Source organism: Pseudomonas sp. WS 5071, from assembly GCF_012985765.1.
In the GTDB taxonomy this organism is placed as follows: Bacteria; Pseudomonadota; Gammaproteobacteria; order Pseudomonadales; family Pseudomonadaceae; genus Aquipseudomonas; species Aquipseudomonas lundensis_A.
The window spans coordinates 1-48,426 of the sequence record NZ_JAAQWY010000036.1; the positions used below are offsets into that span (position 1 = coordinate 1).

The following is a 48,426-nucleotide window of genomic DNA, read 5'->3' on the forward strand; positions in this document are numbered from 1 at the left end:
GACGAAGATCCATGGCGGACACCTCTTTCCAGGACACATCACACCTCCTAAGGGGTCAATGTGTCCTATTAAAAGTGTTCGCGATGTCTCCGAACATTGTGTTCGCTATGTCCCCGGTCCATACAATGCTGGAGCTGGAGGGATTCCAGGGACAGAACGCTCTGCTGCTGTTCTATATGGTCTTTGTTGTGCAGATGAGTGATGTCCTGCAGTACGTGTTTGGAAAGCTCTTCGGCAAACATAAAGTCGCCCCCCTGGTAAGCCCCTCAAAAACCGTTGAGGGCCTGGTGGGCGGCGGTCTGGCGGCGACCCTTATTGGCGGGGGGATGTTTTGGATGACGCCCTTCAGCTTCTGGCAATCACTGCTGATGGCATTTGTGATCGTTGTGATGGGTTTTGTGGGAGGGCTGGTGATGTCAGCAATCAAGCGCAGCCTGAGTGCCAAAGATTGGGGCACGCTCATCAAAGGGCACGGCGGAATGCTCGACAGGATGGACTCGGTTTGCTTCGCGGCACCGATCTTCTTTCACCTGACGCGCTACTTCTTCACCGCCTAAAAGCCGCCCCTGTGGTCGCCCCGCATTAGCTTTTGGCGACCACAGGGCTTGGGGTGTTAAGGCTTTTTCAGCTTCGGATTGGGAAAGAACTGCACCGCCTGCACCTTGGGGTCAGGCGCTTTATTCAACGCCGATGTATTAACCCGCGTTCCCAACTCCTTGGGTACCGACAGGCCCTGTTCATTCAATGTGTCCGAATAACCGCAGGCCACGCATTCACGGTGCGGCACGTCGTTTTCATTCCACATCATCAATTTGTCAGGCTCGCTGCACGCCGGGCATACAGCCCCGGCGATAAAGCGTTTTTTGGTTTTGATCACGGGTGCATCGCTCATGCTGCCGAGTCCTCGGTCAGGCCGCTGTGACGCAACAGCGCGTCAATCGATGGCTCACGGCCACGGAAATCCTTGAACAGCTCCATCGGCGCTTTGGAACCACCGCGGGCCAGAATCGCCTGACGGAACGCCTTGCCGGTGTGCGGGTTGAACACGCCTTCTTCTTCAAAACGCGAGAACGCGTCCGCCGACAGCACTTCCGCCCACTTGTAGCTGTAGTAACCCGCGGCATAACCGCCTGCGAAGATGTGTGCAAAGCTGTTCGGAAAGCGGTTGTACGCCGGTGGACGCATAACCGAGACCTCGTCACGGATGCCATCGAGCACTTGTGCCACGCTGCGGCCGTCACCGTGGGTGGCGTGCAATTCAAAGTCAAACAGCGAGAACTCCAGCTGGCGAACCATCATCAGCCCGGACTGGAAATTCTTGGCGGCGAGCATTTTCTGCAGCAGGTCTTGCGGCAAGGCTTCGCCGGTTTCGTAGTGGCCGGAAATCAGGGCCAGGCCCTCAGGCTCCCAGCACCAGTTTTCCATGAACTGACTGGGCAGCTCGACCGCATCCCATGCCACGCCATTGATACCGGACACGCCGGAGTGTTCGATCTCGGTCAGCATGTGGTGCAAACCGTGACCGAATTCATGGAAGAGGGTGGTCACTTCGTCGTGCGTCAGCAGGGCAGGCTTGCCCGCCACTGCCGGGGTGAAGTTGCACACCAGGTTCGCCACCGGGCTTTGCAATACACCTGCTGCCGTGCGACGACGGTCGCGGGCGCCGTCCATCCACGCACCACCACGCTTGTTGGCGCGGGCGTACAAGTCAAAGAAGAAACGCCCGACATGCTGGCCGTTTTCCTTGATTTCAAACAGCCGAACGTCCGGGTGCCAAGTGTCGAAGCCTTTGAGCTCAACGATCTCGATGCCGTACAGGGTATGCACGATGTCAAACAGGCCCTTGAGCACTTTGTCGATCGGGAAATACGCGCGCAAGGTTTCCTGGGACACGCTGTAGCGCTGCTCGCGCAGCTTCTCACCGAAGAACCCGGTGTCCCAGCTTTTCAATTGCGGGCAACCTTGCTCGGCGGCGTACGCTTGCAGTTGCTCCAGGTCACGCGCGGCAAACGGCTTGCTGCGCTTGGCCAGATCACGCAGGAAGGTCAGTACCTGGTCCGGCGTCTCGGCCATTTTGGTGGCAAGGCTCAGCTCGGCAAAACTGCCGAAGCCCAACAACTGCGCCAGCTCCTGGCGCAGGTCGAGGATTTCTTCCATCACCGGGCCGTTATCGAACGTACCGGCATTCGGGCCTTGATCCGACGCACGGGTGCAGTACGCCGCGTAGACTTCTTCGCGCAGCGCGCGGTCTTCGGCGTACGTCATGATCGGGTAATAGCTCGGGAATTCGAGCGTAATCAGCCAGCCGTCCAGCCCTTTGGCTTGAGCAGCTGCGGCCATTTGCGCCTTGGCCGACTCGGTCAGGCCCGCCAGAGCGGCTTCGTCCGTGATGTGCTTGGTCCAGGCTTGCGTGGCGTCCAGCAGTTGGTTGGAGAATGTGCTGCCCAGCTCGGACAGCTTGCTCTGCACCTCCGCATAGCGCTTTTGCTTGTCGAGCGGCAGGTCGATACCCGACAGACGGAAGTCGCGCAGCGAATGCTCCAGAATGGTCAGTTGCGCCTGATCGAACGTTGCCACTTGCGGGCTATGCGCGAGGGCTTCGAACGCTTGGAACAGTGCGCGGTTCTGACCCATTTCAGTCGAATACGCACTCAAGGCTGGCAAGCATGCCTCGTAAGCAGCACGCAGCTCAGCGCTGTTGCACACGGCATTTAAATGGCTGACCGGGCTCCAGGCTGCGCCCAGTCGGTCGTTCAGCTCATCCATGGCCAGCACCAGACCTTCCCAAGTTGGGTTACGGCCCTGTTCTTGAAGAATTTTTTCGATGCCGGCGCGGTTGTCAGCGAGGATCTGCTCGATGGCCGGCTGCACGTGCTCAGGACGGATCGCCGAGAACGGCGGCAGGTCGTAGGGCTGCAATAGAGGGTTGTTCTCGCTCACGTTAAGCACCTTGGCTGGAAGAAACATTGGGCCATCTTAATTACAATCGCCGCAGACCGCAGCCCTGTGACGCCCTATTACTGCTAAAGAAGGAAGCTATTTGTGTCCATCCGTCCGTTCCAGCAGCACACCCCCGCATTGGGCGAACGCGCCTTCGTTGACCGTTCAGCCGTTGTGATCGGCGATGTAGAGATCGGCGCCGACAGCTCCGTCTGGCCATTGACCGTGATTCGCGGCGACATGCACCGCATCCGTATTGGCGCGCGCACCAGCGTGCAGGACGGTTGCGTGCTGCACATCACACACGCCGGGCCGTTCAACCCCGAGGGTTACCCGTTGCTGATCGGGGACGACGTAACCATCGCGCACAAAGTCATGCTGCATGGCTGTACCGTGGGCAGCCGCGTGTTAATCGGCATGGGCAGCATCGTGATGGACGGAGCCGTCATTGAAGACGATGTAATCGTTGGCGCAGGCAGCCTGGTGCCGCCCGGCAAGCGCCTGGCCAGCGGGTTCCTGTACGTTGGCAGCCCGGTCAGGCCAGTGCGCGCGCTGAACGACAAGGAACAGGCCTTCTTCACATACAGCGCTGGCAACTACGTCAAACTCAAGGACCAACACTTGGCCGAAGGCTACCACCAGCCCGTTTGAGCCTCTCCACGATCACGGCTTAGGAGCCCTGCATGCATTACCAAAACGTATTGTTTGACCTCGACGGCACGTTGACCGACCCGCGTGAGGGTATTACGCGCTCGATTCAGTACGGCCTGAGCAAAATGGGCATCGACGAACCTGACGTGCGCACGCTGGAACACTTCATTGGCCCGCCCTTGCTGCAAGCGTTCATGGCCACGTATGGCTTTGACGAGGCCAAGGCCTGGGAAGCCATGGGTTATTACCGCGAACGGTTTGCCGTGACCGGGCTGTATGAAAACCACGTATTCGAAGGGGTGACGCCGCTGCTGGAAGAGCTGGTCAGTCAAGGTCGACAGCTGTTTATCGCCACCTCCAAGCCACAGGTGTACGCCCGCGAAATCGCCCGGCACTTTGACTTCGCCCGGCACTTCAAGGTGATTTACGGCAGCGAGCTGGACGGCACACGCACCAATAAAGTCGAGCTGATCCGCCACTTGATGAGCGAGCAAGGGCTCGACCCGGCGCAGACCTTGATGATCGGCGACCGCAAGCATGACCTGATCGGCGCCCGCGACAACGGCCTGGATGCCGCCGCGGTGGGGTATGGGTTCGGCAGTTTCGAAGAGCTGAGCGCGTTCGCGCCCACCTACCACTTTCAAACCCTGGCGCAACTGCATCAGGCGTTCAGATAAGCCCCGCAACGGGGTCGTCGCTGCCGCAGATGCCCGGGTACCAAACACCCGCTCAATGCGTCAGCGACTGCTTCGTTCGATCGCCTGCTGCAAATCCTTGCGCCAGCCCAGCAAAAAACCCAGCTCCACCACGACAAACAGCGGCCCCACGATCAGCCCGGTCACGTCATCGATGAACGCCGGTTTTCGACCTTCGTAGTAATGCCCCACAAACTGAATGACCCACCCCAGCACAAACAACCCGACGCCCCAGCCCAGCCACAGCCCCGTGCTCAGGGCCGCCAGCGCATACCCGAGCCACACGGCCAACCCCAGCAATAGCGTCATCAACAGCCCGAGCCGTAACTCAAGTCGCAAATAAAACACCGCGCTGGCCACCATCAACACCAACGCGGGCGAAATTGCGGCCCACTGCGGGCGTGACAACAACGTCGCCACGGCAATCACGATCAGCGGAATGCCGACGAAGTGGGTCAGGATATTTCGCGCATCGCGGTGATACGCCGCGTACTGGCTCAGGTGCTCGACGAGGGTTTTCATGGCGCAGCCTTTGGGATTAACGATGACCCCCAGTGTAGGCACCCCGTGACACCCGCGCAGACGGCCAAAAGTACTTAATTACGGCCAGTGACGGGGTGAATTACGGCTCAGTGTCGCGAGTGAGGGTCCTTGTTAAGTTCTTTTAGTTATTAATAAATAGCTTCTTATTCCTTAGCGAATCTAAAAGCCATCCCTATACTGACCCGGTAACACACCCAAGCTGGAGGCGCACACCCATGGGCAACGAGTCGATTCGCTATTTGATAGTGCCGGGCTGGCAAGGTTCGGCCGACGATCATTGGCAAACCCACTGGCAGAACAGCCTGCCCAACGGTGCCCGTGTGGAACAGGCTGATTGGCTGACGCCACGTCGCGAAGACTGGATCGCCGCACTGGCCGAAGCGATTGCCGCTGATAACACACCGGTGATTCTGATTGCTCACAGCCTGGGGTGCATCACCGTGGCGCATTGGGCCGAACGGGCACCTGCCAGTCTGTTAAGCCAAGTACGGGGCGCGCTGCTGGTGGCGCCGGCCGATGTCGAACGCCCTGCCTGTGCGCCCGCCCTGCGTAACTTTGCACCGATTCCGGCACAGCGTTTGCCGTTCCCGAGCCAGATCGTCAGTTCTGATAACGACCCGGCCGTGAGCGCCTCCAGGGCAATGGAATTTGCCCGCCAATGGGGCGCGGAGATCGGAATCATCAGCGGCGCCGGACACATCAACGTCAAGTCCGGGCATCAGCGCTGGGAGCAAGGTTTCGCTTTTTTGTATCGCCTGCAAACCCGCATAGAGCACGACGCCCTGCGCCGCGCATGATTTTTCTGTAACGCCCGCGCCCACCCTCCGGCGGCGGGCGGGAGCCTGCCATGAGCCTGCATGAAACTTTCGGTCAGCCACTGCTGACGTTTCCTGACGCTGAAAAAAGCCCACTGAGCATTCGCGCCAAGGCGCTGGTGTTTGTCGACCCGCGCTCACGCCAATTGCGCAGCGACCTCGAACTGTTGGCGCCTCGTTCACTGCCAGTACTGATCCGTGGCGAGACCGGCACCGGCAAGGAACTGCTGGCCCGCCACATTCATCGCGCCAGCGACCGTACGGGGTTATTTGTGTCGGTAAACTGCGGCGCGATCAGCCCCACCTATGCCGACGCTGAGCTGTTTGGCTACGCAGCCGGAGCCCACAGCAGTTCTGCCAGCAGCCGGGCGGGGTGGTTCGGGTCGGCCAACGGCGGCACGTTGTACCTGGACGAGATCGGGGATTTGCCGCTGGCGATTCAAATCAAATTACTGGCCGCGCTGGAAAACCACGAAGTTACCCGCGTGGGTGCCCATCAGCCCAACCCGGTGGATGTGCGGCTGGTGGCGGCCACCAGCATTGACCTGGCGCAGGCGGTCGCGGCGGGCAAGTTCCATGAACGGCTGTATCACTATTTGAGCGAAGGGCGACTGGACTTGCCGGCCTTGCGCGAACGCCCGGGGGATATTTTGTCGCTGGCTGAATACTTTTTGGGGGTCTACAGCCAGCGTCTGAGCCTGCCCGTGCCTTTTATCAGCGACAGCGCGCAACAGGTACTCGAACGCCACAGTTGGCCCGGCAACACCCGCGAGCTGGAGAACGTGATCCATTTTGCGTTGCTGGTGAGCACGGGCGATGAGATCCAGCCCGAGCATTTGAACCTGCCGGATGCGCTGAGTCAGATCGAATTGTTCATCAGAGGCGCGACCGAGCAAGAGCTGGCAGCGCTCAAAGCCCTGTTGTAGGGCCTGAGAACGTCTTTAAATAACTAATAGATATAAGCAAGCGATTAAAAATTATTATTAGGGAATAAAGAATCTCGGTATTGTCAGCTCCGTCATCCAAATCAAGCCGTCATTCGAACGGCCACGTACGTAGGGGCATTGCATGAAAAAGGTTCTGTTGTTTACCGCATTGGCGGCTGCTTTGACGGCAGGCCTGGCGCAGGCTGGCGAGAAACTGGTGGTCGCTGCGACCCCCGTTCCCCACGCCGAAATCCTTGAGCTGATCAAACCGGCCCTCGCCAAAGAAGGCGTGGACCTGGACATCAAAGTCTTCACCGACTACGTGCAACCCAACGTGCAGGTCGATCAGAAACGTCTGGACGCCAACTATTTCCAGACCCTGCCGTACTTGGAGAGCTTCAACAAAGGTAAAGGCACTCACCTTGAAACCGTGATCGGCGTTCACGTTGAACCGTTTGGGGGTTACTCGAAGAAAGTTAAATCGCTGGCCGAACTCAAAGACGGTGCAACCATCGCGATCCCCAACGAAGGCAGCAACAGCGGCCGTGCGTTGATCCTGTTGCAGAAGGCCGGTTTGATCGAACTCAAAGACCCTGCAAATGCCGTCTCGACCCCCAAGGACATCGCCAAAAACCCGCACAATTTCAAGTTCAAAGAGCTTGAATCCGCCATGCTGCCCCGCGTGCTGGATCAGGTCGATCTGGACATGATCAACACCAACTACGCACTGGAAGCAGGCTTGAACCCGGCTAAAGATGCCTTGGTGATTGAAGGGGCTGATTCGCCTTACGTGAATTACCTGGTTGCCCGCCCGGACAACAAGAACAGCGAAGCTATCCAGAAACTGGCCAAAGCCCTGACCAGCCCTGAGGTCAAAGCGTTCATTGAGAAGAAATACAACGGTGCCGTGCTGCCAGCGTTTTAACCCGCGCAGCGTCACCCCAAACGCCGACGGCTTGCACAGCGTCGGCGTTTTTTATTGCGCGTTACATCACCTAGCAGAGTTGCTAGGTAGGCAGCGTACCGTTTGACGGTGATGCTTGCTGCAACTCAGGCAAAGAAGCGCTCGGTCATGCCCCGCACACACTACGGCTACGACCCGCTGGATCGCTTGACCACCCACCAACTTGACTCAGCGCCACCTGCGCAGCGCTTTTATAACCGTGAACGCTTGAGTACACAGCTGCAGGGCGATCAACGCCAGTCGGTCTTTCAGTTCCAGAACCAACTCCTGGCAACCCGCAGAGCTGCCGACGCACAGCTTCTGGTGACTGACCAGCAACGCAGCGTGTTACTCGAACTCAGTGCTGGCGAAAAGGGTGCTTTGGCGTATAGCCCTTATGGGCATCAGACGGCTCAACCTGGGCAGCAAAGCCTGTTGGCTTTTAACGGAGAACTTCCTGACCCTTCAACCGGACACTATCTGCTAGGCAATGGCCATCGGGCCTACAACACCGTGCTCATGCGCTTCAACAGTCCGGACCGGTTAAGCCCGTTTAGTGCAGGAGGGATCAACGCCTATGCCTATTGCAAAGGGGACCCGGTGAATCGGGTAGACCCCAGCGGGCGGTTAGCCCTGGACAATATTCTTTCTATCGCACTCTCAATACTCGGCGTGGCTAGCGGCATCAATGGGGCCATACCCGGTGTCGGGTTTTGGAGCGCACTCAAAAACCTGAAAAAAAATACAATCTCGGTCGCTGCCGTGGCGAGAGTCGTCGGAACAACAGTGGGAATAACAGCCAGTGTCGTCGGCGTGGGCCGGCAGGTGGCAGCATCCAAGGACGAGGGGGATGACGGTAACGCACTGCTTTGGTCAATGCTGGGCCTCTCGGCACTGGGTTTAGCAGGAGGCGTGGGTGCTAACGTGTTCGGCTGGAGAGCGATGCGCAAACAGGCCAGACAGGCGAGAGCCAATAGTGCGTTTGTTGAAACCTACGACTTTTTTAGAAGCCTCCCACAGGGCTCAAGAACCCAATCGCCCGTGGCTAACCGCGCTACGCCTGTCTCGTCAGCAAGCGTCTCAAGATCGTCTTCATCGGCAGGGGCTCCTGAGCCTTCAGCACCGCCTCTAGAGGTTTCTCAGGAATCTTTTAACAATCAGGCAAGACAAATTTATGTGCTGAAAGAGCTGACCAAAATCCAGGCGAAAGCCGGAGATATAAGACGAAGCTCCTTTTAATCTGCGCACAGCCCCAAGCCGTCCCGCCCCCCTTCGAACGACCCACCCCATCGTCTGCTCCCTTTGAGGGATAACGCGTTAATTGACCAACGCCTGTGGCTTTCATATGGGCGACTTCTTACAAAGAAACAGACATGATTACCTGTCACCGCACATAGAGTCCGACAGACACTGAACCCTGTTCTACGCTGTCAGTCGTATCGTCAGCTAAATCAGCATCACGCAAAGGAGCCTGCATGGCTGGTCCTCGAAGTATGGGTATGTTGGGCGTCAGCCTGGTGGTATTGCTGACCGCGTGCGGTAAAGAAGCCCCCAAAGCGCCTCTGTCGCCACGGGTGTATGTACAGCAGGTGAGCACGCGCGAATTTGCGCCCCCGATTCAACTCAGCGGAGACATTCAGGCGCGGGTCGAAACCCAGCTTTCTTTCCGCGTGGGCGGCAAAATTATCGAGCGTAGCGTAGACGTCGGCGATCATATTCAGGCCCATCAAGTGCTGGCGCGCCTGGACCCCAAAGATTTGAAAATCCAGGTCGCCACGGCGCAGGCCAGCGTGAATGCCCAGCAGGCGCAAGTGGTGCAAACCCGCGCCGCGTTTATCCGTCAGCAAAAACTGCTGCCAAAGGGCTATACCAGCCAAAGCGAATACGATGCCGCCAACGCCGCACAACTCAGCGCACAAAGTGCACTGACCGCTGCTCAGGCGCAGTTGGCCAATGCCCGCGAACAGTTGAGTTACAGCAACCTCGAAGCCGAAGCACCGGGTGTCATTACGGCGCGACAGGCCGAAGTAGGGCAGGTGGTGCAAGCCACCATGCCGATTTTCACATTGGCCCGCGACGGCGCCCGTGATGCAGTGTTCAACGTTTACGAGTCCCTGTTCATCGAACCGCCCAAGGACCCGACCGTGCAGGTCACGTTGCTCAGCAATCCGCAGATCAAGGTCAAAGGCCAGATTCGGGAAATCACCCCCACCGTGGCGGCGCAAAGCGGCACCCTGCAAATCAAGGTACAGCTCGATGAACTGCCCAAGGGCATGGATTTAGGCTCGATCGTCAGCGTCAACCTGACCCCGCCGCCCAGCCGCAGCATCGAACTGCCCTGGTCGGCACTGACCAAAGACGTCAGCGAACCCGCTGTGTGGCTCGTGGACGACAACAACAGCGTGCGCCTGCAACGGGTGAAAGTCGGGCGTTATCTGACCGGCAGCGTCATCATCAACGAAGGCCTCAAGGACGGAGAGAACGTCGTGGTCGCAGGCGGCCAATTGTTGCACCCCGGCATGCAGGTCGAGATTGCCCCCGTCCCGGCCGGAGGTATTGAGCTATGAAGCCCTTCTGGATCGTGCCATTGGCCGCCGCCCTGCTGGTCGGTTGCTCCGAAGCAAAAGCCCCGGAACCGGTTCGCCCTGCGCTGTACGTGGTGGCTGAGCCTCAGCTGACAGAACACTTCGGCCGCTTCGCCGGCAATATCGAAGCGCGTTACGAAAGCACCTTGGGCTTTCGCGTGCCGGGGCGCATTGTGCGGCGTTATTACGACGTCGGCGCCGTGGTGAAACAGGGCGATATTCTGGCCAACCTCGACCCGACCGATCAGCAAAACCAACTGCGCGCCGCGCAAGGCGATCTGGCCAAAGCGCAGGCGCAGCTCATCAACGCACAAGCCAATGCCCGTCGTCAGCAAGAGCTGTTCAACCGCGGCGTCGGCGCCCAGGCGCAACTTGATACTGCCCAGGCTGACCTGAAAACCACGGCGGCTTCGATGCAACAGGCCGTGGCGGCGGTCAACCAGGCGCAAGACCAGCTCAGTTATTGCAACCTGCGCGCCGACCATGACGCCGTCATCACCGACTGGAAAGCCGAAGCTGGCCAAGTGGTCAGTATCGGTGAAGAGGTCGTCACGCTGGCCCGCCCCGAAATCAAGGAAGCCGTGATTGACCTGCCGGGGCCATTGGCCGAGGCGTTGCCCAAAGGCATCGAATTCCAAGTGGCGGGGCAGCTTGATCCCAACGTGAAAACCACCGCCCATGTGCGGGAAATCGCCCCGCAGGCCGACAGCGCCACCCGCACCCGGCGTACCCGCCTGACGCTGGACCAGACGCCGCCCGCGTTTCGCCTGGGCAGCTCGGTCAGCGTGACCGTCAGCAGTCCGATTGCCGAGCATTTCGAGCTGCCCGTCACCGCCCTGCAAGAAACCGACGGCAAAACCCGCGTGTGGATCATCGACACGCCCTCGCACACTGTCAGCCCGCATGAGGTCACCGTGCTGCGCCGTAACGCGCACACGGCGCTGCTGAGCGGCGGCCTCAAGAGCGGCGACAAAGTGGTCATTGCCGGGGTGAACAGCCTCACGCCCGGACAGAACGTCAGACTGGATAAGGAAAGCTCGCAATGAATGGGAAGTTCAACCTGTCCGAGTGGGCCCTGAAGCATCAGTCGTTTGTCTGGTATTTGATGTTCGTCGCGGTCCTTGCCGGGATCTTTTCGTACATGAACCTGGGGCGCGCCGAAGACCCCAGCTTCGCCATCAAGACCATGGTGATTCAGACTCGCTGGCCGGGCGCCACGGTCGATGAAACCATGCTGCAGGTCACGGACCGGATCGAGAAAAAACTCGAAGAACTCGACTCGCTGGACTACGTGCAAAGCTACACCCGCCCCGGTGAATCCACGGTGTTCGTGTTCCTCAAGGACACCACCGAGGCCAAGGCGATTCCGCAGATCTGGTACCAGGTGCGCAAGAAAATCGACGACATTCGCGGCGACTTCCCCCAAGGCATTCAAGGCCCGGGGTTCGACGACGAGTTCGGTGATGTGTACGGCACCATTTACGCCTTTACCGGCGACGGCTTCACCATGCGCCAACTGCGCGATTACGTGGAGCATGTGCGCACCGGGATTCGCGACGTGCCCAATCGCGGCAAGGTGATGACCATTGGCGAGCAGGATGAGACGTTTTACCTGAATTTCTCGACCCGCAAACTCGCTGCGCTGGGGCTGGATCAGCAGCAGGTGCTGCAAAGCCTGCAAGCACAAAACGCCGTGACCCCCGCCGGGGTGATCGAAGCGGGGCCGGAGCGCATGTCGGTGCGCACCTCCGGGCAATTCCACACCACTGAAGACCTCGAAGCCGTCAACCTGCGGGTCAATGACCGGTTCTATCGCCTGGCAGACATTGCCGAAATCACCCGGGGTTATGTTGACCCTGCTTCACCGATGTTCCACTACAACGGTAAACCGGCCATCGGCCTGGCCATCGCCATGAACGATGGCGGCAACATTCAGGCGTTCGGGCAGGAACTGCAACAACGCATCGACGACCTGACCGCCGAACTGCCGCTGGGGGTGGACGTGCACATGGTGTCGGACCAGGCCCAAGTGGTTGAAGTGGCCGTGGGCGGCTTCACCAGTGCGCTGTTCGAAGCGGTGATTATCGTGCTGGGGGTGAGTTTTATCAGCCTCGGCCTGCGCGCCGGACTGGTGGTGGCCATCTCGATCCCGCTGGTGCTGGCGCTGGTGTTTGTGTTCATGGAGTTCACCGGCATCGCCATGCAGCGGGTGTCGCTGGGTGCGCTGATCATCGCCCTTGGCCTGCTGGTGGATGACGCCATGATTACCGTGGAGGTCATGATTACGCGGCTCGAAATGGGAGAAAGCAAGGAGCAAGCGGCCACGTTTGCCTACCACTCCACGGCTTTCCCGATGCTCACCGGCACGTTGGTGACGGTCGCCGGTTTCGTGCCTATCGGGCTCAACAACAGCTCGGCCGGGGAGTACACCTTCACCCTGTTCGCGGTGATAGCCGTCGCGATGCTGGTCTCGTGGGTGGTGGCCGTGTTGTTCGCGCCGGTGCTGGGCGTGCATATCCTCAGCGCCAAGGTCAAACCCAAGCCCGAGAAGCCAGGGCGTCTGGCCCATGCGTTTGATACGGGCCTGCTGTGGTGCATGCGCCATCGGTGGCTCACCATTGGCGCGACTGTGCTGATGTTCGTGCTGTCGGTGTTCGGCCTGGGCCTGGTACAAAACCAGTTCTTCCCGTCGTCAGACCGACCTGAAATTCTGGTGGACCTGAACCTGCCGCAAAACGCCTCCATCGCTGAAACCCTCAAGGTCACTCAGCGCTTTGAGGACACCCTCAAGGGCGACCCGGACATCGTGCGCTGGAGCAGTTACATCGGCGAGGGTGCGATCCGTTTCTACCTGCCGCTGGACCAGCAACTGCAAAACCCGTTTTTTGCCCAACTGGTGATCGTCAGCACCGGGCTTGAGAGCCGCGATGCGCTGATGGCTCGCCTGGAGAAACGCTTGCGCGACGACTTTGTGGGCGTCGGCACGTTCGTGCACACCCTTGAGCTGGGGCCGCCGGTGGGTCAGCCGCTGCAATACCGCGTCAGTGGCCCGAACATCGATCAGGTGCGCAAACACGCGATTGATCTGGCCACGGTGCTCGATGCCAACCCGAACGTCGGTGAAATCAACTTCAACTGGAACGAACCGGGCAAAGTCCTGCGCATCGACATTGCTCAGGACAAAGCCCGCCAGTACGGCCTCTCGTCCGAAGACGTGGCCCGCGTGATGAACAGCATCGTCAGCGGCGCGGCGGTCAGTCAGGTCAAAGACGACATTTACCTGATCAACATTGTCGGCCGGGCGGTGGGCACCGAGCGGGACTCCCCGGAAACCCTGCTCAACCTGCAAATCACCACCCCGAGCGGCACCTCCATTCCATTGCTGGCCTTTGCCTCCGTGCGGTATGAACTGGAGCAACCGCTGATCTGGAGCCGCGACCGCATCCCGACCCTGACCCTCAAAGCGTCGGTGCGCGGCAGCATGCAACCGACCGATCTGGTGGCGGACCTCAAGCCGGCTATCGACAAATTTGCGGCAGAGCTGCCCCGTGGCTACACGCTGCAAACCGGTGGCACAGTGGAGCAAAGCGCCAAGGCGCAAGGCCCGATCGCGCACGTGGTGCCGTTGATGCTGTTTTTGATGGCGACCTTTTTGATGATCCAGTTGCAGAGCGTGCAGAAGATGTTTCTGGTGGCCAGTGTCGCGCCACTGGGGCTGATCGGCGTGGTGCTGGCGCTGGTGCCGACCGGAACGCCTATGGGCTTTGTGGCGATCCTGGGGATTCTGGCGCTGGTGGGCATCATTATTCGTAACTCGGTGATTCTGGTGACGCAGATCGACCAGTTCGAGCGCGACGGCTACGACCCGTGGCACGCCGTGGTGCAAGCGACTGAACACCGTCGTCGGCCGATCTTGCTGACTGCTGCGGCCGCCAGCCTGGGCATGATCCCGATTGCCCGCGAAGTGTTCTGGGGGCCGATGGCCTACGCCATGATTGGCGGCATCATCTCTGCCACCTTGCTGACCTTGCTGTTCCTGCCCGCGCTGTACGTGGCCTGGTACAAAATCAAGGAGTCGAAGGAACCCAGCCCGGTCGCCAAATAATCGAGGCAGGGGGCGTATGCGGGAGGGCTAAAGAGAGGCCCGCCTGCAAAAGCCCCTCATCCCAACCCTCTCCCGCCGGGAGAGGGTGCGTGAGCGCGGGCTTTCAGTCCGACCGCAACACCACGACCCCCAGCACATCGCAGCCTTCCTGCAACAACAGCGCAGTCGCCTCACACACCGCGTTCAATTCCTGCTGGGCACTGCTGGCGGCGCTTAAGTGGGACAAACTGCGTAACAAATTCTTGGCCGCCTGAAAGCGCTGCTCGGCACAACAGAGCAGGGCAGAGACAGAGGCGCGGGTATCAATCAGAAGAACGTCGGAGCCGACAGGGTTGTCGGTTTGCGGAAGGTAATGCGGCATTTTTCAAACTCCTGAAGAGAAGGAGCCACTTCAATCAGCTTGCACGCAGAAAGAGGGTGGCAGCTGTGCGCGGGTGTGCAAGACCGGTTACCTACCCACCCGGCAGACCCTGAGGTCTCCCGCGCACAACCGCCATAACGCAGGTGCAGGCGCGGAGCCTAGCAAGCGAAATGGAAAGTTGGAATCGGTAGGGACAGGCTTGCACACCTGATCGCTGAAAATTCAGCGACGGCGCGGACTATAGGCAGCCCGTAACGGCCATCACAATGGGGGCAAACACGAGCAAGCCTGATCCCACAACAGTCAGGGAAAGGTCCGTAGAACCGGCCGAGGTCAAGCGCGGCCCCAACCACAAGCCCGCCCATTGCGGGCGGGCTTGTCTCGATCAACGCACCAGGTGCAAGAACTGCATGTGGCGCTCGTACTGGTCGAGGATGTCGTTGATGATTTGCTCTTTGGTGTAGCCGGTCAGGTCGTAGTCCTGGCTGCCTTCACTCAAGTGCACTTCGGCCCGGTAGTAACGGCGGTTACGCAGCTCTTTGGGGCCCATGCCGCCACGGGCGAACGATGGGGTGAAGTAGCCGCGCATCTGCACCTGGTACACGAACGGGTGTTCGTCACCGTGGCCGATTTCCAGGCTCACGTTGTCGTTGGCCGGGTCAGGCTGGGTGACGACGTTAAGCCCTTTCTCAAGGAACACGGCGCTTACTTCTTCAATCGCTGGCCGCACCGTGGTGTCCATAAAGCGGTACACCTCGTCGCGTGACGGGAAGTGCACGGCCTGGCTCAAGCGCTGACGCCAGCCGCCACGCCCGCGGCGCGAAGCCGAGACCGGTGCCAGCGAGTGCATTTGCGCGATCTTCTTCTGCGACTCCAGATAGAACGCCTTGTGCAGGCCCCACATCATCAGCAACAGAATCAACGAGAACGGCAACGAGGTCAGCACCACTGCCGATTTCAGCGCATCGATGCTGCCGGAGAACAACAGCGCACTGGTGACCAGCGCGGTCATCGCCCCCCAGAACACGCGCAGCCATTTCGGGCCGTCTTCGTCAGGGTTGCCGCCACGGGCCGAGAGGGTGGACAGCACCACCGTGCCGGAGTCGGCCGAGGTCACGAAGAACACAAAACTGATGAACACCGTCACGGCGATCACGGTTTTGCTCCACGGGTAGGTTTCCAGCAGCAGGTACAGGGTGCGCGACGGGTCGTCGAGGGCCGACTGGCCAAGGGCAACCATGCCATGGTTGAGCACTTGGTCGATGGCGCTGTTGCCGAAGATCGACATCCAGGCCAGGGTAAAGCCCAGCGGGATCAGCAGCACGCCAAACACGAACTCACGGATGGTCCGGCCACGGGAGATACGCGCAATGAACAGGCCCACAAACGGCGACCATGCGATCCACCAGGCCCAATAAAAGACGGTCCAGCCACCCAGCCAGTCGCTTGGCTTGTCGTAGGCGTACACGTCGAAACTCTTGGTCGGCAGCGAGCCGAGGTAGTCACCGATGTTTTGCACCAGGGTGTTGAGCAAATGCTGGGTCGGCCCGGCAAATAGCACAAACAACAGCAGCGCGCAGGCCAGCAGCATGTTGATATCGGACATCACCCGCACGCCTTTATCGACGCCGGCAATTGCCACCAAAATGGCAGCGCCCATCATCAGCGTGATCAGGCCCACCTGCACCCATTGGGTGTGCGGCATGCCGAACAGGTAGTCGAGGCCAGAATTGAGGTGCAACACCCCAAAGCCCATATCAGCGCCCAAACCGAACACCGTGGCGATGATGCCGAAACCATCCACGGCATACCCGATCGGGCCATTGATGCGCTTGCCGATCAGCGGGTAAAGCGCCGAGCGCAGCGCCAGCGGCAGGTTGTGGCGGTACGCAAAGTACGCCAGTGCCATACCGACAAAGGCAAACACACCCCAGCCGTGCAGGCCCCAGTGCAAGAACAGCAACTGCATACCCTGACGCGCCGCCTCGGCGTTACCGGCAGGGCCTTGCGGCGGGTTGAGCATGTGCGTCAGGGGTTCGGACACGCAGAAGAAAAATAGCGTGATGCTGATCCCGGCGGCAAAGAGCATGCCCGCCCAGGACAGGTAACTGAACTCAGGTTCGTCGTGGTCGGCACCGAGCTTGATCTTGCCGTAGCCGGACAAGGCGGTGACGACCACGAAGATCAGATACAGGGTCATCGCTAGCATGTAGTACCAGCCGACCGTATTGGCCGCCCAGTTTTGTGCTGCCAGCAGCCATTCACCGGCCGCTGCGGGCATGGCAATCACCACCACCCCAAAGATCAGAATAAAGATCGCCGCGAAGTAAAAAACCGGCGGGTTCATGCGAATGGAAGACGTCTCAGACGTCAGGGGTACACTCATTGGATGTGCACCTTATAGAGGTAAAACGAGAGCAAAAAGAGCGGATTCGGCAAAGGTAAGCCTCCTGTTGTGAGCGGGCAGCGGACCACCGTTTTAAGTTGAACACGTATTCAAGTTAAACATGGATGGCCTTTTAGAACTAATCGCTGCCCACGGCTTCACGTCTAATACGTTAGCGCATGGCAAGGTATGACACATGGCCATGATCAACGTTCAGCCGTTGTCACAAGGGGCTTTCAGCGCGAAGAGGGCACTGATGAAAAAGAGGGATTTTCAGCGATGAAAAAAATTCAGAAAAAATTCTTCCCCCCGCGCATTTGATCAAAAAACAGACAAATCCAGCGGCCGAATCGCCCCCATCCAGATCGCATGTTCGGTGTGGTCCAGCAGGTCGTCTCCCGTCTCGGGGTGCAGAAACACCACCAGCCCATAGCGATGCAGCGCCAGCCACGGCAAGACCACGCCGATCAACTCCGGGCCGAATGCCAACTGGCAGCTCCAGTCGGGGTGCGGGCCGACCGGTTTTTCGTGGACGCGGCCCATGTGCAGCTTGAAAAGGCGCGTGGCTTCTTCGGCAAGTGCACGCGCCTGGTCGAGGGTCGTGGCGTCAAAATAGAGGTGGGCGTGATAGCCCTTGATGCGTTGCATGAGTGCCTCTTGAAGACGATGCCAAGGGTGGGGGCGCTTTACAGCGCCAGCAACCTGCGCAATTGAGCCAGTGCGGGGGCGGTGTCGGGGCGCACGCCGCGCCATACAAAGAAGGCTTCTGCCGCCTGTTCGGCCAGCATCCCTAACCCGTCCATGACTTGGCCTGCACCCTGTTGGACGGCCCACGCGCAAAACGGCGTCGGCTCTTTGCCATACATCATGTCGTAGCACAGGGTGTTGCCCGGCTCGATCAGGCTGCTGGCAATGGGCGGGACTTCACCGGCCAGGCTGGCCGATGTCGCGTTGATGATCAGATCCACCGGTTCGCGCAACCAGTCAAACCCACTGGCCGCCACGGGGCCAAGGTCGCTGAACAGTTCGGCCAGCCCTTCGGCTTTCTCGACCGTGCGGTTGGCGATGGTCACTGAGGCCGGGCCTTGCGCCAGAATCGGCTCCAGTGCGCCACGCACCGCGCCACCGGCGCCGAGGATGAGGATGCGTTTGCCCTTGAGGCCGAAACCCGCATTGACCGTCAAATCACGCACCAGCCCGGCGCCGTCGGTGTTATCGCCCAGCAAACTGCCATCAGCCAGTTTGCTCAGGGTGTTCACCGCGCCGGCTCGTTGCGCACGGGCACTCAGTTGGCTGGCCAGTTGGTAAGCCTGCTCCTTGAAGGGCACGGTCACATTCGCCCCGCGACCTTCTTTGAAGAACGCGGTGGCGCAGCCCTGAAAATCATCCAGCGGCGCCAGCAGGGTGTCGTACTGCATGGCCTGCCCGGTTTGCTCGGCAAACAAGCGGTGCAACACCGGCGATTTGCTATGGGCAATCGGGTTACCAAAAACGACGTAACGGTCCATCAGGCAAATTCCTCAGGCAATGTCAGGCGTTGGCCAGCCAGTCTCGGTCTTGCAGGAAGTAGTCGGTCAGGCGCGCTTCCGGGCTGCCGGGCTCGGCTTTCCAGTCGTAGCCCCAGCGCACCTGCGGCGGCAATGACATCAGGATCGACTCGGTACGGCCACCGGACTGCAAGCCGAACAAGGTGCCACGATCGTAGACCAGATTGAACTCGACGTAGCGGCCACGGCGAAACTCTTGAAACTCGCGCTGCTGCGCTGTGTATTCATCCGCCTTGCGGCGCTGAACGATCGGCAGGTAGGCGTCGATGTACGCGTCGCCGATGGCACGAATGAAGGCGAAACAGGTGTCGAAATCCCATTCGTTCAGGTCATCAAAAAACAGACCGCCAATGCCACGCGGCTCGTTGCGGTGCTTGATGTGGAAGTAGGTGTCGCACCAGGCTTTGTAACGCGGGTACACCTCGGCGCCAAACGGCGCGCAGGCCTGCTCGGCAATGCGGTGCCAGTGCACGCAGTCTTCTTCGACGGCGTAGTAGGGCGTGAGGTCGAAACCACCACCAAACCACCACACCGGCTCTTCCCCTTCTTTTTCAGCGATGAAAAAGCGCACGTTGGCGTGGGAAGTCGGCACATGCGGGTTGTGCGGGTGGATCACCAGCGACACACCCAGCGCCTCAAAACCGCGGCCCGCCAGTTCAGGGCGATGCGCGCTGGCGGACGGCGGCAAACCGCTGCCGAAGACGTGGGAAAAGTTGACGCCACCTTTTTCGATCACGTGGCCGTTTTCGATCACGCGTGTACGACCGCCGCCACCTGCCGGACGCTGCCAGGCGTCTTCAACGAAGCGCGTGCCGCCGTCTTCGGTTTCCAGAGCGTTGCAAATACGGTCTTGAAGGTCGAGCAGATAGGCTTTCACAGCCTCGGTGCGGGTAGTCATGACATCACCTTGAATAGGTCAAAGCTACGCGGCACTTCGTCAGAGCGGGGCCGGCGGCAAAGGGCCGCTAGCATAACACCGCGTCCCGCTTCCTCGCAGTTGACGAAGATCACGCTTAAGCGTTGGATGTAGCCTTCGTGAACCCAGCGAGGACAGTGCAGATGGCTAAACGTATTCAGTTTCGGGCCCACGGCGGCCCTGAAGTGCTTGAGTTTGTTGACTACTCCCCCGCCGAGCCGGGCCCGCAGCAGGTGCGGGTGCGCAATGAGGCCATCGGTCTTAATTTCATCGACACCTATTACCGCGGCGGTTTGTACCCGCTGCCCGAGCTCCCATCCGGGCTGGGCAACGAAGGGGCAGGGGTGGTGGATGCCATCGGCAGCGACGTACGCAACGTTAACGTTGGCGACCGCGTGGCCTACGGCACCGGCCCGCTGGGGGCTTACAGCGAGTTGCACGTATTACCCGCCGCAAATGTGGTGAAGCTGCCCGACGACATTTCGTGCGAAGAGGCCGCCGCCGTAATGCTGAAAGGCCTGACGGTGCAGTACTTGTTGCGTCAGACCTATGAACTCAAGGGTGGCGAAACCATTCTGTTCCACGCGGCAGCCGGTGGCGTGGGTTCGATTGCCTGCCAATGGGCCAAGGCGCTGGGCGTACAGCTGATCGGCACGGTCAGTTCTCCGAAAAAAGCGGCATTGGCCAAAAAGCTGGGTGCGTGGGCAACCATCGACTACAGCCACGAAGATGTGGCCCAACGCGTGCTGGAACTGACCGACGGTAAGAAATGCCCCGTGGTCTATGACGGTGTCGGTAAAGATACCTGGCTGACGTCCCTGGACTGCCTGTCACTGCGTGGCTTGATGGTCAGCTTCGGTAACGCGTCGGGTGCCGTGACGGGGGTGAATTTGGGGATTTTGTCGCAGAAGGGCTCGTTGTATGTGACCCGGCCAACACTGGCGTCCTACGCCAATACCCCTGAAAACCTGCAGAAAATGGCGGACGAGCTGTTCGACATGATCCGCAGCGACAATATTGTGGTGGACATCAGCCAGCGCTTTGCCTTGAAGGATGCCGCTCAGGCACAAACCGAACTCTCAGCGCGCCGCACAACCGGCTCGACCATTCTGGTGCCTTGAGTTCAAACAACCGATTGCCGCTGCCGAAGGCCTCGCAGCCTGCGACAGCGGCCCCGATTTGAATCAGGCCGGGCGAACCACGTTGCCGGTCGCCAGATCGCGAATCAGGCTCGGATTCTTACGCCCGCCCAGGTTGCCACCCAACACATGGTCAATTTGCCCACGGAAGTACTGCTCCACCTTCAGTCGCGTGCGCGCAGCCGGCAAACCCGCCGGGTTGGCTGACGTCGATACGACAGGCCCTACCAATGAACACAGTTCGCGCACCAGCGGGTGATCGCTCACGCGCAACGCCACGGTGTCGTGCACGCCAGTGATCCACTCGGGCAACAAGCCCTGATGCGGCACCAGCCAGGTGTTCGGCCCCGGCCAGGTGCTGGCCATGCGGTCGAGCCAGTCCTGCGGGAAGTCTTCAAACAGGAAGTCGAACTGATGAATATTGTCGGCAACCAAAATCAGGCCTTTATCCACAGGCCTCGACTTGATGGCCAGCAGCCGTTCTACCGCGTCCTCATCCCATGGGTCGCAACCCAAACCCCAGACAGCTTCGGTGGGATAGGCAATCACCGCGCCCGCGCGAATGGCGGTTGCGGCTTGCTGTACGCGCCAGGTGCTGATCATTGAATGTCTCCAGATATGTGCTGTGCGCAAGTGTACTTAGCTGGCGCGAGCAAACCAACGTCCACCCTCCAGGACGACGCGGCCTTCAAGCTCCAGTTCGGTCAGGGCGGCGAGCAGTGCAGGCAACGCCCAGCCGCTGGCACTGGCCAGTCCTTCGCTGGTGTAAGGCGAAGCCTGCAACAATTGCACAAGCGGATGACAACTTGGCGTAAACAATTCACCGGTTGGCACCGCCATTGAGCGCCAGCCGCGTAACCCTTCCAGAATGTGCTCGACGGTTTCCACCAGCGTAGCCCCGTCGCGGATCAATTGATGACAGCCCCGTGCGCCAGGATGGTGGATGGAACCGGGCATGGCGTACACCTCTCGTCCCTGCTCGGCGGCAAGACGCGCAGTAATCAGCGAGCCACTGGCCACACTGGCTTCAACGACCAATACGCCCAGGGATAGACCGCTGATAATGCGATTGCGCCGCGGGAAGTTGCTGGCGTGCGGCCCGGCGTCCAGCGGGAACTCTGAAACAACGGCACTGCCGCTCGCAATCATGGCGTCGGCCAGAGCACGATGGCGCTGTGGATAAAGTTTTTGCAACCCGGTGCCGAGCACCCCCACCGTCTGACCGCCGATGTCCAGCGCGGCTTGATGTGCGGCGCCATCAATCCCCAGCGCCAGACCACTGGTAATGACAAATCCGGCGCCTGCCAAGGCGCGCGAAAACGCGCTGGCGGTGTCCAGTCCCGGCCGCGAAGCGCGTCGGCTGCCGACCATTGCCAACTGGGGTTTTTCCAAAATCGACGGCTCACCTGCCACGAACAACAGGGGCGGCGCGTCGCTGAGTTCAGCCAGTAACGCCGGGTAATCGGGCTGGTCGTGGAGCAGCACGTGCTGGTTGCAGCCCTCAAGCCAGCGCAATGCAGCGCTTGCGCCGTCGCGCACCTCAACACTGCGCCGGGCTTGTGCGCAGACCGACGGCAAGCCCAACGCCCGCCACGCACTGGCAGGCGCACTCAGCGCCGAGCTGGCTGAGCCAAAGGCATTGAACAGGGTGTAAAAACGACGAGGTCCTACTTCGGGCAAGCGATGCAGGCGCAAACGCGCTTCCAGCTCGGCCGGGGAAATACGCGAACATTCAGACAGCGACATAGGATCATCCTTGATCTGTTTCAGCAGCGTTACGAAGTCAACAACCTGTGGATAACTCTGTTAACAAGTTGTTCGGGAAATTCACCCACCGGGGTGGCGGGGTGTGTCGATACCCTTGAAATACAGGGCGCATCCCCCACCTTAGTAGAACGATTCAGCCAGACACCGAAGAGGCAAAAGGCCACTTGGCAGAATCCCATGAGAAGTGGGCAATACACCTCAGGCCCTGCAAGCATCCGACTCACAATCAACGCAGGCGGGGCCTGAGTTTCAGGACCAGAAGGCAGCTGTAAAACCAGGCCACGGGTGTCATATCCGCTGACAAACGAGCCCTCACCGGTCGGTTTCAAAGTGCTACAAGCGCCAGACCGCAAGGCGTACGTACCCTGCAGCCCGGCAGCTAGTCGTTTCATCCGCGGGTGAATCCCTTTATTATGTGCGCTCGCGTGAAACGCCTGAGCCCGAGCGGGTTCTCTCTGAAAGAGACGTTTTGCACAGGTTGCCCGAGTCCTCAGGACCCACCTGACAACCGTTATTAATCTTTCATACAGTGCAGCAATTACGCCTATGGCCATCTTGAACATCCTCGAATTCCCAGACTCGCGACTACGCACCATCGCCAAGCCCGTGGAGGTTGTGGACGACGAAGTGCGTCAGTTGATCGACGACATGTTTGAAACCATGTACGAAGCGCCCGGCATCGGCCTGGCAGCGACCCAGGTCAACGTCCACAAGCGCATCGTGGTCATGGACCTGAGCGAAGACCGCAGCGCACCGATGGTCTTCATCAACCCGGCGTTCGAAACCCTGACTGACGAGATGGACCAGTACCAGGAAGGTTGCCTGTCAGTGCCGGGTTTCTATGAAAACGTAGATCGCCCGCAACGCGTCAAAATCAACGCGCTGGACCGTGATGGCAAACCGTTCGAAATGATTGCCGAGGGTTTGCTGGCCGTGTGCATCCAGCACGAGTGCGATCACCTCAACGGCAAGCTGTTCGTCGATTACCTGTCTAATCTCAAGCGTGACCGGATCAAGAAGAAGCTGGAAAAACTGCACCGCCAGAACGCTTGACCGGCCCTGCGGCTGCCGCCCACGCACGCGCCTGAGATCCCGCGCGAGGCGGCTGTGTTCCGAGGCAACACCGGTATGCCTGAAGCCCCCGCCGCCGGGGGCTGGCACGGCAGCGGATACCGGTAGTTCCCGGGATTATTCCCGCGCATTCCCCCATTCCAAGTGAGTAATCCATGACTGAGCCACTGCGCATCGTCTTTGCTGGCACCCCAGAATTCGCCGCTGAACACCTCAAGGCACTGCTCGACAGCCCTTACGAGATTGTTGCGGTTTACACCCAACCGGACCGTCCGGCCGGGCGCGGGCAAAAGCTGATGCCAAGCCCGGTCAAGCAACTCGCGCAGGAACACTCTATTGCTGTCATGCAGCCGCCCACTTTGCGTGCGCCTGAAGCCCAGGCTGAACTGGCTGCGCTCAAGCCGGACTTGATGGTCGTAGTGGCCTATGGCCTGATCCTGCCGCAAGCCGTGCTGGATATTCCACGTCTGGGCTGTATCAACAGTCACGCCTCGCTGCTGCCACGCTGGCGCGGTGCGGCGCCGATCCAGCGGGCCATTGAAGCGGGCGACAGCAAAAGCGGCGTGACCGTAATGCACATGGAGGCGGGTCTAGACACCGGCCCCATGCTGCTAACGGCCGTTACCCCTATCACGCGTGAAGACACCGGCGGCAGCCTGCATGATCGTCTGGCCGAGCTGGGCCCGCCTGCGGTGATCGAAGCCATTGCCGGCCTGGCCGCCGGCACGTTGGTTGGCGAGGTGCAGGATGACAGCCTCGCGACCTACGCCCACAAGCTGAACAAAGACGAAGCACGCATCGACTGGAATCGTCCGGCAAGTGAGCTTGAGCGACAGATTCGCGCGTTCAACCCATGGCCGATTTGCCACACCACGTTGAATGGCGAAACCATGAAGGTGCTTGCAGCAAATGTGCCTTACCTGAAGCATGAGCAAGCACCGGGAACCATTTTAGGCGCATCCAAAGAAGGCCTTCTGGTGAGCTGCGGGAAGGGCGCGTTGCGCCTGACACGCCTGCAATTACCCGGTGGCAAAGCGCTGAACTTCAGCGACTTTTTCAACAGCCGCCGTGAGAAATTCGCTATCGGCACCACCCTCGGTGAAACGGAAAAAGCCCAATGAACCCGCGTCTGGCCGCCGCCAAGGCACTGACTGCTGTTCTGAACGGCAAAGCCTCGCTCAACAGCTCATTGCCGTTACAACTGGATAAAGTCGAAGTCCGCGACCGCGGCCTGACCCAAGACCTCGCATTCGGCACGGCACGCTGGCAGCCACGCCTGTCCGCGCTGGCCAACAAGCTGTTGCAAAAGCCGTTCAAAGCAGCAGACGCCGACGTCGAGGCTTTGCTACTTGTCGGCCTGTATCAACTGCTCTACACCCGCATTCCCGCGCACGCCGCCATCGGTGAAACCGTGGGTTGCGCCGACAAGCTGAAAAAACCGTGGGCCAAAGGCCTGCTGAACGCCGTGTTGCGTAACGCCCAGCGCGAAAGCGAGGCATTGTTGGCCGAGCTGGAACACGATCCGGTGGTGCGCACGGCGCACCCGCGCTGGTTGCAAAAATCCCTGAAAGCATTCTGGCCTGAGCAATGGGAAGCCATTTGCGCAGCCAATAACGCGCATCCCCCTATGATTCTGCGGGTTAATCGTCGCCATCATCGACGTGATGCCTACCTGCAATTGCTGGCGGACGCCGGTGTCGAGGCGACGCCGTGTGTATTCAGTCAGGACGGCATCGTGCTGGCTGAAGCCTGTGACGTGCGGAACCTGCCAGGCTTCGCCGAAGGCTGGATCAGCGTGCAGGACGAAGCCGCGCAACTGGCTGCCGACTTGCTCGATCTGGCCCCCGGCCAGCGCGTGCTCGACGCCTGCTGCGCACCGGGTGGCAAAACCTGTCACATCCTTGAAGTTGAACCCACGCTGGCAGGGGTTGTGGCTGTGGATCTGGAAGCCAAGCGTCTGGTGCGTGTGCGCGAGAACCTTGAGCGCCTGGGCTTGAGTGCCGAATTGATCGCTGCTGACGGCCGCGACACCGCCACGTGGTGGGACGGCAAGCCCTTCCAGCGCATTTTGCTGGATGCGCCTTGCTCCGCGACGGGCGTGATCCGACGTCACCCGGACATCAAGCTGACACGCCAACCAGACGACATCGCCGCCCTCGCGGCCCTGCAAGGCGAGTTGCTGGACGCAATGTGGCCGACGCTCGACGTCGGAGGCATTCTGCTCTACGCCACGTGCTCGACGCTGCCGACCGAGAACACCGAGGTGATTGAAGCGTTCCTTGCCCGCACACCGGGTGCGCGTGAGCTGGACATCGCCGGGGATTTCGGCCTCAAGCAACCGCACGGGCGCCAGTTACTGGCCCAGGAAGGCGGGCATGATGGCTTCTACTACGCCAAATTGATCAAGATCGCAGCTGCTCGCGGCTAATCGAGAACAGGAAATGACGGCATGAAAATCATCATCCTCGGCGCAGGCCAGGTCGGCGGCACCCTGGCAGAGCATCTGGCCAGTGAAGCCAACGACATCACAGTGGTCGATACCGACGGCGAACGCCTGCGCGACCTCGGTGACCGCCTCGACATCCGCACCATTCAGGGCCGCGCCTCGTTGCCCAATGTGCTGCGTCAGGCAGGCGCCGACGATGCCGACATGCTGGTGGCGGTGACCAACAGCGACGAGACCAACATGGTCGCCTGCCAGGTGGCGTACTCGCTGTTCCACACCCCGACCAAAATTGCCCGGGTGCGCGAATCGGCCTACCTGAGCCGCGGTGAAGAGCTGTTCGACAACGACGCGATTCCGGTCGATGTGCTAATCAGCCCCGAGCAGGTCGTGACCAATTACATCAAACGCCTGATCGAACACCCCGGCGCCTTGCAAGTGATCGACTTTGCTGAAGGCAAAGCACAACTGGTGGCGGTGAAGGCGTACTACGGCGGCCCGCTGATTGGTCAGCAATTGCGCCAATTGCGCGAACATATGCCGAACGTGGATACACGCGTGGCGGCTATTTTCCGACGTGATCGTCCGATTACCCCCCGTGGCGATACCGTGATCGAGGCAGACGACGAAGTCTTTTTCATCGCAGCCCGCGCCAACATTCGCGCTGTGATGAGCGAAATGCGCCGCCTGGACGAGAGCTACAAGCGCATCGTGATTGCCGGTGGTGGACAGATCGGTGAGCGGCTGGCCGAGGCCATTGAAAGCCGTTATCAGGTCAAGATCATCGAAATGAGCGCTGCACGCTGCCGCTATCTGTCGGACACGCTCGACAGCACGGTGGTGCTGCAAGGCAGCGCCTCGGACCGCGACCTGATGCTCGAGGAAAACATCGCCGACGCCGACCTGTTCCTGGCACTGACCAACGATGACGAAGCCAACATCATGTCGTCGCTGCTGGCCAAGCGTCTGGGGGCCAAGAAGGTCATGACCATCATCAACAACCCCGCGTATGTGGACCTGATTCAGGGCGGCGAAATCGACATCGCAATCAGCCCTCAATTGGCCACCATCGGCACCTTGCTGGCCCACGTGCGCCGCGGCGATATCGTCAGCGTGCACTCTCTGCGGCGCGGTGCGGCCGAGGCCATCGAAGCCATCGCCCACGGTGACTCGAAGTCGAGCAAGGTCATCGGACGGCGCATCGGTGAGATCCACTTGCCACCGGGCACCACCATTGGCGCGATCATTCGTGATGAAGAAGTGCTGATTGCACACGACGCCACCGTCATCAATGCGGGTGACCACGTGATTTTGTTCCTTGTGGATAAAAAGCATATTCGCGACGTCGAGAAGCTGTTCCACGTAGGACTGAGCTTTTTCTAAGGAGCCAGACGGATGTTGGATTCACTCGAAAAGATGCTGGCCAAGGGTGTGGATAACGCATTGCTGCGTTTTGGACTGGGCAAGGGTTATCTCGACCTTGGGGATAACCTCAAGGCGGCAGAGCATCTGCAACGCTGCGTGACATTCGACCCCAAGTATTCCGCTGCGTGGAAGTTGTTGGGCAAAGCGTACGTGGCGGCAGGGGATCGGGATGCGGCGCGCTCGGCGTGGGAGCAGGGGCTTGCGGCAGCGCAGGCCCACGGCGACAAACAGGCCGAAAAAGAAATGACCGTGTTTTTGAAGAAGCTCGACAAGTAGTCACTGCCGTAACCTGCGCCAGCAACTACAAGGTCTATGGGAGGGCGCTTCAGTACCAGCGCGCTTCGCCCGGCGGACGCTTTTTGAAGCGTTTCATGCTCCACATGTACTGGCTCGGGTAAGCCCGCACATATTTCTCCACCACTTGGCTCATCGCTTTGCACGACGTTTCTGTGTCGGTGCTGTACATGGCTTCAGGCGCCGCCTCAAGAATCACTTTGAAGCCCGAGCCGTCAGGCAGGCGCAAGGCGTGCAGGAACACCCCCACGGCTTTGCCGCCCGCCAGCATGTTGGGCACAAACTTGCTGGTCAGGGCCATGGTGCCGAGGAACGGTACGAAGATACCCGCCGATTCCGCGGGCTCCGGGTCTGCCGGGATGCCGACCTGACCGCCTTTGCGCACTTCTTTGATGACACTCAGGATGCCTTCTTTGGTCGACGCCGCCACGCGGTTGCCCAATTGCACGCGCTGTTTGCGCAGCAGTTCGTCCACGGCCTTGAGCTTGGGCGGGCGGTAGAAAATGATCGGCTTGCACTGGCTGCAATAGAAGTGATTGAGCACTTCCCAGTTACCCAGGTGGCTCGTGATCCCGACCACACCCTTGCCGGAGGCCAGAGCGTCCTTGAGCACGTCCAGCCCTTCAACTTCACGCACCAGGTCGATGGAACGCTGGGCAGGCCAGATCCACGCGCAGGCGCTTTCCGTCAGGCTTTTGCCGATGTCCTTAAGGCTTTGGCCCACCAGTTGCTCACGGGCAACCGGGTCCATTTCCGGGAAGCATTTCGCGAGGTTGATCCGCACCACTTCCCGCGAACGGTTGGGCAGTTTCCACATCAGCCAGCCGATGGCCGAGCCCACACGCTGCACTGCACCCCACGGGAGCATGGCAAACACGCGCAACGCCCCGACCAACAAGGCACCTTTAAACTTTTCCACAGGGGGGTTCCCATTCAATACAAAAAACAGCGTTTGTAGTCGCGGCCGAGGCAAGCGGCTGCGACCACGGGGTTCAAGAGTGGCCAGCATTCTAACCGCCGTTTGCCAGCTCCGCGTAGCGGTAGCAGGTGGTGGCGTGGTCCATGACCATGCCACTGGCTTGCATGAAGGCGTAGCAAATGGTCGGGCCGACGAACGTGAACCCGGCTTTTTTCAAGCCTTTGCTCATGGCTTCGGCCTCGGGCGTAACCGCCGGAAACTCATGCCGTTCGGTGAAGTGATTGATCTTGGGCGTCCCTCCCACAAACGACCACAAGAACGCCACCGGGTTGTCCAACGCCAGCCAGGCCTGGGCATTGCGCCGGGCACCCGCCACTTTCAGGCGGTTGCGAATGATCCCCGGATCTTGCAGCAACCTCTCTATTTCGGCGTCGCTCATGACCGCCAGGCGCTCGGCATCAAAGCCGAACATGACCTTGCGATAGTGCTCGCGTTTCTTCAGAACCGTGATCCATGACAGGCCCGCCTGGAACCCTTCGAGCAATAACAACTCGAACAACCCGTGCGCATCGCGCAACGGCACGCCCCACTCAAGATCGTGATAGGCCATGTACAGAGGGTCATCCGAACACCAGAAACAACGTGCCATAAAGGCTCCAAGAGGTGGAGGCGCGACCGAATCGGGTATACTCCCGCTCTTTAAATCGCAGCCCAAGAAACAGGTGAATTTGTGAGCCAGCCTACGCCAGCAGTGCGTACCTTCCAAGACTTGATCCTCGCCCTCCAGCAATACTGGGCCGAGCAAGGTTGTGTGGTGCTTCAGCCCTACGATATGGAAGTGGGCGCCGGCACATTCCATACCGCCACTTTTTTGCGCTCCCTGGGCCCAGAAACGTGGAACGCCGCTTATGTGCAGCCCAGTCGTCGTCCGACTGACGGCCGCTACGGCGAAAACCCGAACCGTTTGCAGCACTACTACCAGTTCCAGGTGGTATTGAAGCCAAACCCGCCTAATTTCCAGGAGCTGTACCTGGGCTCGCTGAAACACATCGGCCTCGACCCGCTGGTGCACGACATCCGTTTCGTTGAAGACAACTGGGAATCGCCAACACTGGGCGCCTGGGGTCTGGGCTGGGAAATCTGGCTCAACGGCATGGAAGTCACCCAGTTCACCTACTTCCAGCAAGTAGGCGGTATTGAGTGCTACCCGGTAACCGGCGAAATCACCTACGGTCTTGAGCGACTGGCGATGTACCTGCAAGGCGTGGATTCCGTCTACGACCTGGTCTGGACTGACGGCCCGTTCGGCAAAGTGACCTACGGCGACGTGTTCCACCAGAACGAAGTCGAGCAGTCGACTTACAACTTCGAACACGCCAACGTCGACAAACTGTTTGAACTGTTCGATTTCTACGAAAGCGAAGCCAAGCGCCTGATCGAACTCGACCAGCCGCTGCCGTTGCCAAGCTACGAAATGGTGCTCAAGGCGTCGCACACCTTCAACTTGCTGGATGCGCGCCGGGCCATTTCCGTGACGGCTCGTCAGCAGTACATCCTGCGTGTGCGTACCCTGGCGCGTTCGGTGGCTCAGGCGTACCTCGAAGCTCGCGCCAAGTTGGGCTTCCCGATGGCACCCCCTGATTTGCGTGATGAAGTGTTGGCTAAGTTGGAGGCTGCACAATGAGTGCTCAAGATTTTCTGGTTGAACTGGGCACTGAAGAACTGCCACCAAAAGCCCTCAACACACTGGCCGAAGCCTTTCTCGCCGGGATTGAAAAGGGCCTGCAAAACGCTGGCCTGAACTTCTCTGCGAAAAAAGTCTACGCGGCGCCGCGTCGTCTGGCCGTGCTGTTGACGCAGCTCGACACTCAGCAGCCGGACCGCAGCATCAACATCGACGGCCCGCCACGTCAGGCCGCATTCGATGCTGAAGGCAACCCGACTCAGGCAGCCTTGGGTTTTGCCAAAAAATGCGGCGTTGAACTGAGCGAAATCGATCAAAGCGGTCCGAAACTGCGTTTCAGCCAGGTGATTGTAGGCAAGCCGACCGCCAGCCTGCTGCCGACCATCGTTGAAGATTCATTGAATGACTTGCCGATTCCAAAGCGCATGCGCTGGGGCGCGCGCAAGGAAGAATTCGTACGTCCGACCCAGTGGCTGGTCATGCTGCTGGGCGATGAAGTGGTCGACTGCACGATCCTTGCGCAGAAAGCCGGTCGCGACTCCCGTGGTCACCGCTTCCACCACCCTGAAAGCGTGCGTATCACCTCGCCCGCCAACTACCTTGAGGACCTGCGCAAAGCCTACGTACTGGCGGACTTCAACGAGCGCCGTGAGCTGATTGCCAAACGCGTGGCCGAGTTGGCGACGCTGCAGGAAGGCACCGCCATCGTGCCGCCAAGCCTGCTCGACGAAGTGACTGCGCTGGTCGAATGGCCTGTGCCGCTGGTGTGCTCGTTCGAAGAACGCTTCCTTGATGTACCGCAAGAAGCGCTGATTACCACCATGCAGGACAACCAGAAGTATTTCTGCCTGCTGGACGTGGATGGCAAGTTGCTGCCGCGCTTTATCACCGTGGCCAATATTGAGAGCAAAGACCCGCAGCAGATCATCTCGGGTAACGAGAAAGTCGTGCGCCCACGCCTGACGGACGCCGAGTTCTTCTTCAAGCAAGACAAGAAGCAGACGCTCGAAGACTTCAACCTGCGCCTGCAAAACGTGGTGTTCCAGGCGCAATTGGGCAGCGTGTTCGACAAAGCCGAGCGCGTGTCCAAATTGGCCGCATTCATCGCGCCGCGCATTGGCGGCGACGCCCAGCGTGCTGCTCGTGCAGGCTTGTTGTCCAAGTGCGACCTGGCCACTGAAATGGTTGGCGAGTTCCCGGAAATGCAAGGCATTGCCGGTTATTACTACGCCCTCAATGACGGCGAGCCGGAAGACGTTGCACTGGCGCTCAACGAGCAGTACATGCCACGTGGCGCAGGCGCTGAACTGCCGGGCACCCTGACCGGTGCAGCAGTGGCCATCGCTGACAAGCTCGACACCCTGGTCGGCATCTTCGGTATTGGCATGTTGCCAACCGGCAGCAAAGACCCGTATGCCTTGCGCCGTGCTGCGCTGGGAATCTTGCGCATCCTGATCGAGAAAAAGCTCGACCTCGACCTGACTGAAGCCGTGAATTTCGCGGTTACAGCGTTCGGCGCCAAGATCAAGTCGGCGGGGCTGGCGGATCAAGTGCTGGAGTTCATCTTCGACCGCCTGCGTGCGCGCTATGAAGACGAAGGCGTGGACGTGGCAACTTACCTCTCGGTACGTGCCCTGCAACCGACCTCGGCGCTGGACTTCGATCAGCGCGTGCAAGCCGTTCAGGCGTTCCGTCAATTGCCGGAAGCCGCAGCACTGGCTGCCGTGAACAAGCGCGTTTCGAACCTGTTGAGCAAAGTGGACGGCAAGGTGTCGACCCACGTTGAAGCCAAGTTCTTCGACAACGCCAGCGAGTTCTCGCTGTACTCGGCCATTCAAAAGGCCGATGAAGCGGTACAGCCGATGGCTGCCGCCCGTCAGTACAACGAAGCGTTGACCCGTCTGGCCGCTCTGCGCGAGCCGGTGGATGCATTCTTCGAAGCCGTGATGATCAACGCCGACGACGCCAATGTGCGGGCTAACCGCTACGCATTGCTGGCGCGCCTACGCGGTCTGTTCCTCGGCGTTGCCGACATCTCGCTGCTGGGCTAAGGGGCTGCTGTTGAAACTGGTGATTCTCGATCGGGACGGCGTGATCAATTACGACTCCGACGCTTACATCAAGTCTGTCGAGGAGTGGATCCCGCTCCCCGGCGCGATCGAGGCTATCGCGCAGTTGAGCAAGGCCGGCTGGACGGTGTCCATCGCCACCAACCAGTCCGGCATTGCACGCGGTTACTACGACCTCGCCACCCTGAACGCCATGCACGCCCGTCTCCGGGCGCTAGTGGCGGAGCAGGGCGGCGAAGTTGGCTTGATTGTTTTTTGCCCGCATGGGCCCGATGAGGGTTGTGCCTGTCGCAAGCCAAAACCCGGCATGTTGCGCACGATTGCCGAGCATTACGGCGTTGATTTACATGAATGTTGGTTTGTGGGCGACAGTTTGGGTGACTTGCAAGCTGCAGAAGCCGTCGGTTCACAGCCTGTTTTGGTAAAAACCGGAAAAGGCGAAAAAACGTTCGAAAAAAATCTGCCGGCTACTACCCTGATTTTTGACGATCTGGCGGCAGTTGCCGCAGAACTTATCCACACATAAGGCATTTTTGAACACCGGCTGACGTCCGTTGCCCAGGTCTGTTCACAAATGCGTTATCCGCAACGGTAAAAGCCTCTATGTCGATCCTGCAGGCCATCAGAACTTTTTTCTTTTACCTGCTGTTGGGCACCAGCTCGCTGCTGTGGTGCTCGCTGAGTTTTTTTGTCGCCCCCTTTCTGCCGTTCCGTGCGCGTTATCGTTTTATCAACGTGTACTGGTGCCGCTGTGCACTGTGGCTGACACGGGTGTTCCTGAACATTCACGTTGAGGTCAAGGGCGCAGAAAATGTCCCGCAGCGCCCGTGCGTGATTCTGGCCAACCACCAAAGTACCTGGGAGACGTTTTTTCTCTCGGCTTACTTTCAACCGCTGAGCCAGGTGCTCAAACGGGAGCTGTTGTATGTGCCGTTCTTTGGTTGGGCCATGGCCATGCTGCGCCCCATCGCCATCGACCGTGAAAACCCGAAGGCGGCACTCAAACACATTGCTAAAAAGGGCGACGAGCTGCTCAAGGACAACATTTGGGTGCTGATTTTCCCGGAGGGCACGCGGGTTCCCTACGGCACGGTGGGCAAGTTCTCACGGGGCGGTACGGCGCTGGCGGTCAACGCAGAATTGCCTGTCTTGCCGATTGCGCATAACGCGGGCAAGTACTGGCCCAAAGAGGGCTGGGCGAAAAAACCCGGCACTATTGAAGTGGTCATTGGCGAACCGATGTACGCCAACGGCACTGGCCCACGGGCAATTGCCGAACTCAATGACCGGGTTCAAGCCTGGAACGAGCAAGCCCAGCGCGACATGGGTTCCCTCCCGCCCGTGGCGGCACCGGCAGATGCATCGCTAAGCTGAGGCAAATTGTGGATAACGTGTGCACAAGTTTTGGATTTCTTTCTAAAAACGCCTGTAACTCGATGATTTAATTACTTATTTCTCGGTATGACTTTTTAGCTAAAAACGTGCATAAGTTTTTCTAAGGCACAAAAAAACCGGCGCTTTGGCCGGTTTTTTTGTGCGCTTCGTACACCGTTTTACTGTGGCCTGGGCCGGTTCACACCGCGCCCTAAACCTTATCGATGTTCACGTCTTTAGTTTCCTTGAGGCACAGCATCCCCACCACCAGACTGACCCCGGTAATCAGCACCGGGTACCACAGCCCGTAAAAGATATCGCCGGTGTACACCACCAGCGCGAACGAGACGGTGGGCAAGAAGCCACCAAACCAGCCATTGCCGATGTGGTACGGCAGCGACATCGAGGTGTAGCGGATGCGGGTCGGGAACAGTTCCACCATCACGGCTGCCAACGGGCCGTAGGTCATGGTCGCAATCAACGTCAGCATGACCATCACCAGCACCACCATCGGCTGGTTGACGGCACTCGGGTCAGCTTTCGCCGGGTAGCCCGCTGCCGAAATGGCGGCGCGCATGGCAGCTTCGTCGAAGCCCTTGATCTGCTGATCACCTACCGACACCTGCACGTCAGTGCCCGGCGCCGCCGCTTCAGAGGTGTACGGCAATCCCTGCTTCACCAGAAAGGTTTTAACCTTGTCGCACGGGCTATCGAAGCGCGCCTTACCCACAGGGTCAAACTGGAACGTGCAGGTCGAAGGGTCGGCCATCACCACAATCGGTGACTGGCGGCTTGCCGCATCAATTTGCGGATTGGCGTAGTGGCTGAGCGCTTTGAACAGCGGGAAGTACAGCACAGTTGCCAACAACAACCCCATCATCAAAATCGGCTTGCGCCCTACGCGGTCCGACAGCCAGCCAAAGAAGATGAAGAACGGCGCGCCGATCACCACACTGATAATCAGCAGCGTATTGGCCTGCGCCGGGTCCATCTTGAGCATCTGCGTGAGGAAGAACAGCACGTAGAACTGCGCCGTATAGAAGGTGACGGCCTGCCCGGCATTGATGCCGAACAACGCAATCAGCACGATCTTGAGGTTTTCCCACTTGCCGAAGGACTCGCGGATCGGTGATTTGCTGCTTTTACCTTCGGCCTTCATTTTCACGAACGCGGGCGACTCATGCATGCTCATGCGGATCCAGGTCGAAATGCACAGCAGCACGATCGACAGCAGGAATGGCAGGCGCCAGCCCCACACTTCAAACTCGTCGCCCGTCAGGTAGCGACAACCCAACACCACGACCAGCGACAGCAGCAGACCCAGGGTAGCGGTGGATTGAATCCAGCTGGTATTGAAGCCACGATTGCCGGGTGGTGCGTGCTCAGCCACATAGGTCGCAGCACCGCCGTATTCGCCACCGAGCGCCAGCCCTTGAAGCATGCGCAGCAGCACCAGCATGATCGGGGCCGCAATACCGATGCTGGCATAGGTGGGTAACAGGCCGACGGCAAAGGTAGAAAGGCCCATCAGAACGATGGTCATGAGAAAGGTATATTTTCGCCCGATCATGTCGCCCAAGCGGCCGAACACCAGTGCCCCGAACGGCCGCACCAAGAAACCGGCAGCAAAGGCCATCAGCGCAAAAATGAACGCAGTGGTGTCGTTCACCCCGGCAAAAAACTGCTTGCTGAGGACCGTCGCCAAGGCGCCATACAAGAAAAAGTCATACCACTCGAAAACCGTCCCGAGGGATGACGCAAAAATGATTTTTCGTTCTTCTCGGCCTGTCGGCGCTTTCGCGACGCTGGCCGTTTGTGCGATGGAGTCTGACATGTTCAATGTCCTCGGCCCTTGGGGCCACAGTGATTATTGTTGTTGTCCACTGTCGGTTCCGGATGACTGCGACCGAAACCACGATCGCCTTCAGGCGACCGGTGTTGCTACTGCGCGAGCGGTATCCAACGTTTTTTCCGCCAGATTGACGGGTGTTTCAAGAATCAATTGCGCAGCTTTTTCGCCAATCATCAGCGTAGGCGAACAGGTATTGCCCGACACGATATCGGGCATGATCGACGCATCGGCCACCCTTAATCCGACGACGCCGTGCACCCGCAATTGAGCATCCACCACGGCCTGCGGATCCTGCCCCATGCGGCAGGTGCCGACGGGATGGAAAATCGTCGTACCGATTCGGGCGGCCGCTTCATGCAACTGTTGCTCGGTTTGCAGTTCAGGGCCAGGCAGATATTCCTCGGGGCTGAAGCCTTGTAGAGCAGGGCTGGCGACGATGTTGCGCGTCAACCGGATGGCATCCGCCGCCACGTTTAAATCGTCGGGATGACTGAGGTAGTTGGGATCGATCAGCGGCGCATCGTCCGGGTCGGCAGAACGGATATCCACCCGGCCGCGGCTTTTCGGGCGCAGGTTGCACACTGACGCGGTAAAAGCCGGGAAGGTGTGCAACGGTTCGCCAAAGCGCTCCAGCGACAATGGCTGCACGTGGTACTGCAAATTCGCTGAAGGCTGTGCGGGGTCTGACTTCACAAACGCTCCCAACTGGCTAGGCGCCATGGCCAGCGGGCCGCTGCGATCGTAGGCGTACCGCAGCCCCATGCCCAGTTTGCCCCACAGGCTATTGGCCACCTGATTAAGGGTGCGCGCCTTGCTCAGTTTGAAGATCAGGCGCAGTTGCAGGTGATCTTGCAAGTTGCCACCGACACCGGGTAGCTCATGCTCGACCTTGATGCCCAGGCTTTCGAGCAACGGGCGCGGGCCAATCCCCGAGCGCTGCAAAATCCCCGGTGACCCTATCGCGCCAGCACACAGAATAATTTCACGCTGTGCTTTGAAGTCTTGTTCAGCGCCTTGCCAGCGAGCGCGCACATGGGTAGCACGGCCTTCGTCTAACAGCACTTTATTGACCTGAACGTCGGTCCGCACGGTCAGGTTCGGCCGTTTGAGGATCGGGCGCAAAAAAGCCTTAGATGCATTCCAGCGTACGCCTGCGCGCTGATTGACCTGAAAGTAGCCGCAGCCCTGATTGTCGCCGGTGTTGAAATCATCCACGGTCGGGATGCCGCTTTGGGCAGCAGCGTCGCGGAAAGCATCGAGGATGGGCCACGAATAACGCTGTTGTTCAACGCGCCATTCGCCGTCACTGCTGTGCATATCTGCGTTGCCGCCGTAGTGCTTTTCGCTGCGTTTGAACAGCGGCAGCACGTCTTTCCAGGCCCAGCCCGGGTTGCCCTGTTCGGCCCAACGGTCGTAATCACTCGCCTGCCCGCGCATGTAGATCATGCCGTTGATCGACGAACAACCGCCCAGTACCTTGCCCCGTGGATAACTAAGGCTGCGGCCTTGCAGCCCCGCCTGCACCTCGGTTTTAAAGCACCAGTCGGTGCGCGGGTTACCTATGCAATAGAGGTAGCCCACGGGAATATGAATCCACGGGTAGTTGTCGCGGCCACCGGCTTCGAGCAACAGCACTGAGTGAGCCGGGTTGGCCGACAACCGGTTGGCCAGCACAGAACCGGCAGGGCCTGCGCCCACGATGATGTAGTCATAGACCTGAGTCGCTGATGGCATGAAGCACCTCGCGCCTGTATTTATTTTTATTGTCCTGCCCCATCGTATTGATTAATTTCGAGATGAAAACGCGCGATTTCGCCCATGGCCTGTGCGTTTTTGCACAACACCTCTGACAGCTGCGCCCGAGGACACTCATGTTCGACTGGAATGACTTGCGGTATTTTCTGGAGTTGCAGCGCAGCGGCCGCTTATTGACCGCCGCCAAACGCCTCAACACAACCCACAGCACGGTGGCGCGGCACATTGAGACCATCGAACAGCATCTTGGGACGGCGCTGTTCGTGCAGCACGCGCAAGGGTACGAACTGACCCCGGCCGGGCAAGCGCTGCTCAAACACGCCGAAGCGATGGAAAACGTCGCACTCCTGGCTCAAGAAGAAATCACCCAGGCCATGGCGCCGCTGGGCAAGATCCGTCTGGGCGTCACCGAAGGCATCGGCATCATGTTTATCACAGCGCGTCTACGTGGCCTGTTTGAGCGCTATCCGGGTCTGGAGGTGGAACTGGTGGCGGTGCCGCGCTTTGTCAGCATTCTTAACCGTGAGGCCGAAATCAGCATCCATCTGGAACGGCCTAACGCCGACCTGTTGATTACCCGCAAACTCACGGATTACACCCTCGGACTTTATGCCAGCCCCCTGTATCTGGAGAGGGCACCCGCGCTAAAGGATCGCGATGACCTGACCCATCACTATTGGATTGGTTATGTCGACGACCTGTTGTTCAGCCAGGAACTGCTGTTTCTCAATACGTTCTGCCGCACCCCGACCGTGACGTTTCGCAGTACCAGCGTGATCGCTCAGCAACAGGCGGCCCGTGCGGGGTTGGGCATTGCCGTACTGCCCAACTACATGGCCCGCCACGACCCTGACCTGGTGCGGGTCTTGCCACAGGAGTCGGTACAACGCAGCTACTGGATCAGCACCCGTCGCGAGTTGCACAAATCTGTGCGGTTGCGCGTGGTGTGGGATTTTTTACTGGAGTTATGCACAGCCGAACAGCACACCCTGCTGGCGCCCTGATCGGGACGACGCCGTGTTGGGGCTGTGGATATCTTCCAAAAACGCGAAACAGCCCACAGCTCGGGGTTAAATCCGGCAGAGACCAGCACCCTGTTCTAGAGTCACGCCCTTAAACAGGGACTTCGCGATAGAAGCCTGCGCTCTAATAACGATAAGAAGTGAGCTTTTATGAACAGGGACGTTCGTCGTGGCAGCGCCGCGCCTATGCTATGTGCCAGCCTGCTGGTGATTCTTTCTACCCCGGCCCGGGGGATGTACCAGGAACAGGGCACACTGGGCGATGCGGCGAGCTGGCGCTCTGCCGAGTACTTGCAAGACTGGGGGCTTAAGCGACTTTCGGCCGATGCGGCGTACGCGGCGGGTGTTACCGGGGCAGGGGTCAAAATCGGCGTCATGGACTCGGGATTTGATCCGGGGCATCCCGAAGCTACCCGCTTCCATCCCGTGATAGCCAGTGGTCAGTCAGCAGACGGCACGCCGTTTGCTGTCAGCGGTGTGCTCAACCCGCGTAACGATTCCCACGGCACCCACGTCACCGGCACCATCGCTGCTGCTCGGGACGGTGTCGGCATGCACGGTGTGGCCTTCAATGCCGATCTGTATGTGGCCAATACCAATCAGAACGACAGTTTTCTATTCGGCCCCCACCCGGATGCGCTGTATTTCAAGGCCGCCTATAACGCGTTGGCGGACGCAGGCGTGCGGGCGATCAACAACAGTTGGGGCAGCCAGCCCAAAGATGTGAACTATCAAACCCTCGATGGCCTGCATGCAGCTTATGCACAGCACTACAACCAGAGCACCTGGCTGGATGCCGCTGCAGATGTGTCGCGTCGGGGAGTGATTAATGTATTCAGCGCCGGTAACAGCGGGGTGGCCAACGCCAGCGTGCGGTCGGCGTTGCCGTACTTTCAACCCGATCTTGAAGGACATTGGCTGGCAGTCTCCGGGCTGGATAAAAATAACCAGCAAAAGTACAACCAGTGCGGCATCGCCAAGTATTGGTGTATCGCCACCCCCGGCGCATTGATCAACAGCACCATCCCGGGGGATGGCTACGGGGTGAAATCCGGGACGTCAATGTCGGCACCGCACGCCACGGGCGCTCTGGCGCTGGTGATGGAGCGCTATCCGTACCTGAACAACAGACAAGCCCTCGACGTCTTGCTGACGACCTCCACCCAACTGGACGGCTCGCTCACTCAGACGCCGAATGAGCGGGTAGGTTGGGGCGTGCCGGATCTGGACCGGGCCATGAAAGGGCCGGGGCAGTTGCTCGGGACGTTTGATGTGCAATTGGCCAACGGCCAACACGACGTGTGGAGCAATAACCTGACTGATACCGCGCTCGCCTACCGTCAGCAAGAAGACGCGGCCGAGCATCAAGCGTGGCAACAAACCCTGATCGACAAGGGCTGGACCCAAGGCCTTGCGAGCAGCGCCAGCCAGCAAGATCAAACCGATTACGCGATAAGCACAGCCCGCGATGCCGCCGCCGCACAACGCGAATACCAAGGCAGCCTGATCAAGTCCGGGGCGGGCAGCCTCACGCTGACCGGCGCCAATACGTACCGTGGCGCCACCACCGTCAATGACGGCCGACTCAACGTTAATGGCTCAATCACATCGCCTGTGACCATCAACGGCAGCGGCTCGTTGGGTGGATCGGGCAGCGTTGGCAGTTTAATCGCCAACACGGGCGCGACTGTGGCCCCGGGCAACTCGATTGGCGCGCTCAGCGTCGCGGGTGACGTGACCTTTAAGTCCGGCTCGACGTACGCCGTTGAGTTATCCCCAACCCAAAGCGACCGCCTTGTTGCGGGCGGTAAAGCCACACTGGAGGGTGGCACTGTGACACTGGCGCTGGAAAACACCCCAGGCCTGCTCACCCAGCCGCAAGCACGCAGCCTGTTGGGCCGCCCGTATCAAATCCTGCAAGCCGCGGGCGGTATTGAAGGGCAGTTCGCCAGTGTCATGCCCAACTTCCTGTTTATCGGGGCGAACCTCAACTACTCGGCCACCGCCGTGCAGATGGACATTGAGCGCAATGCGACCTCGTTTGCCGCAGTTGGCGCTACACCGAACCAGCGCGCTGTGGCCGCCGCCAGTGAACAACTGGGCGCCGGCAATGCGGTGTATGAAAGCGTCTTAAGCGCACCGTTGATCGCGGTGGCTCAAAGCGCGTTTCAGCAGTTGTCAGGGGAAATCCATCCGGCATTGGGCACGACGCTGATCAACGACAGCCGCCATTTGCGGGAGGCAGTGGGTGAACGCCTCAACCCGGCAGACGCCTACAACGCGTCGCACGCCGCGCCTGAGGTGTGGTTTAAAGCGCTGGGTGCGTGGGGCAAGACCGATTCACGTCATGACACGGCGGATTACACCACCTCACTAGGTGGGGCAGTGGCAGGCGTGGACGGCGCATTAAATGACGAAACCCGGCTCGGCCTGCTGGGCGGTTACAGCGACAGCTCGCTGAACATGGGCGCAGGCACGCACTCGCGAGCGACGGTGGACAGCTATCACATTGGCGCCTACATCGGGCATGCTCTGGGCGACGTACGCCTGAGCGGCGGCGCAACGTACAGCTGGCACCGTGCCGATGTAAAACGCGATGTGCAGTACAACAACAGCACCGCCAAACAAAAAACCAAACGTGACGCGCAAACCGTGCAGGTGTTTACCGAAGCGGCCTATCGCGTGGACTTGCCTGCGGTGGGATTAGAACCGTTCGCCAATCTGGCGTACATCCACCTGAACAGTGAGGGGTTCACCGAAAAAGGGGATGCCACCGCACTCAAAGGCAGCCGCGATCAACGCGACGCCGTCCTTAGCACGTTAGGTCTGCGGGCATTGAAAACGGTGCATATCGCGCAGCAGCCGCTGGATCTGGCGGGCAGCTTGGGCTGGCAGCACAACCTCAGCGCAGTCGATTCCGACACCCATTTGCGCTTCGCCTCGGGCGGGCCGCGCTTCACCGTTGAAAGTTCGCCGCTGGTACGGGACGCCGCACTCATCGGCGCGCACGCCAGCCTCGCGATCAACCGCGACCTGCGCATCAACCTGGATTACAGCGGCCAATTGGCGAATCGGGAAAAGACCCACGGCGTGGGCCTGAGCCTGAATTGGCAGTTCTGATTTCACCCCTTTCGTCACCACCCTTTGCCTAGAGGCACAGGGCTCATCTGCACTTCACCAAGGAAGGTCATTAAATGGACGTAACACGTGGGCAGCTTTTGCCTGTAGTAAAAGTCAGTACGCTGCCGTTTAAAAAACGGGCCATGTCATTGGCATTGGGCATGGCGTATGTGGGCATGATCGGGCAGGTGCAGGCTGCCCCTTATGTGGAGGCCGGGCGGGCAGGGCAGCCCGATAGCTGGCGCAGCCCGGAATTCAAGGCGGACTGGGGCTTGGGCGCGATCAATGCGCAGGATGCCTACGCAGGGGGCTACAGCGGCAAGGGCGTCAAACTCGGGATTTTCGATCAGCCGGTCTACGCACAGCATCCCGAGTTCAACAGCCCGAACAAAGTCATCACCCTGACGACCACCGGTATTCGCGAATACACCGACCCCTACATTCCAGTCAAAGCCGGTGACGCGTTCATTTACGACGGCAGCCCTTCTGCCGGATCGGATGGCAAATTGGGCTCCCACGGCACCCACGTCGGCGGTATTGCGGGGGGTAACCGCGATGGCGGCCCGATGCATGGCGTAGCCTATGACGCGCAAATCATCATGGCCGACAACGGCGACCCCGGCCCGGAAGACGGGATTATTCGCGGTAACGACGGCGCCGTTTACAAAGCCGGTTGGGATGCGCTGGCCGCCAGCGGGGCGCGGATCATCAACAACAGTTGGGGCATTGGCATCACCGATACGTTTCGTCTGGGCGGGCGCGATCCGGCCTATCCACACTTCACCGTGGCCGACGCGCAGAAGCAGTTCGATCAGATCGTGCCGCTGCTGGACACCAAGGCAGGTGGCGCTTACAGCGGTGCCATCGAATCGGCGCGCAGTGGCATCGTGACCATTTTCGCCGCCGGTAATGACTACAACCTCAATAACCCGGACGCCATTGCCGGGCTGGCGCATTTCGTCCCGGACATCGCACCTAACTGGATCACAGTGGCCAGCTTGCAGAAAAACCCGGACACCGCCAGCGCCATCCCTTACACCCTAAGTACGTTCTCATCGCGCTGCGGGTATGCGGCAAGTTTCTGCGTGTCCGCACCGGGCACCGGGATCTACAGCGCCGTGATTGGCGGCACAACCCTGGACAACATGACGGTCGGTTACGGCAATAAAAGCGGAACCTCAATGGCGGCGCCTCATGTAGCAGGCAGCGCAGCGGTATTAATGGAGCGCTTCCCCTACATGACCGGTGCGCAAGTGGCAGGCGTGCTCAAATCCACTGCAACCGACCTGGGCGCGGCGGGTGTGGACGAGCTGTACGGCTGGGGCATGATCAACCTGCACAAAGCCATCAATGGGCCCGGCATGTTCATCGCCGATGCCGATATCCCACAAACGTTGCGGGTAGAGGGGTCGTACGGCGACGGCCAGTTTGTGGCAGACCTGCCGGGTGTGGGCGCGCTGATTGATGCCGGAAAACCCACAGAGCGACGCTGCACCGATGTCAGCTGCGGCCTGGATGTCTGGCGTAACGATATTGGCGGCCATGGCGGGCTGACCAAGCAAGGCATCGGTACATTGGTGCTGGCTGGCGCCAATACCTACAGTGGGCCGACGGCAATCAATCAGGGCTTGCTGGCGGTGAACGGTTCGCTCAGCTCCGCCGTGACGGTCAACCAAAACGGCGTACTGGGTGGCAGTGGCCAGGTTGGCGCGCTTACTGCCAACGCGGGCGGTACTGTCGCGCCGGGCAATTCTATCGGCACGCTCAACGTGGCGGGTAACGTAACCTTCGAGCCCGGCTCAACCTACGCCGTCGAGTTATCCCCAACCCAAAGCGACCGACTCGTGGCGGGCGGTAAAGCCACATTGAATGGCGGCACAGTGACCCTGGCACTGGAAAACAATCCTGCGCTTTTGAGTCGCCAGGAAGCCGGCAGCCTGTTGGGTCAGCAGTTCGACATTCTGCAGGCCGCGGGTGGGGTAGAGGGGCAGTTCGCAAGCGTCTTGCCGAACTACCTCTTCATCGGCGGGCAACTGGATTATTCAGCCACTGCAGTGCAACTGGGCATCGAGCGCACTGCCGCGTCGTTCGCCAGTGTCGCACTCACACCTAACCAACGTGCAGTGGCTGGCGCAGCGGAAGGACTGAACGCTGGCAATGCGGTGTATGAAGGGATTTTGCTGTCCCCATCTGTCACCAGCGCACGTCAGGCATATCAGCAATTAAGTGGTGAGATACACCCGGCCATTGCTACACAACTGATCAATGACAGTCGTCACTTACGGGATGCCGTGGGTGATCGGTTGCGCCAGCATGATCTCTACACAGCCAGTGCGCAGGCATCCGGGCAAAACAGTGTATGGGTCAAGGCGCTCGGCGCGTGGGGTAAAACTGACGCGGGTTCATCCAACGCGCAATACACCACCTCATTGGGCGGCATGTTAATCGGGGCGGATGGGCTGATTAGCGAAGCCACACGCCTGGGCGTGTTCACCGGCTATAGCCACAGCGGCCTGAACATGGGAGAGGGAACGCACGCCAACGCGTCGACCGACAGCTACCACCTTGGCGCCTACGTGGGGCATGAAATCGATGCCCTGCGCCTGAGTGCGGGCGGATCCTATAGCTGGAACCGCATCGACGTGAAACGTGATGTGCAATTTGCAGACATCGATACCAAACAAAAAACCAAACGCGATGCGGAAACGGCGCAAGTATTCACCGAAGCGGCTTACCGCATTGAACTGCCAGCGTTGGCGCTCGAACCCTTCGCCAACCTGGCGTATGTACACGTGCGCAGTGACAGCTTCCATGAAAAGGGTGGAGCCGCTGCCCTTAAGGGAAGCCGAGATAATCGCGAAGCCGTGTTGTCGACGCTGGGCATGCGAGCTGCAAAAACCTTCATCCTCAATAGCGATCAGCACATGGAGGTAGCCGGCAGTTTGGGGTGGCAGCACAACCTCAACGCCGTGGGCTCGGATCAGGATCTGAGCTTCGTGGCAGGCAGCACACCGTTCAGCGTGCACAGTGTTTCACTGGCCCGCGATGCCGCAGTAATCGGTGCTCAAGTAGGCGTGGCGTTGGGTAAAAGCACACGTCTGGAGCTGGACTACAACGGGCAATTGAGCAACAAGGACAAAACGCACGGGGTAGGGCTGAACCTGAGCTGGCAATTCTGATAAACAACTTTTCACACGCATAAAAAAGGCCAACGCAAGCGTTGGCCTTTTTTTCCTGCATTACAGCCGCATTGTAGGCTCTCAAAAAAGATGGTTCCAGGGGCTCAGCAAAAGCTGCCGCGAGATCATTTTTTTTTGTGATTCCACCGATCAGGTTTCACAGAAAAAATGAGAATGGCCTAACCGATTCACACAATAGTTAGTTGGCTCCGCCGGCCTCACATCCTCACGTCAATCCAAGTGACATCATCGCTCACAACAGCAATGTCACCAGCTGGCTCATTGATCGCAGCAGCTTGTTGCGATTCAGTGAGTTCAGCCCAGAACCCATCAGTGGCAAAGACAAAACGAGTTCCAGCTGGTGACAACTGGCGTACAAAGTCTGGATCCGGGGCGCGGGTTGCCCTGAGGCTGCGGGTCACCAGGTTGCGTGTAGGATCAAGCGCCAATTCGCGGTGCGATCGGTCCCGCTTCCAGTTTGCTTTGCAGTGTGGAGGAGTAAACCATTCAATTTTGCCATCGCTTCCGGCCATCCCACAGGCGCAATCACCTTCATAAGCGACGGTGAGTTGCCCCTGCGATGCGACACCAATCAGGTAGCTGGTGGTTCCAGTCTGGTTGGTGAACAACTGCCGGTGCATATCCACCAGGATACCGTTGAGCAATTGTTCAACCAGATCTTGGCTGGAGTCATCTACGCCCTGGGCAATATGGCTCTGATAGGCCCTGATCACACCCTGCGCCAAGCCTTGAGCAAGTTGGCCGCTGCCCGGCTTCGAGGTTCCATCCATAATGACAAAAAAACCTCGTGTTCCATCGATCTCGGCAACTGCGAAATCGTGGTTCACTGCTCGCTCATACCCTTTTATGGTCCTCGTTTGATATCTCATGCGAGCGCGCTCAGATCTTTCATACGTTGATGAATGAGCTTTTCACGCCCAGGGTTAGCCCGAACAGAGCCTGAGCTCTCAATCGCATAATCAATACCGCTAAGTTTTGCCAGAGCGCCGATACCCGCGGCAATGTATTGCCTGAGTTCTTCGCTGGCTTCACTGACTTCTGCCAAAAGTTCTGGGCGTCCGTCAAGCAGGATGATGATGTCCTCACTTTGTGGTACGGGTCGCCTTCTCCTCGGCCACTGAAGGCTTCGAGCTTCGTCGCCAAGAAGAACGCTGGCTTGAAGATTCGGATTGCCCGACCGTTAGGAAGCTCGAATGGTACAGCCTGAGCCAGCCCTTCCACATACCAGCGGTTTGCGTAGCCGAGAATCGATGCGTCGCTTGGCATTACATCGACGATGACATCGTTGAACCTGAACCGGCAGTTCACGTCATCTTCACCAGTAATCTTGAAGCCCTTCGCTGCAAGGCGCACTGTGAGCTTTTCCCAGGCAGAAATGCCTGCGAGCTCAATAACCAGGTCGACATCGTCGGTGAATCGGATGTCGTCCAGCACTGCGCTATCGGTGACCAACATAGCGGTCGTACATCCACCGACAAAGGCGCACTCAGCCAGAAACTCGTCGCCCAAACCATCAGCCACAAACGAGATAAGCTCGTAGTTGTGGTCCGCATTCGATGCCATATTACTTCAGCTCCATTCCTGCCTTCAGTATGTTGACAGCCACGCCACACTCCCTCGGGCCACCAACGCGGATCGCGTCTACAAGCGCTAGGTAATGATAAAGGGTCCTATCTTTTTTTACTGCCTCTGGCACCGTCTTGTAGAGGGGCTCAATCGACTGGCCCCGCTCGCTGCCCAGCGGGTCGGGCCAGACGGGTATCAGTCCGCCTGCACTTTTTAGGCTTTTCGAAAGGGCTGGCGCAGCAAAGCCAGTAGGGATGCCGCGAACAATCGCACCTGGCTTCACTGGGAAAAAGTACTTCAGCGCATGTTCGGTAATCTTGAGCAGCTCGCGGCGATTAACCTTTGGAAGACCGGTTTCGTAATCGCTGGTAAGAAGGCCGGCATTACGGCAACGCACCATGGCGTTGGAGACTTCACTTTTACTGAGGCCAAGCGATGCGGAGAGCGCCCGCAAGGAGTAATTTTCGTTCCAGCTCGTTACCGGCGTCGACGGCACCACATCCGACCAGCCTTCCCATCGATCTGAGTCGCCCATTGGCGCATCGAGTTCTTGCGGTCGAAATACCGTGTCTTCGTCACTGGTGGGTAGCGCGGACAACGCCCGACCGACAGGATCGCCGACAACGATTAACCCACGCATCTCTAGCTTCAGCATGTTCTTCACCTCCTCAGAGGTGGATTCAGATTCCATACGCCCAAATAGGTTTTCCTCTTGAGCGTGAAGGCTGGTCATTTTGAAAAGCAGCAAAATGTCTTGACTCTTCATGATAGTATTTTCTCAGAATGTCCACGATCCATAAATCGTGGACATTATCATGTCGATGCAAACCAGATAGTCAAGCAAAATATTTGTCCAACCCTTAAATCAGCAGCGGTTAGCAGGCAAAGGCGTACGCAACTGGACACCAGTCGTAAATCGCGCCCCCTCTTATCTGAAAAAATAAAAATTCGTTGACTAATACTATAAACCTAAAAAATAAACGTCCACACTCCATGAAACGTGGACGTTTAGTTTTTTGTAATTTCATCATAGTCAAGAAAAATGGTGGATTGATGCAGGGAAGGGGACAGAAGAGCTTGCAAGGTGTTTAGAGAATCCGGGACGATTCAGTCTCTGCCAACTGCAGAATTTAAATTTTAGGCTCTAAGGATTGTCATGCGCCCTCATTCACTAAGCACTGCACTCATTACTGAAAATGCATTTCAACTCGTTGCTTGGAGCGCTGGAGCCAAGGAAGCTCAGGGCCACTTTGTCGATAGCGATGACCCCGGTGCATGGGGAGCCACAAAACCGAACTACGTCTACAATTTGCAAACTACAATCAGCGAGCTTTTGGTGGTAACGGCTACAAAGATAAGAATTCTCCAGGATTCGCTGGGCCAGCTAATTTTTGATCCAGGGGAGATGGCAAAGATTGATGCTGAGGTCTCGGAACGGCACCCATCGGCGCATCTTACGAGCAGTAAGGCCAACCTCTCGATTCGGGAAACGTGCAACAAAATTATCCACGCGACATCAGTGGCATTCGTAATGCGAAACGCAGATGGAAAGTTGGAAGAGTTTTCATATTGGTCAGAGGACCTAGCAGGTTTTTGGTTTAGTGGTGAAGTTCGACTTAAAGGTGAAAACAAAGGTAAGAAGTGGGAAGTTTTACTTAACCCTGCCAAATTTGGTGTTTGTATTGTCGACTACATCAATGAATTGGAATCGGATCACGGAATTCATAGGGCGTGGGAATAAAAACCAACAGTTCGTTCCAACCGACAGTATTGGCCAGGCTCCAACCTGAATACCTAAAAAGAACTCCTATTCATCGCCGAGTTAACCGAGCTACCTTGGGAACTGGAGCCTGCTGTCGAGCCGCAGAGCCCAAACTCTTACGTTAAAGCTGACGGAAGGTAATTACAAACTGCGAGATTGAACCACTCGTCTCGCTTTACAAACCTAATTGTATTGGCGCTGACGCCGAATTGACCCAGTGGCCGATACCATACTGACCCAACACCAATCGACCAAAGTCCAGCACAGGTAATGGCTTACAAGGTAAGAGCATGGGTTAGTGGAATTTCGGTAACAGGGTCAATCCTGCGCTGACGATAACACACCGATAACCCTAAGGGTCCGCCCAAGGGGTTCATAAGGTCTGCCTGTAACCCATTCAGCCCATGCACCGTTTGGTACGACATGTAGTGGTCTAATGAAACCGGACACCCATTTAGGCGAGAATGCTCGCCAGATCGAGGTGTCAGATGACCAAACAACGCCGTTCCTTTTCTGCTGAATTCAAACGCGAGGCTTCCGACCTCGTGCTC

General features: G+C 59.0%; 39 protein-coding genes and 2 pseudogenes. 24 read left to right on the forward strand and 17 right to left on the reverse strand.

Going from position 1 to position 48,426, the window contains the following annotated elements:
* Positions 1-110: 110 nt before the first annotated feature.
* Positions 111-557, forward strand: a pseudogene (locus HBN61_RS19435) (phosphatidate cytidylyltransferase); the annotation flags it as partial.
* A gap of 56 nt (positions 558-613) precedes the next feature.
* Here HBN61_RS19435 and HBN61_RS19440 read toward each other — a convergent pair.
* Both HBN61_RS19440 and prlC read right to left on the reverse strand, forming a co-directional pair.
* Complete coding sequence (locus HBN61_RS19440) at positions 614-892, reverse strand: YheV family putative zinc ribbon protein (protein WP_094991871.1); 279 nt, start codon at positions 890-892, stop codon at positions 614-616.
* Entirely contained in the window at positions 889-2,940 is a 2,052-nt protein-coding gene (gene prlC / locus HBN61_RS19445; protein WP_094991888.1) for an oligopeptidase A, read from the reverse strand. The genes HBN61_RS19440 and prlC overlap by 4 nt, the downstream gene beginning before the upstream one ends.
* 102 nt (positions 2,941-3,042) lie before the next feature.
* On the opposite strand from prlC, the gene HBN61_RS19450 reads away from it, so the two are divergent.
* Entirely contained in the window at positions 3,043-3,591 is a 549-nt protein-coding gene (locus HBN61_RS19450; RefSeq protein WP_170047653.1) for a gamma carbonic anhydrase family protein, read from the forward strand.
* Positions 3,592-3,623: 32 nt separating this feature from the next.
* Entirely contained in the window at positions 3,624-4,268 is a 645-nt protein-coding gene (locus HBN61_RS19455) for an HAD family hydrolase (protein WP_094991873.1), read from the forward strand.
* Between the two features lie 60 nt (positions 4,269-4,328).
* On the opposite strand, the gene HBN61_RS19460 is transcribed toward HBN61_RS19455, so the two are convergent.
* On the reverse strand, positions 4,329-4,808 hold the full coding sequence (locus HBN61_RS19460) for an Mpo1 family 2-hydroxy fatty acid dioxygenase (RefSeq protein WP_094991874.1): 480 nt from the start codon (positions 4,806-4,808) through the stop codon (positions 4,329-4,331).
* Positions 4,809-5,044: 236 nt separating this feature from the next.
* On the opposite strand from HBN61_RS19460, the gene HBN61_RS19465 reads away from it, so the two are divergent.
* From HBN61_RS19465 to HBN61_RS19495, 7 genes are all read left to right on the forward strand, one after another.
* On the forward strand, positions 5,045-5,626 hold the full coding sequence (locus HBN61_RS19465; protein WP_169962435.1) for an alpha/beta hydrolase: 582 nt from the start codon (positions 5,045-5,047) through the stop codon (positions 5,624-5,626).
* Positions 5,627-5,676: 50 nt separating this feature from the next.
* Entirely contained in the window at positions 5,677-6,570 is an 894-nt protein-coding gene (locus HBN61_RS19470) for a sigma 54-interacting transcriptional regulator (protein WP_170047655.1), read from the forward strand.
* A gap of 142 nt (positions 6,571-6,712) precedes the next feature.
* The gene (locus HBN61_RS19475; protein WP_094991877.1) at positions 6,713-7,495 is read left to right on the forward strand and encodes a MetQ/NlpA family ABC transporter substrate-binding protein; all 783 of its coding nucleotides are present in this window, start codon (positions 6,713-6,715) and stop codon (positions 7,493-7,495) included.
* A 111-nt stretch (positions 7,496-7,606) separates the two neighbouring features.
* Complete coding sequence (locus HBN61_RS19480; protein WP_170047684.1) at positions 7,607-8,752, forward strand: RHS repeat-associated core domain-containing protein; 1,146 nt, start codon at positions 7,607-7,609, stop codon at positions 8,750-8,752.
* A gap of 236 nt (positions 8,753-8,988) precedes the next feature.
* On the forward strand, positions 8,989-10,080 hold the full coding sequence (locus HBN61_RS19485; RefSeq protein WP_094994923.1) for an efflux RND transporter periplasmic adaptor subunit: 1,092 nt from the start codon (positions 8,989-8,991) through the stop codon (positions 10,078-10,080).
* Positions 10,077-11,144, forward strand: a complete 1,068-nt coding sequence (locus tag HBN61_RS19490) for an efflux RND transporter periplasmic adaptor subunit (RefSeq protein ID WP_170047657.1) — start codon at positions 10,077-10,079, stop codon at positions 11,142-11,144. Before HBN61_RS19485 ends, HBN61_RS19490 begins: the two co-directional genes overlap by 4 nt.
* The gene (locus HBN61_RS19495) at positions 11,141-14,203 is read left to right on the forward strand and encodes an efflux RND transporter permease subunit (RefSeq protein WP_170047659.1); all 3,063 of its coding nucleotides are present in this window, start codon (positions 11,141-11,143) and stop codon (positions 14,201-14,203) included. Before HBN61_RS19490 ends, HBN61_RS19495 begins: the two co-directional genes overlap by 4 nt.
* Positions 14,204-14,306: 103 nt before the next feature.
* Here HBN61_RS19495 and HBN61_RS19500 read toward each other — a convergent pair whose 3' ends face one another.
* The 5 genes from HBN61_RS19500 to hemF all read right to left on the reverse strand — a co-directional run bounded on the left by HBN61_RS19500 (position 14,307) and on the right by hemF (position 19,395).
* On the reverse strand, positions 14,307-14,564 hold the full coding sequence (locus tag HBN61_RS19500) for a hypothetical protein (RefSeq protein WP_169962447.1): 258 nt from the start codon (positions 14,562-14,564) through the stop codon (positions 14,307-14,309).
* Positions 14,565-14,949: 385 nt separating this feature from the next.
* The gene (betT, locus tag HBN61_RS19505; RefSeq protein ID WP_170047661.1) at positions 14,950-16,950 is read right to left on the reverse strand and encodes a choline transporter BetT; all 2,001 of its coding nucleotides are present in this window, start codon (positions 16,948-16,950) and stop codon (positions 14,950-14,952) included.
* A 321-nt stretch (positions 16,951-17,271) separates the two neighbouring features.
* Positions 17,272-17,598, reverse strand: coding sequence for a DOPA 4,5-dioxygenase family protein (locus HBN61_RS19510; protein WP_170047663.1), 327 nt, complete (start codon positions 17,596-17,598; stop codon positions 17,272-17,274).
* A 38-nt stretch (positions 17,599-17,636) separates the two neighbouring features.
* Positions 17,637-18,458, reverse strand: a complete 822-nt coding sequence (gene aroE / locus HBN61_RS19515) for a shikimate dehydrogenase (protein WP_170047665.1) — start codon at positions 18,456-18,458, stop codon at positions 17,637-17,639.
* Positions 18,459-18,480: 22 nt separating this feature from the next.
* Positions 18,481-19,395 (reverse strand): oxygen-dependent coproporphyrinogen oxidase, encoded by a 915-nt coding sequence (hemF, locus tag HBN61_RS19520; RefSeq protein WP_169962449.1) that lies wholly within the window; start codon positions 19,393-19,395, stop codon positions 18,481-18,483.
* Positions 19,396-19,556: 161 nt separating this feature from the next.
* Between hemF and HBN61_RS19525 the strand changes: the two genes are divergently transcribed.
* The gene (locus tag HBN61_RS19525; protein ID WP_094994931.1) at positions 19,557-20,534 is read left to right on the forward strand and encodes an NADPH:quinone reductase; all 978 of its coding nucleotides are present in this window, start codon (positions 19,557-19,559) and stop codon (positions 20,532-20,534) included.
* A 63-nt stretch (positions 20,535-20,597) separates the two neighbouring features.
* Here HBN61_RS19525 and tsaC read toward each other — a convergent pair whose 3' ends face one another.
* Both tsaC and dprA read right to left on the reverse strand, forming a co-directional pair.
* Entirely contained in the window at positions 20,598-21,155 is a 558-nt protein-coding gene (gene tsaC, locus HBN61_RS19530) for an L-threonylcarbamoyladenylate synthase type 1 TsaC (RefSeq protein ID WP_094994932.1), read from the reverse strand.
* A 36-nt stretch (positions 21,156-21,191) separates the two neighbouring features.
* Entirely contained in the window at positions 21,192-22,298 is a 1,107-nt protein-coding gene (dprA, locus tag HBN61_RS19535) for a DNA-processing protein DprA (RefSeq protein ID WP_170047667.1), read from the reverse strand.
* A gap of 567 nt (positions 22,299-22,865) precedes the next feature.
* Between dprA and def the strand changes: the two genes are divergently transcribed.
* The 5 genes from def to HBN61_RS19560 all read left to right on the forward strand — a co-directional run bounded on the left by def (position 22,866) and on the right by HBN61_RS19560 (position 27,534).
* Positions 22,866-23,372 (forward strand): peptide deformylase, encoded by a 507-nt coding sequence (gene def, locus HBN61_RS19540; RefSeq protein WP_094994934.1) that lies wholly within the window; start codon positions 22,866-22,868, stop codon positions 23,370-23,372.
* A 173-nt stretch (positions 23,373-23,545) separates the two neighbouring features.
* On the forward strand, positions 23,546-24,511 hold the full coding sequence (gene fmt, locus HBN61_RS19545; protein WP_170047669.1) for a methionyl-tRNA formyltransferase: 966 nt from the start codon (positions 23,546-23,548) through the stop codon (positions 24,509-24,511).
* Positions 24,508-25,818, forward strand: coding sequence for a 16S rRNA (cytosine(967)-C(5))-methyltransferase RsmB (rsmB, locus tag HBN61_RS19550; RefSeq protein WP_094994936.1), 1,311 nt, complete (start codon positions 24,508-24,510; stop codon positions 25,816-25,818). Before fmt ends, rsmB begins: the two co-directional genes overlap by 4 nt.
* A 21-nt stretch (positions 25,819-25,839) precedes the next feature.
* Positions 25,840-27,216 carry a Trk system potassium transporter TrkA gene (trkA, locus tag HBN61_RS19555; protein ID WP_047278959.1) on the forward strand — a complete coding sequence of 459 codons (1,377 nt, stop codon included), beginning with the start codon at positions 25,840-25,842 and terminating at the stop codon, positions 27,214-27,216.
* 12 nt (positions 27,217-27,228) lie between these two features.
* Positions 27,229-27,534 carry a tetratricopeptide repeat protein gene (locus HBN61_RS19560; RefSeq protein ID WP_094994937.1) on the forward strand — a complete coding sequence of 102 codons (306 nt, stop codon included), beginning with the start codon at positions 27,229-27,231 and terminating at the stop codon, positions 27,532-27,534.
* Positions 27,535-27,583: 49 nt separating this feature from the next.
* Here the strand turns inward: HBN61_RS19560 and HBN61_RS19565 are convergent, their stop codons facing one another.
* Together HBN61_RS19565 and HBN61_RS19570 are read right to left on the reverse strand one after the other, a co-directional pair.
* Positions 27,584-28,471, reverse strand: a complete 888-nt coding sequence (locus HBN61_RS19565; RefSeq protein WP_094994938.1) for a lysophospholipid acyltransferase — start codon at positions 28,469-28,471, stop codon at positions 27,584-27,586.
* 91 nt (positions 28,472-28,562) lie between these two features.
* Entirely contained in the window at positions 28,563-29,120 is a 558-nt protein-coding gene (locus HBN61_RS19570; RefSeq protein WP_094994939.1) for a DNA-3-methyladenine glycosylase I, read from the reverse strand.
* An 81-nt stretch (positions 29,121-29,201) separates the two neighbouring features.
* On the opposite strand from HBN61_RS19570, the gene glyQ reads away from it, so the two are divergent.
* The 4 genes from glyQ to HBN61_RS19590 all read left to right on the forward strand — a co-directional run bounded on the left by glyQ (position 29,202) and on the right by HBN61_RS19590 (position 33,598).
* A complete protein-coding gene (gene glyQ, locus HBN61_RS19575; protein WP_003437964.1) occupies positions 29,202-30,155 on the forward strand; it encodes a glycine--tRNA ligase subunit alpha in 954 nt (317 codons plus the stop codon).
* A complete protein-coding gene (gene glyS / locus HBN61_RS19580; RefSeq protein ID WP_094994940.1) occupies positions 30,152-32,206 on the forward strand; it encodes a glycine--tRNA ligase subunit beta in 2,055 nt (684 codons plus the stop codon). Before glyQ ends, glyS begins: the two co-directional genes overlap by 4 nt.
* A gap of 10 nt (positions 32,207-32,216) precedes the next feature.
* Positions 32,217-32,750, forward strand: coding sequence for a D-glycero-beta-D-manno-heptose 1,7-bisphosphate 7-phosphatase (gene gmhB / locus HBN61_RS19585; protein WP_094994941.1), 534 nt, complete (start codon positions 32,217-32,219; stop codon positions 32,748-32,750).
* A 77-nt stretch (positions 32,751-32,827) separates the two neighbouring features.
* Positions 32,828-33,598 carry a lysophospholipid acyltransferase family protein gene (locus tag HBN61_RS19590; protein ID WP_169962458.1) on the forward strand — a complete coding sequence of 257 codons (771 nt, stop codon included), beginning with the start codon at positions 32,828-32,830 and terminating at the stop codon, positions 33,596-33,598.
* A 211-nt stretch (positions 33,599-33,809) separates the two neighbouring features.
* On the opposite strand, the gene HBN61_RS19595 is transcribed toward HBN61_RS19590, so the two are convergent.
* Positions 33,810-35,432 carry an MFS transporter gene (locus tag HBN61_RS19595; protein WP_170047671.1) on the reverse strand — a complete coding sequence of 541 codons (1,623 nt, stop codon included), beginning with the start codon at positions 35,430-35,432 and terminating at the stop codon, positions 33,810-33,812.
* A 90-nt stretch (positions 35,433-35,522) separates the two neighbouring features.
* On the reverse strand, positions 35,523-37,184 hold the full coding sequence (locus HBN61_RS19600; protein WP_094994944.1) for a GMC family oxidoreductase: 1,662 nt from the start codon (positions 37,182-37,184) through the stop codon (positions 35,523-35,525).
* A 137-nt stretch (positions 37,185-37,321) separates the two neighbouring features.
* On the opposite strand from HBN61_RS19600, the gene HBN61_RS19605 reads away from it, so the two are divergent.
* From HBN61_RS19605 to HBN61_RS19615, 3 genes are all read left to right on the forward strand, one after another.
* Positions 37,322-38,209: a LysR family transcriptional regulator gene (locus tag HBN61_RS19605; RefSeq protein WP_170047673.1), complete on the forward strand. Its 888-nt coding sequence runs from the start codon at positions 37,322-37,324 to the stop codon at positions 38,207-38,209.
* A gap of 204 nt (positions 38,210-38,413) precedes the next feature.
* Positions 38,414-41,347 carry an autotransporter serine peptidase EprS gene (gene eprS / locus HBN61_RS19610; RefSeq protein ID WP_524539084.1) on the forward strand — a complete coding sequence of 978 codons (2,934 nt, stop codon included), beginning with the start codon at positions 38,414-38,416 and terminating at the stop codon, positions 41,345-41,347.
* A gap of 143 nt (positions 41,348-41,490) precedes the next feature.
* Entirely contained in the window at positions 41,491-44,526 is a 3,036-nt protein-coding gene (locus tag HBN61_RS19615; protein WP_262498815.1) for an autotransporter domain-containing protein, read from the forward strand.
* Between the two features lie 218 nt (positions 44,527-44,744).
* On the opposite strand, the gene HBN61_RS19620 is transcribed toward HBN61_RS19615, so the two are convergent.
* The 3 genes and pseudogenes from HBN61_RS19620 to HBN61_RS19630 form a co-directional block, all read right to left on the reverse strand.
* The gene (locus HBN61_RS19620; protein WP_346266465.1) at positions 44,745-45,374 is read right to left on the reverse strand and encodes a serine/threonine protein phosphatase; all 630 of its coding nucleotides are present in this window, start codon (positions 45,372-45,374) and stop codon (positions 44,745-44,747) included.
* Positions 45,375-45,412: 38 nt separating this feature from the next.
* Positions 45,413-46,110 (reverse strand): annotated as a pseudogene (locus HBN61_RS19625) (hypothetical protein).
* A gap of 1 nt (position 46,111) precedes the next feature.
* Complete coding sequence (locus HBN61_RS19630; protein WP_170047680.1) at positions 46,112-46,879, reverse strand: MarR family transcriptional regulator; 768 nt, start codon at positions 46,877-46,879, stop codon at positions 46,112-46,114.
* Between the two features lie 390 nt (positions 46,880-47,269).
* Between HBN61_RS19630 and HBN61_RS19635 the strand changes: the two genes are divergently transcribed.
* On the forward strand, positions 47,270-47,854 hold the full coding sequence (locus tag HBN61_RS19635; RefSeq protein ID WP_170047682.1) for a hypothetical protein: 585 nt from the start codon (positions 47,270-47,272) through the stop codon (positions 47,852-47,854).
* The last annotated feature ends 572 nt before the right edge of the window (positions 47,855-48,426 follow it).

Bases quoted from the DNA above. Each gene is read 5' to 3' on its own strand.
- HBN61_RS19590 (WP_169962458.1), top strand. From the start codon at position 32,828: ATGTCGATCCTGCAGGCCATCAGAACTTTTTTCTTTTACCTGCTGTTG.
- HBN61_RS19490 (WP_170047657.1), top strand. From the start codon at position 10,077: ATGAAGCCCTTCTGGATCGTGCCATTGGCCGCCGCCCTGCTGGTCGGT.
- fmt (WP_170047669.1), top strand. From the start codon at position 23,546: ATGACTGAGCCACTGCGCATCGTCTTTGCTGGCACCCCAGAATTCGCC.
- HBN61_RS19635 (WP_170047682.1), top strand. From the start codon at position 47,270: ATGCGCCCTCATTCACTAAGCACTGCACTCATTACTGAAAATGCATTT.
- HBN61_RS19460 (WP_094991874.1), bottom strand. From the start codon at position 4,808: ATGAAAACCCTCGTCGAGCACCTGAGCCAGTACGCGGCGTATCACCGC.
- HBN61_RS19615 (WP_262498815.1), top strand. From the start codon at position 41,491: ATGTCATTGGCATTGGGCATGGCGTATGTGGGCATGATCGGGCAGGTG.
- HBN61_RS19525 (WP_094994931.1), top strand. From the start codon at position 19,557: ATGGCTAAACGTATTCAGTTTCGGGCCCACGGCGGCCCTGAAGTGCTT.
- HBN61_RS19470 (WP_170047655.1), top strand. From the start codon at position 5,677: ATGAGCCTGCATGAAACTTTCGGTCAGCCACTGCTGACGTTTCCTGAC.
- HBN61_RS19440 (WP_094991871.1), bottom strand. From the start codon at position 892: ATGAGCGATGCACCCGTGATCAAAACCAAAAAACGCTTTATCGCCGGG.
- HBN61_RS19630 (WP_170047680.1), bottom strand. From the start codon at position 46,879: ATGAAGAGTCAAGACATTTTGCTGCTTTTCAAAATGACCAGCCTTCAC.
- HBN61_RS19485 (WP_094994923.1), top strand. From the start codon at position 8,989: ATGGCTGGTCCTCGAAGTATGGGTATGTTGGGCGTCAGCCTGGTGGTA.
- HBN61_RS19465 (WP_169962435.1), top strand. From the start codon at position 5,045: ATGGGCAACGAGTCGATTCGCTATTTGATAGTGCCGGGCTGGCAAGGT.
- HBN61_RS19560 (WP_094994937.1), top strand. From the start codon at position 27,229: ATGTTGGATTCACTCGAAAAGATGCTGGCCAAGGGTGTGGATAACGCA.
- betT (WP_170047661.1), bottom strand. From the start codon at position 16,950: ATGAGTGTACCCCTGACGTCTGAGACGTCTTCCATTCGCATGAACCCG.
- HBN61_RS19495 (WP_170047659.1), top strand. From the start codon at position 11,141: ATGAATGGGAAGTTCAACCTGTCCGAGTGGGCCCTGAAGCATCAGTCG.
- tsaC (WP_094994932.1), bottom strand. From the start codon at position 21,155: ATGATCAGCACCTGGCGCGTACAGCAAGCCGCAACCGCCATTCGCGCG.
- rsmB (WP_094994936.1), top strand. From the start codon at position 24,508: ATGAACCCGCGTCTGGCCGCCGCCAAGGCACTGACTGCTGTTCTGAAC.
- def (WP_094994934.1), top strand. From the start codon at position 22,866: ATGGCCATCTTGAACATCCTCGAATTCCCAGACTCGCGACTACGCACC.
- HBN61_RS19595 (WP_170047671.1), bottom strand. From the start codon at position 35,432: ATGTCAGACTCCATCGCACAAACGGCCAGCGTCGCGAAAGCGCCGACA.
- HBN61_RS19570 (WP_094994939.1), bottom strand. From the start codon at position 29,120: ATGGCACGTTGTTTCTGGTGTTCGGATGACCCTCTGTACATGGCCTAT.
- glyS (WP_094994940.1), top strand. From the start codon at position 30,152: ATGAGTGCTCAAGATTTTCTGGTTGAACTGGGCACTGAAGAACTGCCA.
- aroE (WP_170047665.1), bottom strand. From the start codon at position 18,458: ATGGACCGTTACGTCGTTTTTGGTAACCCGATTGCCCATAGCAAATCG.
- HBN61_RS19600 (WP_094994944.1), bottom strand. From the start codon at position 37,184: ATGCCATCAGCGACTCAGGTCTATGACTACATCATCGTGGGCGCAGGC.
- HBN61_RS19500 (WP_169962447.1), bottom strand. From the start codon at position 14,564: ATGCCGCATTACCTTCCGCAAACCGACAACCCTGTCGGCTCCGACGTT.
- HBN61_RS19510 (WP_170047663.1), bottom strand. From the start codon at position 17,598: ATGCAACGCATCAAGGGCTATCACGCCCACCTCTATTTTGACGCCACG.
- HBN61_RS19475 (WP_094991877.1), top strand. From the start codon at position 6,713: ATGAAAAAGGTTCTGTTGTTTACCGCATTGGCGGCTGCTTTGACGGCA.
- hemF (WP_169962449.1), bottom strand. From the start codon at position 19,395: ATGACTACCCGCACCGAGGCTGTGAAAGCCTATCTGCTCGACCTTCAA.
- HBN61_RS19480 (WP_170047684.1), top strand. From the start codon at position 7,607: ATGCTTGCTGCAACTCAGGCAAAGAAGCGCTCGGTCATGCCCCGCACA.
- trkA (WP_047278959.1), top strand. From the start codon at position 25,840: ATGAAAATCATCATCCTCGGCGCAGGCCAGGTCGGCGGCACCCTGGCA.
- HBN61_RS19605 (WP_170047673.1), top strand. From the start codon at position 37,322: ATGTTCGACTGGAATGACTTGCGGTATTTTCTGGAGTTGCAGCGCAGC.
- HBN61_RS19455 (WP_094991873.1), top strand. From the start codon at position 3,624: ATGCATTACCAAAACGTATTGTTTGACCTCGACGGCACGTTGACCGAC.
- dprA (WP_170047667.1), bottom strand. From the start codon at position 22,298: ATGTCGCTGTCTGAATGTTCGCGTATTTCCCCGGCCGAGCTGGAAGCG.
- eprS (WP_524539084.1), top strand. From the start codon at position 38,414: ATGCTATGTGCCAGCCTGCTGGTGATTCTTTCTACCCCGGCCCGGGGG.